This is a genomic window from Mangrovibacterium diazotrophicum, from assembly GCF_003610535.1.
Taxonomy (GTDB): Bacteria; Bacteroidota; Bacteroidia; order Bacteroidales; family Prolixibacteraceae; genus Mangrovibacterium; species Mangrovibacterium diazotrophicum.
Map to the genome: position 1 here is coordinate 3,056,584 of NZ_RAPN01000001.1, position 57,671 is coordinate 3,114,254.

General features: G+C 45.1%; 48 protein-coding genes (2 of these 48 only partly in view). 18 read left to right on the plus strand and 30 right to left on the minus strand.

Annotated features, from left to right (window positions below; genetic code table 11):
* From BC643_RS12035 to BC643_RS12080, 10 genes are all read right to left on the minus strand, one after another.
* Positions 1-2,165, minus strand: the 5' portion of a protein-coding gene (locus tag BC643_RS12035; RefSeq protein ID WP_120273322.1) for an ABC transporter permease. 160 nt of this gene lie to the left of the window's left edge; 2,165 of the gene's 2,325 nt are visible here — the first part of the coding sequence; it begins with the start codon at positions 2,163-2,165; the stop codon falls past the left edge of the window.
* 39 nt (positions 2,166-2,204) lie between these two features.
* Positions 2,205-4,622 (minus strand): ABC transporter permease, encoded by a 2,418-nt coding sequence (locus tag BC643_RS12040; RefSeq protein ID WP_120273323.1) that lies wholly within the window; start codon positions 4,620-4,622, stop codon positions 2,205-2,207.
* Between the two features lie 479 nt (positions 4,623-5,101).
* Positions 5,102-7,531: an ABC transporter permease gene (locus BC643_RS12045; protein WP_120273324.1), complete on the minus strand. Its 2,430-nt coding sequence runs from the start codon at positions 7,529-7,531 to the stop codon at positions 5,102-5,104.
* 110 nt (positions 7,532-7,641) lie between these two features.
* Positions 7,642-10,107, minus strand: coding sequence for an ABC transporter permease (locus tag BC643_RS12050; protein ID WP_120273325.1), 2,466 nt, complete (start codon positions 10,105-10,107; stop codon positions 7,642-7,644).
* A 21-nt stretch (positions 10,108-10,128) separates the two neighbouring features.
* The gene (locus BC643_RS12055) at positions 10,129-12,519 is read right to left on the minus strand and encodes an ABC transporter permease (RefSeq protein ID WP_120273326.1); all 2,391 of its coding nucleotides are present in this window, start codon (positions 12,517-12,519) and stop codon (positions 10,129-10,131) included.
* An 88-nt stretch (positions 12,520-12,607) separates the two neighbouring features.
* Positions 12,608-13,306, minus strand: coding sequence for an ABC transporter ATP-binding protein (locus tag BC643_RS12060; RefSeq protein ID WP_120273327.1), 699 nt, complete (start codon positions 13,304-13,306; stop codon positions 12,608-12,610).
* A 65-nt stretch (positions 13,307-13,371) separates the two neighbouring features.
* Complete coding sequence (locus BC643_RS12065) at positions 13,372-13,737, minus strand: four helix bundle protein (RefSeq protein ID WP_120273328.1); 366 nt, start codon at positions 13,735-13,737, stop codon at positions 13,372-13,374.
* A gap of 75 nt (positions 13,738-13,812) precedes the next feature.
* On the minus strand, positions 13,813-15,063 hold the full coding sequence (locus BC643_RS12070; RefSeq protein ID WP_120274256.1) for an efflux RND transporter periplasmic adaptor subunit: 1,251 nt from the start codon (positions 15,061-15,063) through the stop codon (positions 13,813-13,815).
* Between the two features lie 78 nt (positions 15,064-15,141).
* The gene (locus tag BC643_RS12075; protein WP_120273329.1) at positions 15,142-16,485 is read right to left on the minus strand and encodes a TolC family protein; all 1,344 of its coding nucleotides are present in this window, start codon (positions 16,483-16,485) and stop codon (positions 15,142-15,144) included.
* Between the two features lie 144 nt (positions 16,486-16,629).
* Positions 16,630-17,091 carry a hypothetical protein gene (locus BC643_RS12080; RefSeq protein WP_147377212.1) on the minus strand — a complete coding sequence of 154 codons (462 nt, stop codon included), beginning with the start codon at positions 17,089-17,091 and terminating at the stop codon, positions 16,630-16,632.
* 221 nt (positions 17,092-17,312) lie between these two features.
* Between BC643_RS12080 and BC643_RS12085 the strand changes: the two genes are divergently transcribed.
* The 3 genes from BC643_RS12085 to dcp all read left to right on the plus strand — a co-directional run bounded on the left by BC643_RS12085 (position 17,313) and on the right by dcp (position 22,320).
* The gene (locus BC643_RS12085) at positions 17,313-18,677 is read left to right on the plus strand and encodes a sigma-54-dependent transcriptional regulator (protein WP_120274257.1); all 1,365 of its coding nucleotides are present in this window, start codon (positions 17,313-17,315) and stop codon (positions 18,675-18,677) included.
* Positions 18,677-20,029: a sensor histidine kinase gene (locus tag BC643_RS12090; RefSeq protein ID WP_245994928.1), complete on the plus strand. Its 1,353-nt coding sequence runs from the start codon at positions 18,677-18,679 to the stop codon at positions 20,027-20,029. The genes BC643_RS12085 and BC643_RS12090 overlap by 1 nt, the downstream gene beginning before the upstream one ends.
* A gap of 164 nt (positions 20,030-20,193) precedes the next feature.
* Positions 20,194-22,320, plus strand: coding sequence for a peptidyl-dipeptidase Dcp (gene dcp / locus BC643_RS12095; protein WP_120273331.1), 2,127 nt, complete (start codon positions 20,194-20,196; stop codon positions 22,318-22,320).
* A 191-nt stretch (positions 22,321-22,511) separates the two neighbouring features.
* Here the strand turns inward: dcp and BC643_RS12100 are convergent, their stop codons facing one another.
* From BC643_RS12100 to BC643_RS12120, 5 genes are all read right to left on the minus strand, one after another.
* The gene (locus BC643_RS12100) at positions 22,512-22,712 is read right to left on the minus strand and encodes a PspC domain-containing protein (RefSeq protein ID WP_120273332.1); all 201 of its coding nucleotides are present in this window, start codon (positions 22,710-22,712) and stop codon (positions 22,512-22,514) included.
* Positions 22,713-22,827: 115 nt separating this feature from the next.
* Complete coding sequence (locus BC643_RS12105; RefSeq protein WP_120273333.1) at positions 22,828-23,325, minus strand: DUF4252 domain-containing protein; 498 nt, start codon at positions 23,323-23,325, stop codon at positions 22,828-22,830.
* A 90-nt stretch (positions 23,326-23,415) separates the two neighbouring features.
* Complete coding sequence (locus BC643_RS12110; protein ID WP_120273334.1) at positions 23,416-25,032, minus strand: PspC domain-containing protein; 1,617 nt, start codon at positions 25,030-25,032, stop codon at positions 23,416-23,418.
* 41 nt (positions 25,033-25,073) lie between these two features.
* Positions 25,074-25,409, minus strand: a complete 336-nt coding sequence (locus BC643_RS12115) for a PadR family transcriptional regulator (RefSeq protein ID WP_120273335.1) — start codon at positions 25,407-25,409, stop codon at positions 25,074-25,076.
* 59 nt (positions 25,410-25,468) lie between these two features.
* Entirely contained in the window at positions 25,469-25,933 is a 465-nt protein-coding gene (locus BC643_RS12120; RefSeq protein ID WP_147377213.1) for a hypothetical protein, read from the minus strand.
* Between the two features lie 699 nt (positions 25,934-26,632).
* Between BC643_RS12120 and BC643_RS12125 the strand changes: the two genes are divergently transcribed.
* From BC643_RS12125 to BC643_RS12135, 3 genes are all read left to right on the plus strand, one after another.
* On the plus strand, positions 26,633-29,272 hold the full coding sequence (locus tag BC643_RS12125; RefSeq protein WP_120273337.1) for a TonB-dependent receptor: 2,640 nt from the start codon (positions 26,633-26,635) through the stop codon (positions 29,270-29,272).
* 220 nt (positions 29,273-29,492) lie between these two features.
* Positions 29,493-30,485: a quinolinate synthase NadA gene (nadA, locus tag BC643_RS12130; protein WP_120273338.1), complete on the plus strand. Its 993-nt coding sequence runs from the start codon at positions 29,493-29,495 to the stop codon at positions 30,483-30,485.
* A gap of 174 nt (positions 30,486-30,659) precedes the next feature.
* A complete protein-coding gene (locus BC643_RS12135; protein ID WP_120273339.1) occupies positions 30,660-31,388 on the plus strand; it encodes a hypothetical protein in 729 nt (242 codons plus the stop codon).
* Positions 31,389-31,488: 100 nt separating this feature from the next.
* On the opposite strand, the gene BC643_RS12140 is transcribed toward BC643_RS12135, so the two are convergent.
* Both BC643_RS12140 and BC643_RS12145 read right to left on the minus strand, forming a co-directional pair.
* Entirely contained in the window at positions 31,489-32,487 is a 999-nt protein-coding gene (locus BC643_RS12140) for a CPBP family intramembrane glutamic endopeptidase (RefSeq protein ID WP_120273340.1), read from the minus strand.
* A 484-nt stretch (positions 32,488-32,971) separates the two neighbouring features.
* A complete protein-coding gene (locus BC643_RS12145; RefSeq protein ID WP_120273341.1) occupies positions 32,972-33,547 on the minus strand; it encodes a DJ-1/PfpI family protein in 576 nt (191 codons plus the stop codon).
* A 146-nt stretch (positions 33,548-33,693) separates the two neighbouring features.
* Here BC643_RS12145 and dusB point away from each other — a divergent pair, with 146 nt between their 5' ends.
* The 7 genes from dusB to BC643_RS12180 all read left to right on the plus strand — a co-directional run bounded on the left by dusB (position 33,694) and on the right by BC643_RS12180 (position 40,504).
* Entirely contained in the window at positions 33,694-34,707 is a 1,014-nt protein-coding gene (gene dusB, locus BC643_RS12150; RefSeq protein WP_120273342.1) for a tRNA dihydrouridine synthase DusB, read from the plus strand.
* A complete protein-coding gene (locus tag BC643_RS12155; protein WP_120273343.1) occupies positions 34,704-35,087 on the plus strand; it encodes a YkvA family protein in 384 nt (127 codons plus the stop codon). Before dusB ends, BC643_RS12155 begins: the two co-directional genes overlap by 4 nt.
* 177 nt (positions 35,088-35,264) lie before the next feature.
* Complete coding sequence (locus BC643_RS12160; protein ID WP_147377214.1) at positions 35,265-35,600, plus strand: YXWGXW repeat-containing protein; 336 nt, start codon at positions 35,265-35,267, stop codon at positions 35,598-35,600.
* A gap of 333 nt (positions 35,601-35,933) precedes the next feature.
* The gene (locus tag BC643_RS12165; protein ID WP_120273345.1) at positions 35,934-36,686 is read left to right on the plus strand and encodes a sulfite exporter TauE/SafE family protein; all 753 of its coding nucleotides are present in this window, start codon (positions 35,934-35,936) and stop codon (positions 36,684-36,686) included.
* Between the two features lie 71 nt (positions 36,687-36,757).
* Positions 36,758-38,755 (plus strand): DNA primase, encoded by a 1,998-nt coding sequence (dnaG, locus tag BC643_RS12170; protein WP_120273346.1) that lies wholly within the window; start codon positions 36,758-36,760, stop codon positions 38,753-38,755.
* 16 nt (positions 38,756-38,771) lie between these two features.
* Positions 38,772-39,263, plus strand: a complete 492-nt coding sequence (locus BC643_RS12175) for a pyridoxamine 5'-phosphate oxidase family protein (RefSeq protein ID WP_120273347.1) — start codon at positions 38,772-38,774, stop codon at positions 39,261-39,263.
* 170 nt (positions 39,264-39,433) lie between these two features.
* Positions 39,434-40,504, plus strand: a complete 1,071-nt coding sequence (locus BC643_RS12180; RefSeq protein WP_120273348.1) for an NAD-dependent epimerase/dehydratase family protein — start codon at positions 39,434-39,436, stop codon at positions 40,502-40,504.
* A gap of 59 nt (positions 40,505-40,563) precedes the next feature.
* On the opposite strand, the gene BC643_RS12185 is transcribed toward BC643_RS12180, so the two are convergent.
* Both BC643_RS12185 and BC643_RS12190 read right to left on the minus strand, forming a co-directional pair.
* Positions 40,564-41,544, minus strand: coding sequence for an ROK family protein (locus tag BC643_RS12185; protein ID WP_120273349.1), 981 nt, complete (start codon positions 41,542-41,544; stop codon positions 40,564-40,566).
* Between the two features lie 131 nt (positions 41,545-41,675).
* Entirely contained in the window at positions 41,676-42,569 is an 894-nt protein-coding gene (locus tag BC643_RS12190) for a pyruvate, water dikinase regulatory protein (protein WP_120273350.1), read from the minus strand.
* 108 nt (positions 42,570-42,677) lie between these two features.
* Here BC643_RS12190 and mgrA point away from each other — a divergent pair, with 108 nt between their 5' ends.
* Entirely contained in the window at positions 42,678-43,667 is a 990-nt protein-coding gene (mgrA, locus tag BC643_RS12195) for an L-glyceraldehyde 3-phosphate reductase (protein ID WP_120273351.1), read from the plus strand.
* A gap of 74 nt (positions 43,668-43,741) precedes the next feature.
* On the opposite strand, the gene BC643_RS12200 is transcribed toward mgrA, so the two are convergent.
* The 6 genes from BC643_RS12200 to BC643_RS12225 form a co-directional block, all read right to left on the minus strand.
* Entirely contained in the window at positions 43,742-44,296 is a 555-nt protein-coding gene (locus BC643_RS12200) for a ClpP family protease (RefSeq protein ID WP_120273352.1), read from the minus strand.
* Positions 44,297-44,404: 108 nt separating this feature from the next.
* The gene (locus tag BC643_RS12205) at positions 44,405-44,776 is read right to left on the minus strand and encodes an iron chaperone (RefSeq protein ID WP_120273353.1); all 372 of its coding nucleotides are present in this window, start codon (positions 44,774-44,776) and stop codon (positions 44,405-44,407) included.
* 15 nt (positions 44,777-44,791) lie between these two features.
* On the minus strand, positions 44,792-45,202 hold the full coding sequence (locus tag BC643_RS12210) for a hypothetical protein (RefSeq protein ID WP_120273354.1): 411 nt from the start codon (positions 45,200-45,202) through the stop codon (positions 44,792-44,794).
* 9 nt (positions 45,203-45,211) lie between these two features.
* On the minus strand, positions 45,212-45,670 hold the full coding sequence (locus BC643_RS12215; protein ID WP_120273355.1) for a hypothetical protein: 459 nt from the start codon (positions 45,668-45,670) through the stop codon (positions 45,212-45,214).
* Between the two features lie 333 nt (positions 45,671-46,003).
* Complete coding sequence (locus tag BC643_RS12220; RefSeq protein ID WP_120273356.1) at positions 46,004-46,387, minus strand: hypothetical protein; 384 nt, start codon at positions 46,385-46,387, stop codon at positions 46,004-46,006.
* Positions 46,388-46,666: 279 nt separating this feature from the next.
* Entirely contained in the window at positions 46,667-47,587 is a 921-nt protein-coding gene (locus tag BC643_RS12225) for a hypothetical protein (protein WP_120273357.1), read from the minus strand.
* Between the two features lie 390 nt (positions 47,588-47,977).
* On the opposite strand from BC643_RS12225, the gene BC643_RS12230 reads away from it, so the two are divergent.
* Positions 47,978-48,379, plus strand: a complete 402-nt coding sequence (locus BC643_RS12230) for a DUF3859 domain-containing protein (RefSeq protein WP_120273358.1) — start codon at positions 47,978-47,980, stop codon at positions 48,377-48,379.
* A gap of 2 nt (positions 48,380-48,381) precedes the next feature.
* Here BC643_RS12230 and BC643_RS12235 read toward each other — a convergent pair whose 3' ends face one another.
* The 5 genes from BC643_RS12235 to BC643_RS12255 form a co-directional block, all read right to left on the minus strand.
* On the minus strand, positions 48,382-48,669 hold the full coding sequence (locus tag BC643_RS12235) for a hypothetical protein (protein ID WP_120273359.1): 288 nt from the start codon (positions 48,667-48,669) through the stop codon (positions 48,382-48,384).
* A 2-nt stretch (positions 48,670-48,671) separates the two neighbouring features.
* Positions 48,672-49,529 (minus strand): DUF3108 domain-containing protein, encoded by an 858-nt coding sequence (locus BC643_RS12240; RefSeq protein WP_170154536.1) that lies wholly within the window; start codon positions 49,527-49,529, stop codon positions 48,672-48,674.
* Positions 49,462-51,372: an Ig-like domain-containing domain gene (locus BC643_RS12245; protein ID WP_120273361.1), complete on the minus strand. Its 1,911-nt coding sequence runs from the start codon at positions 51,370-51,372 to the stop codon at positions 49,462-49,464. Before BC643_RS12245 ends, BC643_RS12240 begins: the two co-directional genes overlap by 68 nt.
* 46 nt (positions 51,373-51,418) lie before the next feature.
* Entirely contained in the window at positions 51,419-53,257 is a 1,839-nt protein-coding gene (glmS, locus tag BC643_RS12250; protein WP_120273362.1) for a glutamine--fructose-6-phosphate transaminase (isomerizing), read from the minus strand.
* A 354-nt stretch (positions 53,258-53,611) separates the two neighbouring features.
* The gene (locus tag BC643_RS12255) at positions 53,612-54,415 is read right to left on the minus strand and encodes a glycogen/starch synthase (RefSeq protein WP_120273363.1); all 804 of its coding nucleotides are present in this window, start codon (positions 54,413-54,415) and stop codon (positions 53,612-53,614) included.
* Positions 54,416-54,571: 156 nt separating this feature from the next.
* Between BC643_RS12255 and panC the strand changes: the two genes are divergently transcribed.
* The 3 genes from panC to BC643_RS12270 form a co-directional block, all read left to right on the plus strand.
* Complete coding sequence (gene panC / locus BC643_RS12260; protein ID WP_120273364.1) at positions 54,572-55,414, plus strand: pantoate--beta-alanine ligase; 843 nt, start codon at positions 54,572-54,574, stop codon at positions 55,412-55,414.
* A 74-nt stretch (positions 55,415-55,488) separates the two neighbouring features.
* Positions 55,489-55,839, plus strand: a complete 351-nt coding sequence (gene panD / locus BC643_RS12265) for an aspartate 1-decarboxylase (protein ID WP_120273365.1) — start codon at positions 55,489-55,491, stop codon at positions 55,837-55,839.
* 726 nt (positions 55,840-56,565) lie between these two features.
* Positions 56,566-57,671, plus strand: partial view of an MBG domain-containing protein gene (locus BC643_RS12270; protein ID WP_147377215.1) — the 5' portion only. 3,571 nt of this gene lie beyond the right edge of the window; 1,106 of the gene's 4,677 nt are visible here — the first part of the coding sequence; it begins with the start codon at positions 56,566-56,568; its stop codon lies off the right edge, out of view.

Here is a 57,671-nt window from a genome sequence, read left to right on the forward strand (position 1 = left end):
ATGGCGTAATAACCAAGCGGACAAGCGATGGCGAAAGCAAGCATGACCGACCTTACAAAACCATTGTTTAGCATCGCTATAATTTCGCCTGTTTTAGCTCCATTTACTTTCCGTATTCCAATTTCCTTTATTCGGTATTCTGAAAGTAAAATTGCCAACCCTAAAACACCAATAACAGATATGAGAATAGACACGATACTAAATAAAGAAATGAGTTGTGCTTGCTTCTCTTCAGCCTTATACATATTATCAAGCTGTTCGTCCATAAACCGATAATTAAATGCATGGTTTTTATCGAATTGGCTATAAACCTCACGAATATGAGCAATTGTGCCAGAGACATCCTTACCCGAAATTTTAACACTAAGTTTATTGTGGCGTGTTTCGGTTAGCCAAAATGCCAATGGAGTAACCTCTTCTCTTAACGAGGCATATTTCATGTCTTTTACAATTCCAATCAGGGTACCGCTAAATCCAAAGCCAGGAATCTGCTTACCGATGGCTTGTTTATCCCATCCAAAGTCTTTCAGAGCGGCCTCATTCATGATGAAATTATTTTCATCTGCTTTAAGATTTTCTGAAAATCCCCTGCCCTCCATAATCTCAAATCCCATGAAATTCATATAGCGTTCATCAACCGGCCAGCAATTGAAATTAATCGTTTTGCCATCGATCTCTCGTCCCCAGCCCATACCAACTCCTCCCGGAATAAACTGAGAAAACGCATAATCGATGATGTCGTTATTCTTTACCAATTCGCTCACAAACGCACTTTCGTGTTCTTGTATAGCCTGCGGAATATCAACAATCACAATATTCTCTTTTGAAAATCCCAGATCATAGTTTTTAAAAAAGCGGACCTGCTTTTCAACAAATAAAACGCTGATAATAAGAAAAATTGAAATTCCGAATTGCAAAACCGTCAATAGCTTTCCTGTAAAATTGCGTTGCTGGCCTCGCGGCAAATTTCGGTCTAATGCTCTTGCCAGCGACCTATTTCCATTCATTCGAGTCTGGATCGAAGCGACAATCGCCCCCAACACGAGGACCAATACCCAGCACAATACAAAGATCCGGACATAATTCCCGAGGCGAAATTCATACGAAAAGATATCTGGCCAAAAATAACATACTCCGGCGCTGAGAAAGATACTCCCGATAAATGACAGGCTAATGATAAACGCAGACTCTCCAATGGACAACATCAACAATCGTTTTGTCGATTCTCCGAGAAATTGACGGACATTGATTGCTTTGCGCTGTTTAGGAGCATTTGCAATGGCAAAGTTCAGGTAGTTGACAAAAGCCATAAATAACAGCAGCAAAGCAACCAAGACCAGCGACCGGGCAAAAAGCAGATTTCCGCTACCCAGCTCTTTGTTAAAATGCTGTTCATTTACCGGCAACAAGCTAAATGAAAAATCGTCTGTTGAATCCTTTTTCCAATCTTTTACAAATTGTGATTGATTCATCTTAAGAATTACTTCCGATAACGAAGCATCCGCCGGTAATTGGTAGTAATGATTAAAACTGTATTCTTCCCAACTAGCAGTCCACGCTGCCGTAGGGAAAGAGCTAAATGCTTCGAATTGTTGAAATGAGCAATTCTGTGGAAGATTATAAAACACGCCCTCAATGATATAAGGTGTTTGAAAGTCGGCATAAATTGTTTTTCCAACAGGATTATCATCACCGAACAGCTTTTTAGCTGCGTTTTCGGAAAGTAGAATACCATCGTTTCCAGCCAGCGATTTCAGTCCCCCATATTTCATGTGCAAATCAAACATTTCTGCAAAAGTGGAATCAACTGCCCGAGTTGAAATATTCACTCCTTCACCGCCACCTTTTTCCAATGAATAAACATTGGGCCCCCAAGCAAACGAACAAAGGGTAGACAATTCCGGTATATTCTCGGCAAAATAATCGGCCATTGGATTTGGCAGCCAATAGTTTGACTCATTCTCTCCATTCTCCTTCGTGTTCAATTCAAGCATATATACCTGCCTGAAATTCTTATTGTACTGATCAAACGTAAATTCATTCCACAGATAAATCGACAATAAAACAAACGAAGCAAACGATACCGACAAACCGATCAGATTGAACAAATTGGTTTGTTTTGATTTGCGAATCGAACTCCAGATTGTCACAAAAAAGTGCCTCATAAAAATTAATCCTTAGGTTAGAATATAGACTTGCTTTTGCTATTCGTATCTCAGTGCCTCAACCGGGTTTCGGGTGGCAGCACGCCAGCTTTGCCAACTCACCGTCAACAGTGCAATTCCCAATGCCAGCAGACCGGCCAGTGCAAAAATCCACCAGCTGAGTTCGGTTTTATAGGCAAAGCCTTCGAGCCATTTGTGCATTAAATACCACGCTATAGGACAGGCCAAAATAAAAGCATAGAGTACCCATTTGAGGTAATTGCTGTTCAGCATGATGATAACTTCCGCTATCCTGGCACCGTTCACTTTCCGGATACCGATTTCACCGGTTCGCTGTGCCGATATTAAAACGGTTAAACCAAATAATCCCAGGGATAGTATGACGATTGCAATGACTGACGCATAAAGGATCGTTTTACTTAAACGCTCTTCTGACTTGTAGCGACTTTCCAATTCTTTGTCCCAAAAGGTGTAGTTCAGGCTTTCCTTGGTATCAATCTTTTTCCACCCGGCTTTAATCGCAGCAATTACCTTGTCGAGATTCTGTGGATTGTATTTTACCAAAACGGAGCTATAACCATTTCCCATGTTGGTTCTTGCATACAAGATCATCGGTTCGATTTTCTCCCGTGAGGTTAAAAACTGGTAGTCATTCACCAAACCGATAATTGTGTATTTACTATTGCCGTCATCCACGATGCGTCCAACCGGAGAAGTATCAAACTTCATTCTCCGCGCAAACTCCTCGTTTACAATGATTGTCTTGTCGCTTTCAACCACGTTACTTTCGGTAAAGTTCCTTCCTGCTAACAAACTTAAATTCAGCGTTGGAATAAAATAATGATCCGCTTTGAATACGTAAGTCGTTAAAACTTCCGACCCGGAAACCTTAAATGTGCGCGTTGAATATCCGTCGAAAAAATCCCGGTTAGTCAGCGAGGCATTTAAAACACCGGTTTCCTTTTGTAGCATGTCTCGCAGAACAGCAGCGGTCGACTGATTCAAATAACGCACATCTACCGAAAGGATGTTCTTCTCCGAAAAACCAAGGGACTTATTCTTTAAATAATTTGTTTGCTTGTTAATGGAAATAGTAGCAATAATCAGCACAATGGTTAACGCATATTGCAAGCCAACAAACACCTGTGATGCCCCTGCTTTTTTCCCTGCAAACAACCTTTTTGTGCTTAAGAGCGTCGGTTTAACCCGTCTGAATATAAAAACAGGGATCAAGCTGGTTAGCACAACCAATAAAACGATTGATAAGATGGCGAACAGAACCAGCGAAGGAATATTGACCAGGTTGAAATAAATCTGGCTTTCAGAAATATGATTGAATACGGGGATCAACACATACCCGAGGATTCCACCCACCAAATAAGAAATGAGTATCGTAATCGAGTTCTCTGTCAGGAACATCTTAAAAATATCGATATTTTTCCCGCCCATCGATTTTCGAACACTGACTTCACCCGCCTTTTTGAAGAACTGCCCAATCGTTAAAATGATATAATTGCTGAATGCAATGAACAAGATAAGCAAAGCCACGATGGTCAGAATCCGCAACTGCGAGCGGCTACCGGTAAGCTGGTACGACGCACCGTCAACCGTATTATCGAGATACAAACTTTTCAACGGCAACGCAAAAGCTCTAAAACAGTCAGATGAATTTTGGAGAAAATTATCCTTTTGAGACTTTTCAATATCCTCTTGATAGAAATCCTTCACCTCGGCGTAAATCAGCTTATTTGCTTGTTCAGGGTCTACTCCTTTTTTCAGTTCGTAGAATAGAATGGAGTTCCCAAAGCCATTATTTGATTCCCAGAAAGAACCCTCATAGTCAAATGGAATCATCGCCTCAAAATCGAGCGTCGAGTTTCTGGGAACATCATCAAGTATCCCCGTGATCGTAAAACTCACATCTTTTATAAAAGTGAAGTCGAGACTCTGCCCGATAAGTTCATCATAGTTCGGGGAATCGTTGCCCGCAATTTTTTGAGCCAATGATTTTGTAATGACGATATCGGTCGGATCGACCAGCAGATCATTGCGGTTCCCTTTTAAAAGATTGAAACTGAACATGTCGAAAAATTCCTGGTTTGCAATACCAAGTTTAACCCCCAGGTTTTTTTCTTCCAGATCCAATTGAGCCATATAACCCATCCGGAAGGGTGTGCAGTGCTCTATTTGAGGAACTCGATCTTCCAGCGCTTTTGCCAGCTCCGGTTTAACCAGGATGTTTGAGCCCCTGGTACCGTCTTTCGAAGTAATTTCATAATTGAGTCGAAAAATCCGGTCCGCATTTTCGTGAAAACGATTATAGGAATGTTCTTGCCCTACAAACAAGAAAATGATCAGCGTACTTGCCAAAGCCATGGAAAGTCCAATTGTCGTTATGGTTACATTTAACCGGTTTCGGTTAATGTTTCTGAGGGCATATTGAATTCTCGTTCTCATCGCTTTTCCTTTAATTATATTTATTCATATCGCAGTGCCTCAACCGAGTCTCGCGTGACAGCTTTTAGGATTACCCGGAAACCATGATTAAGGCAATCAAAATCACGAATAATCCAAAAGAATTTTATCTCCAATCAAATTTAGTAATCAATAAGTTTCGAAAACCGTACCGAAAACATATAAATCTGAAAAACAACACCATGCAAAATAGAATAGCCCTGAAATGTCAAAATTATTGACAACTTCTGTCTAAATATTTACCAAAATAATCTCAATCAGGATAGCCATGATTGTCGGATTTTCTGGATTAATATTTCCGGATTATCCCCTTAATTCGAGGCTTGCAGGACAGAAGCGAACAAGTAAACATCGCCCTATTCGATAGATTGCGGGTTAAATCATCATCAATTTTAGTAGCCATACTCATTCAATTAAAATCTTGTTTATCCCTTCATCCCGTAAATCCTGATTCAGACTTATTATTCGTACCGCAAGGCCTCCACCGGGTTTCTAGTGGCAGCCTTCCAGCTTTGCCAGCTCACCGTCAGCAGTGCAATTCCCAATGCCAGCAAGCCAGCCAAAGCAAAAATCCACCAACTGAGAGTGGTTCTATAAGCGAAGCTTTCGAGCCATCGGTGCATAGCGTACCAGCCAATTGGAACAGCAATCAGAAAAGCGATGAGTACCGACTTCATAAAATCGGTATTCAGTAAAATCATGACTTCACTCGTCTTAGCCCCGTTAATTTTTCGAATACCAATTTCCTTGATTCGGGCAACAGACATGTGCCAAACCATTGAAAACAGGCTCAGAATCCCCAAAATGATTGACAGCAGCGCAAACTCCCGAAGGCTTCGCTCCACCGAACTTTCCTGCGCAAACTGCTGATTGTAGAAATTGTCCAACCAGAAGTAATCGAACGAAAAATTGGGGAAGGTCTTTTCAAAGCGTTCGCCAACTTCCGCCAGCAGGGCAGTTTTATCAATATTCGGATAAACCTCGAGCGTGTATCGGCCGACCATAATCTTTTGCGTCCAGTCCAGCAGGATTACTGGTCCGGGAGCTTCTTTGACCGACGTAAAGTTGAAGTCCTCACAAACACCGGCCACACGGGTTTCAATATTGTCCAGCCCGCTTTCGTCACCGAGAGCCAGATTTTGGCCAATTACTTCTTCCGCATTCGAGTAGCCTAACTGATGTAAACAGGTTTCGTTCAGAATACATCCCTTCGCCACCTTTTCAGCCCCGTTCCAACCTTGGTCAAAAAAGCTTTCACCGGCAATCATCTTCATACGATAGGCGTTCACAAAGTTTCGGTTAGCCAGAAATACAGCTGTCTTTACCGAACTACCACTTTGCCCGTCCGAAACATTGAAGTTGAACGAAGGTACATCGCCCGGAACTATGTTCGAAATTGACAAACTTTTTACTGCCGGGAGTTTGGTAAGTTCCTGCTCAAAAGCTTCAAGATTTACAAAACGCTTGTTATCACGCCACAGGTTTGCAGGCGATTTGATGACCAGTTTATTCGTAACATCAATTCCGGCATCGCGCGTTTTCAGGTAGTCCAGTTGCTTTTGGATCCCAACAATCGAGGTCAACAGGAATACAATAATCACAAATTGAACGACCGTGAGTAACTGCCGGTAGGAATAGCCGGAGCTATAATTCAACTTTTGCCGGGACAGCAACGACAATGATTTCTTACGGTAAATGGATAATAAGATGATTGTTGGATTGAGAATAACACTGGCCCCAAAAACCAACGCCACTCCCATCCAAAATCTTGCGGATAGGCTACTCAGATCAGTTTCCTGCAACAGCGAAAACCGGACACTTTTGAGTAACGTGTACGTGATCAGAAACAAGACCACTGCTGCCAGGTGAATCAATACCGACTCTACCAGGAAGATCCGGAACAACGCAGCCGGCTTTGCACCAAAAACCTTCCGGACGCCATATTGTACCGAGTTTTTGAGGATGCGCGTGTGCGAAAAATAAATGTAGTTGAAGCCAGAAATCACCAGTATATAAATACTGATTAACCTTAAAATTGACAGGTAGTCGCCTCGGATATTGGGCTCAATTTCGTTTTTTAAATGCGATTGAGTATGAATGCTCGTCAGTGGTTGCAAATTGAAGGAATAGCGACTCCGGGAATCTTTCATGTCGTTTTGGTTGTGCTCGAGCGAAACCTGAGACATGGCATCCTCGATCTTCCGAATATCTGCCGACGGATTCAACTTCAGGTAGGTATAAAAAGCAAACTCTCCCCAATTTTCCTTCAGTGGCGGCGGCAAATGCATGTTATCGTGAAACGACAACAACATGTCGGCATGGAAATGCGAATTCGCCGGCAAGTCTTTGAAAACAGCCTCAACCTCGATATGCCCACCCGGATATTGTAGAATGCTTTTGCCAATCGGATCTTCTCCCGGGAAGTATTTTTGGGCAAAGCTTTCGGAAATGATGACAGTATAAGGTTTGGTCAGCAAGTTTTTCACATCACCCTGCAGCGGCTGAATATTGAAAATTTGCAAAAAACTATTGGAGCAGTGATAAGCCTTGTCGTCGGTAAAAGCTTCGTCGCCAATCTTGAAATGATCTTCGACAAGACCACATAGGTACCCGGTCATCTCAACCTCGGAATACTTTTCCTTCAGCGTTTCGCCCAACGCCCGCTGACAACGTGGTTGACTAACCGTCAGTACGTTGTCAGTGTATGCCGACGATACAACCCGATAAATATTCTGATAGCCGGGAATCTGCCGGTCAAACGACTGGTGATAACTGACACGGGCCGAAATCAAGATGTAAGTTGTCAATCCAACGAACAGCGAAAAGACCAGCAACAACGTCGTTCTTTTGTTCTTATTTATCAATCGCAGGATCTGTTTTATTGTATACATCGCTATTGGTTTTTATAATTATACCGCCATCCCGAAAAATCGGAATCAAACGGATTTCTATTCGACTCGCAAAACTTTTAGTCAGGGCTTCACTTTAAGTGAAACTCTGACTACTCATATCGCAATGCTTCCACCGGGTTTCGTGTAGCCGCCTTCCAGCTTTGCCAGCTCACGGTCAGCAGGGCAATCCCCAATGCCAGCAAACCAGCCGAAGCGAAAATCCACCAACTGAGTTCGGTTTTGTAGGCAAAGCTTTCGAGCCATCGGTGCATGGCGTACCAGGCAACGGGCATCGCAATCACAAAAGCGATCGCTACCCAACGAACAAAGTCGTTGTTGAGCATGATGAGTATTTCTGATATTTTGGCTCCATTGACTTTTCGGATGCCGATCTCTTTCACCCGAACTTTGGAGGCAAACCGAGCCAGCGCATAGAGTCCCATGGAGGCAATAAAAATCGTTAGCAGTGCCAGCAGCAGATAGATTCGTCCAAAATTGACATCTGCCTGGTAAGCTGCCTGGTAATTTTCATCCAAAAATGAAAAATGATATTCTTCCTGTGGATACAATTTCCGCCACAAATCGCTAACGGCTGCAATAGTCGCAGCTTGACCGGTTGGTGCAATTTTGATAAAGTAGTAACCGACGGTGCGGTTCCAATCAAGGCTATTGAAAAACAATGCCGGCTTAATTGCTTCGCGCAGCGAAAGCTGGTGATGATCCCCGACAACCGCCACAATACGTCGCGGCATACCATCAACCTGCAAAAACCGGTTCACCGCTTCTGCCGGACTCAAACCGATCTGCCGGCAAGCCGACTCGTTCAAAATGACTTCGCGACCATCTTTTTTCGACTCAACATTAAAAAGCGAACCTGCCACCGTCTGCATATCGAAGAAGTCGAAATAATTGTAGTCGACATGGGCCATGGCAAACGGGAACTTGCTTTCCTCACCATCCTGCAACCAAACCCGGTCGCTGGATCGGTGATAGTCGCTGCCGGCAACAATCTCGCCAGTGGTGAAGGCTTTCACGCCCGGTATCTTCTGAACTTCGTTGCGGAAAGTTTCCAGCTTGGTCCACTCGTCCGGCTTCTTAATCATCGTCATTGGGCTGAACGAAACCATGGTCTGCTCCATGTTCATCCCGGTCGAGCTCTTTTCCATAAACTGAAGCTGCTTGAAGATCGAAATCGTTCCAATGATCAAAAAGATGGAAACCGCAAACTGAAAAACAACCAATGCCCGGGTAGAATGAACACCACCTCCTCTGGCTGTAACTTTCAGACTGGCATTGGCCTGCACTAAACGCCGCTCCAAAAACAGAAAGGGATAAATCGATCCCAGCAATGTTCCTGAAACGATCAGCCCAAAAAGTATCGTGAGAATAGTCCCAAACGTTGTCGGGAAAAATTCAAAACCCGCAATAAGGCAGCCATGTCTCAGGCAAATTACTGCCGGCAGAAAACTAATTGCCCCGGCAATCAGGTTGAAAACAAAAGCCTCCAACAACACCGTCAAATAAAACACCCGCCGGTTGGCTCCCAAAACACGGTGTATTCCCCGGCTTTGCAGCTGGCTCATTGATGAAGCCACCGCAATGTTCGCATAATTCAGTAGCGAAGTAATGATCAACAAAAAGCCAATCAGCGCAAAAGCCCAAAGCCTCACACGACTTCCATTGACAAACATTTCGCCTTCTTTACTTTCAGCCAAATGAATATCGGGAACGCCCTTGAAACTAAATTGAATGGTTTCGTTATTCGCCACGAACTGCCCAACACAAGGAGCAATTGCTGCAGCGTATTTTTGCTCGACTAGCTTAATGTCGCTTCCTTCTTTCAGCCGAACATAGGTGTAACCACGTGTTCCTCTCCACTGCGATTCAGAATAGGGATCGGCCACCGTAAATGAAGACAGGCGGCTATTATCGAGCATGCCGGTTGTATAATCGAAATTGCGCATGTAATACAAGAGTGCTTTCCGCTGAAGAATGAGGTCGAACTTGATATGGCTGCTCTCAGGTACATCGTCAAAAACAGCCACTACATTGTACTCCCAACCTTCATTCAGCTTGAAGGATTGCCCAAGCGGATCTGCGGTTCCGAATAACTTTTCTCCAAGCGAACGACTGATAATCGCATTGTGAATATCTCCAAAGATTTGCTCCGGATTTTCGCTCCGTAATGGTCTCGGGAACACCTTGAAAAAGGACGAATCGGTGAAAAACATATTGACGTTCTGAACGCTGGCTGTTGGCGTAAAAACCGTGATAATATCTTTGTCCAGGTGTGTGGCAGCCGCGATCTCAGGCAACTCATTCCGAAGCACTGGCCCCACACCATTAAAATTTCGTGCGGTATTCGTCAATTCGTTGCCGGCGGCCCTGCGTTGCAACTCCACCCGATACATGTTATCAGCTTCATCCCAAAACCGATCGTAGCTTTTCTCCGAGATGATCCAAACAGCAATGAACAAAAAGGCAATCATGCCAATGCTCAAACCCTGCAGGTTGATCAGGAAGTTGGTTTTACTGCTCCAAATTCGCCGGAATATAAAGTTGATCAATACGTTCATTTCAGTTAGGTTAATTAGTTGTTATTCGTAGCGCAATGCTTCCACCGGATTTCGTGTAGCTGCCCGCCAGCTTTGCCAACTCACCGTTAGTAAGGCAATCGCTAAAGCCATTAGGCCCGCCAGTGCAAAAATCCACCAGCTGAGTTCGGTTTTATAAGCGAAGTTTTCGAGCCATCGGTGCATGGCGTACCAGGCAATCGGAATGGCAATAATAAAGGCGATGCCTACCCACAAAAGAAAGGATCGGTTCAGCATATTCATGACCTCGGATACGCGGGCCCCATTCACTTTTCGGATGCCAATTTCCTTGGTTTTCTGCCGGGTTTGCATCACAGCCACGTTAAAAAGTCCCATCAACGAGATCAGGAAAATCACGACTGTAAAAACCTTGATTAACTTACTCTTGGCATAGTCGTCGTTGTACAACATTTTCACCCGATTATCGAGAAACTGCATATCGAAAGGTTCATCTTTGTAAAAAGATTTCCAAACTTGCTGTACCCCTTCTACCGCAGTTGTAAGCTTGGCATTCGCTTTCAGCCTCACATTCATATAACCGACTTTTTGCGCATCGAGAAAAAACAGCAAAGGTTCCGTTTGGTTATGCAGCGAGTTGAAACTTACGTCTTTCAATACACCGACAATGGTAACGCCTTCAATTTGTTGACCTGCAATGGGCGGAGTAAGTCCGCAAAAGTCAACGGCTGCTTCGTTCACAATTACCGACTTAAAATTATCATCGGCACGGCTTACATCGAAGTTACGACCTTCAGCCAACTCCATCTTCATTAGTGGAATGTAATCGTAGTCGATGCCCATGCTATTGACAATTTTCGACACCTTTTTTCCATCCCGGTCAATCTCGAAATGTAAACTTCCCAGCACTTCGCCGGGCGAGTGTGCGGAAAAAGCAGCAGACTCGACATACGGATTTCGCTCCAACTCCTGCTTCAGCGACGCTACTGCCTGTGTCGTGCAAATGGTTTTATTCAACTTCAGTAAAACCACATTATTCTGATCGAATCCCATATCGCTTTTCGTCAGGAAGTCCAGCTGCTTGGTTATGGTCAGTGCGGCAATCAACAAAATGATGGACAAAGAAAATTGCACGACGGTGGATATGCGGCCAAAGTTTAGCTGCCCTTTATTTGTGTTCGACAGCTCTCGACTGACAAGCAACTTCAGCCCGGACTTTTTCGCCTGATTAAAATACGGAATGAATGATGCCAGCAAAGCAAGCCCAATTAGTAGAACAGCCGATAATCCGATGATCGTTACTATCGATAGCGGGGCAGCATGAATGATCGAAACTTCGGCGAACAGCGGCAAAGAAATCCAGTACAGCATGCCGCCAAAAACCAGTGCTACAGAAAGAACGAGCACCGAATTCATTAAAAACTGCAGGTAGATTCCCAATTGATTAGCACCGTTGATTTTTCGAATACCGATGGATTTCGACTGTACCAGGTTTTGCGAAACCAGCAAGTTGGTGTAGTTGATAAAGGCCGTCAACAGCACGAAAAACGCAATGACGATAAAAATATACGAGTAAGTTCGACTTCCTTTCGGATAATCGTAACTCATGTTTCGCGAAAAATGCAAATCCTTCAGCGGAATAGCAACCGGTTCAAACGTCGCATTGATCGCCTTTCCAAAGGTTGCCATGTACTTTTCGTAGAAAGGCTGAAAGTTATCGGTTATGTCCTGAATTTTTGCGTGCGGATGCAAGAGCACAAACACATAGCTAACCGGCATCCAATAGGCTTCCGAGAGTTTTATCGCCGGAATTCCGGACAAGTCGCTCCACTGATTACCCATCGAAAATAAGACATTGAGTTTGTGATGTGCATTTTCAGGACTATCTGTAACGACACCCGCAACAGTGAGTGGCTGTCCGTCACGAATGACCGTTTTCCCAATAGGGTCGTCCGTCCCGAAAAATTTGTGACTCAAACTTTCGCAAAGAACAATTTCATTTGGATTACGAAGTGCCTGTTGCGGATTGCCGTAAATGAAATGAAAGCTGAAAACATCAAACACCGTCGAGTCGGCAGTGTATGCTTCCTCAACTTCAAATATCTTCTCATCGGCTTCAAGCTTCACCGCCTGATGAACCGGAACTAGGCGGGTGAAATTCTCAACAGCCGGAAATTCGCTTTTCAGCCCTGGCCCCATCAGCGGACCAAGCACAGCGTGCGTCATCGTGTTTTCAGCGGCCACAATATCGCCACTGATCCGGTAAATGCGATCAGCCTTCTGGTTGTGACTGTCGTAGCCCATTTCAAAACTCAGGGTCGAATAGATGTGGAAAATGGCTGCAAAAGCGATCGCCAAGCCAATCAGGCTAATGGCAATATTATTCTTCCGCTTCAGCAGATTATGGATGGCTAGTTTGATATAGATTTTTTTCATGGCTTTGGTTTTTTTGAGACTGATGCAACGTTCATCAAGTCAAATTCAGCCTAAATTCTTCCGGCTCTCTACCCCACGCTCAGCAACACTACAGCAACACTTCGCCCAGCTGCTTTTTCACTTCTTCGGTAATAATCTGGCCGTCGAACAGGTTGACAACACGGTGAGCAAATTCAGAGTCGTGCAGCGAGTGGGTCACCATCACGATGGTCGTTCCCTCCCGGTTAAGTTCCGTGAGCAGGTTCATCACCTCCAAACCGTTTTTCGAGTCGAGGTTACCGGTTGGCTCATCCGCCAAGATCAGTTTCGGATTGGCTACCACTGCGCGGGCAATAGCCACGCGTTGCTGCTGCCCCCCCGATAGCTGTTGCGGGAAGTGTTTGCGCCGGTGGCTGATTTTCATGCGCTCGAGTACTTTCTCCACCATCTCCTTGCGCTCGCTGGCTTTCAGTTTCAGGTAGATTAGTGGCAACTCAACATTTTCGTACACATTCAATTCGTCAATCAGGTTGAAGCTTTGGAACACGAAACCGATGTTGCCCTTCCGCAACTGCGTACGATTTCGTTCTTTCAGCTTGCCAACTTCCTGGCTGTCGAAATAATACTCGCCGCCCGAAGGATTATCGAGCAGACCGATGATATTGAGCAAGGTTGACTTGCCACAACCCGACGGCCCCATGATGGCTACAAACTCGCCTTTCTGGACATGCAGACTCACTTGATTCAACGCACTGGTTTCAATCTCTTCCGTGCGAAATACTTTGGTTAGGTTGACTGTTCGTATCATAGCTGTAATGGCATAGAGCAAAGAGCTTGGGGCAAAGGGCACAGAGTCCAACCGCCGTTACTCAATTACTCAGTTTTTAATATTGCTTTTCTAAAATTTGTAATCTTTTTACTGAGGATTTCCATCTCCTCCAGAATCTCGTCAAGTTTCGTTTTTTCAATAAATCCCCTCCGATAAGCGACTATTGAAATGTTGGCTGTTTCAAAAACAGAACGACGGGCTATATTTAAGAAGTTGGCAAAGTCCTTCGACGAAAAGGAGCCGGAACCTTCTGCGATATTGTTTGAAATACTCAAGGATGCCGCTCTCAGTTGTTCTGCCACCCGAAAGCTCTTTGCATCCGACATCGCTTCAGCTAAATCCGAAAGTTTATCGTTCAATCCAACTGCATCCTTCCAGATCTCCAAATCCATAAATCTAAAGTGAGCCATAAGTTTATGTTTTATATTGCAATAATTCAAACTCCTCGCTCTAACCCTTACCTCCTCGCCCCAAGCACTTTGCTCCTACCTAAACACGATTTTATCGTTGTTTCCAAACAGCTCGTAGCTCGAGGTGATTACTTGCTCGCCAGGCTGAAGTCCTTCCAGCACTTCGTAATACTGTGGATTTTGCTTGCCAATCCGAATAGAACGTTTCACGGCCTCAGTGCCGTTTTCATTCAGCACAAAAACCCACTGTCCTCCGGTACTTTGGAAAAATCCGCCACGCGACAGCAACAGGGCACTTTCACTTTGACCGAGTTCCAGCTTCACGTGATAGGTCTGTCCCGCGCGAATATTTTCGGGCGTGTCACCATCAAATATCAGATCGATTTCAAACTGGCCGTCACGAACTTCCGGGTACACTTTTTTGACAATCATCCGGTAATTTACACCATTTCTTTCGAACGAGGCTGCCAAATCGCGACGAACCCGGTCGATGTAATGCTCATCAATTTTGGCTTTCACTTTAAAGCTGGTCAGCACGTGAATCATCCCGATCCGTTGTCCCTGCGAAATAGATTGCCCGATCTCGGCATCCAACATCCCCAACTGCCCGTCGACGGGTGCTTTCACGTTCAGGTTGTCCAATCGTTCCCGAACCAGTCCAAGCATTTGACGCATCTTAAGTAAGTCGGTCTCCAAGGTCTTCATCGATGTCAACTGAATCAGCGAATCGTTCTTCGCCTTCTGCTTGTTAATTTCCAGCAACTTCACTTCGTAGTTGTAATCCTCTTTCGCTTGCAGGTAATCTTCTTTCGAAATCAACTCCTCTTTATACAATTTCTCGTATTGTTCGTAAGTCCTTTTTTTACGTGTCAACCGATACTCGTTATCCAGAATATTTCGTCGACTCGAAATCAACTCCGTCTCAAAGTTGATGCGGGTTTGGCGCAGGTAGTTTTCCTTTTCTGCCAGGTCGGTCTCGCTGTTCAGGATGGTTTGATAAAGTTGCCGGTTTTCCAGCCGGAGGATTATGTCGCCTTCCTTCACCATCGAGCCCTCTTCAATCAAGCGCTCTTTTACACGGCCACCTTCTTCGGCGTCGAGGTAAATCGTGGTAATTGGTTCAACCTGGCCAATGATCGTGATGTAATCGTTGAACTGGCCATTTTCAACCGAGCTGATCGTCAGCTTGTCCCGCTCGGCCCGAAAAACCGAGTCGTGACTGGCAAAAAGGATTTGGTAAAGCAACAGCAGCAACACCAGTACCCCTGCTCCCCAAAGCAGGTGCTTGGGTCTCAATCCCTTTTTCTTCTCTATAACGCGATCCATTGACATATGCTAAAGTTTCAAGTTTTTAGTTCTAAGTTTCAAGTTGGGCACTCTTCGTCCCATGCGCTTACCGCCCCGCTATTCTTCTTCCCAGAAGCGATTGCCTTTATAAAATTCAATCACTTTATCTTTCATGATAAACTGAAGCCGAGCCAGCAGGCGCGATGCTTTTACTTCGGCCAAGCGGTTTTTCACCGTCAGCAAATCGATGACATTCATGATTCCTTCGTCGTACTTGCGTTGCGCTACCCGGTAAGCGAGTTCTTCAGCTTCGTATTGTTTGCCGGTTTGCGTGTATTGTTGAAACAGCGCATCCAATTCGCGACTGTTATTCATCAACTCGTAATACACGGCCTGCCGGTAAGTTTCCAATTCGGTCTGCGCCTGCTCCCGTTCCAGCTTCGCCTGCTGCACATTGCTTCGCAACTGGTTTTTGGCGAAAATCGGAATTGACAAGGATGCCCCGACATATTGCCCCAGGTTATTATCAAGCTGTGTGCGAAACGGGATGATGTTTCCACCAGCATCCAGATCGGTTTCGGAATAACTACTACCAACCGACGCTTTTAATGACAGTGCCGGCACGTATTGCCCGCGGGTAATGGCGACTTGTTTATTCGCGGCATTCAGCTGGGCTTCGGCAATTTTCACATAAGCAGACTGCGCCACATAAGCCTCGTAGAGCGAGTCAGCGTCAGATTGGTTATCGAAAAAAAGCAGCGAATCAGCATTGTTCTGCACGTCAATCGACTGCCCGACTGGCAGATTTAAATACTGTACAAGCATCAGGCGGGATTCCTCAACTTTATTTTCCGCCTGCATCTGGTTCAGCTTTTCCTTCTCGTAAGTAGCCTGCATCTCTGCCAGATCCGTTTTGGCTTTGAGGCCTGTTTCTATCAGTTTTTCGGTTTTCTCAACATTGTATTCCGACAACTCCAGTTGCTCGCGGGCGATCTCTACCAAACCCTCATAATAAACTACATTGTAATAGGCAGTCATCACATTGAAGGCTAAATCGTCAGCGTGATTCACGCGTTGCCAACGTTCAGCTTCGCGCATGTACCGGGCATAGCCAATTTTATTTTGAAGAACGAAGCCCTGGAAAACAGCCACACTCGCTCCCAAATCGAAAGAGCTGCTGAAGTAATCGGTATTGACCACATCGTAGGTAGTTTGATCGACTGACCGACCATAGCTAATTCCTGCGCCCGACGATGCCGATATGGAAGGAAGCAGATTCAGCTTAGCCTGCCGCGACGAAATAACCGACGACTGTTCGCTCAACTGGTATTGGTAATGCTCCAGGTTGTTTGCAACGGCATGCTGAATGCATTGCTTCAAACTCCAGGGCTCGGCTGCTTGCATCGCTACCGGCAGGCAACCGAGACTCAGAGCAAATAAGATGGATTTGGTTCGATTCATAATTCAATCATTCAGTTTAACTGTATCGAGAACAGTGCCAAAATCATAACCAACTGGTTTTCTATCATCTAACTTTCAAGAGCGTCATTTCTCGTCAAATATATTGACAATCGCCTGTCAACTATTTTTACAGTTTCCGGGCACTCATTTGACCGCCCAAAAGTCTTCATCGGTCATCCAACTTTCAATTTCCAGCTCGCAGTCATTTTCTGCCACTTGGTAATTTTGAAAGTAAAGGTCAGAATTCATCCAGCTTTCCAGGTTCAACTCAGGTTCGGCTGCTTCTTCAATATTGAAACTTGAAAAGAACCCGGCGTCCGTCATCCAGCTTTCAATTTCCAAATCCTGATCGCTCTCTTCGTTCAATTCAAAGTTTGCGATTTCAGTGTTTGTGGTTGCCGGTGTCTCGTCCAATTTTTCATTTTCTGCAACCATAATGCGAGCCATTTCGCCCATGCTGCTGTAACTTAAAAGCTTTTGCCAATCGTCCTGTCCAAACAGTACAAAACTGAATAACACCATGCTGGCTGCCAAAGCACCAATCCGCAAAATGTGATTTCGAAACTGGCTGCCTGAATTGTTTCGTTTGTAAATTGTTGTTTTCATTGTCTTGTCTCCTTGTTTCTTTTGTTTCTGATGTTTCCGGTTTCTGAAGCCGGTGTACCAAATGCATATCCAAGGCAATACCAAAACGACAAACAATTGACAACCTGAAACTTAACCCAGACACGCAAAATCGTCTTGTAAAATATATTGACAAAAAAGTGTACTATTTTTTTACACATTATTGAATCCAATCTGACCATAGTCTAACTTTGAAAGAAAAAATGCCGAAAGGGAATATTCTGATTGTCGACGACAATAAAAGTGTACTCAGTGCGCTCGACTTTTTGTTGACGCCCGAGTTTGACAAGGTTGAATGTCTTTCATCGCCCAACCAACTGGTGAGTGAGTTGCGCAAAAGCTGCTATCACCTGGTGTTGTTGGATATGAACTTTAAAGCCGGCGTGAACACCGGCAACGAAGGCATTTACTGGCTGAACCAGATCAAGGAAAATCATCCGGAAATTTCAGTGGTACTCATCACAGCCTACGGCGATGTTGAACTGGCAGTGAAAGCCCTGAAATCGGGAGCCACCGACTTCATTTTAAAACCCTGGGACAATACCAAACTGCTGGCGACGGTCCGTTCCGCTGTTCAATTGAGCATGTCGCGCAACCAGGTAAAAAGCCTGCAGCAAAAAGAGAAAGAGCTGAAAAAGGTGATTAACAAGGAAGACAATTTCATTATCGGCTCATCGCCCGAATTGATGCATGTGCTGAACATTGTTCGCAAGGTTGCCAAAACCGACACCAATGTGCTGATCACCGGAGAAAACGGCACCGGGAAAGAATTGATCGCCCGCGAAATTCACCGCCTGTCGAACCGCAACAACGAAATGCTGGTAAGTGTGGACATGGGAGCCGTGAGTGAGTCGCTGTTTGAAAGCGAGCTGTTTGGCCACGTAAAAGGTGCTTTTACCGATGCACGCGACAACCGAACCGGCAAGTTCGAAGTGGCCAATAAAGGCTCGTTATTCCTGGATGAAATCGGAAACCTGTCGTTCCACCTGCAGGCCAAATTACTGGCAGCGCTTCAAAACCGCGAAATTACCCGTATCGGTTCCAACCAGCCCATTCCCGTGGATATCCGCCTGATTTGCGCCACCAACAAAAACCTGCCCGAGCTGGTCGAAAAAGGATTGTTCCGCGAAGACCTCCTGTACCGGATCAACACCATTCAGATCGAAATTCCGCCACTGCGTGATCGCGGAAACGACATCCTTGTTTTGGCCGATTTCTTCCTGAAGAAATATGCCTGGAAATACGACAAACAATCGCTGAAGCTAAACAACCAAGCCCAGGAAAAACTACTGAAATACAACTGGCCGGGAAATATCCGCGAGCTGGAGCACAGTATTGAAAAAGCTGTAATTTTAGGTGAGAACAACGTGCTAAAAGCGGACGACTTTTTCCTGCGCCCTGTTACCGGGATCAAAAGCGACGCGGATACGCTGAAACTGGAAGACATGGAAAAACGCCTGATATTGGCAGCACTTGACAAAAGTCCCGGCAACATCAGTGCTGCGGCTGACATGCTGGGAATAACCCGTCAAACCTTGTACAACAAAATGAAAAAATTCGGACTCTGATGTTTCGATCTTACCGGTTTCAAGTTGGTCTAAAAGCAGCGCTGGTCGCTGCGTGGGCTTTCGCCCTGAGTTGGTCGGTTTTCACTGGTCAGCACATCCTGTGGTCTGTTTTGCTCGGCGTTGCCTTACTATTTCAGATCGGTCATCTCATTCATTACCAAAACCAGGTGACGGAGCGCATCAACTACTTCTTCGAGTCGATCAAAAATGAAGACTTCAGCCAAAACTTCGAACCGCGTGATAAAAGTGCCATCATCCGGAGCCTGCACCAAAATATGCAGCTGATTAACGAATACATTCAGGAGGTGAAGATCGACTCGCAGCAGCAGGAACACTATTTCCGAGCGCTGATTGAACAGGTCGGTACCGGCATTCTGTCCTTCAACGAAAAAGGTTTTGTGCTGCATGCCAATCAAAGTCTGAAAAAACTGTTTGGCTTGGAGCAGCTTACCCACCTGAAGCAATTGGAAAAAGTGGACGAAAAACTGGCACAAATGCTCCAGCAGATTCAACCCAACGAACAAAAACTGGTGCAATACACCGGCAAACAGGGAACCACAACTTTACTGATTAAATCGGGAGCCTTTAAAAACCAAAACGACCACCTTCGGCTACTTTCAATACAAGACATTAACCGCGAGCTGGACGAAAAAGAACTGGATTCGTGGTTAAAACTGATTCGCGTGCTCACCCACGAAATCATGAACTCCATTGCACCGGTTACCTCGCTATCCGAAAGCCTGAGCAACTACTACCAAAAGGACGGCGAGCCAATCCCGACCACGGAAGTGAGCGACAAACTGATCCAAAATACCATCCGCGGATTGGACATTATTAAAGAACAAGGCAAAGGTTTGATCAACTTCGTGGAGTCGTACCGCAAATTCACCCGCCTGCCCAAGCCCGAGAAAAAACTGGTCTCGGTATCGGACCTGTTGGAGAAAACGGCACTGCTTCGCCGCGCCGCCCTCCCCGACGATCATACCCGTATTACCGTTAAACGTCCATCGGAAAAACTGCTGGTTTTGGCTGATGAAAAACTGATCTCGCAAGTACTGATTAATCTGGTCAAGAATGCCGTTGAAGCGCTGGACAAACAGGAAACCGGCGAGATTGAACTGATTGGCCGGGAAACCTCATCGGGACAGGTCGAAATTGTAGTTCGCGACAACGGCCCGGGCATTCCACCCGATTTGATGGAAGAAATTTTTGTGCCCTTTTTCACCACCCGCGAAAACGGCTCCGGCATCGGACTAAGCTTGTCGCGCCAAATTATGCGTCTGCACGGTGGAAGCCTGAAAGCCAGTTCAGTTCCCGGCCAGGAAACCAGTTTTACGCTTCGCTTCGGCTAGCCCAAACCTGATATCCATCCATCTTTCAAAAAGAACAGATCTGGAATTTCGTGCGGTCAAAAATGTCCGGCTTCATTCATTTTTCAACACAAACTGTAATGAATTCGCCCCGGATACGACCAATGCATAAAATTAATCGTGGATATACTTACAACTTTTAGTCTATGAAGAGAGTTCTTTATGTTCCGGTCGTTTTGCTGGCACTTGGCGTGGCAGCATGCGGCACAAACAAACAATCTAAAACAGAAGCAATGGAAGCAAATCCGTTACTGAGTGAGAGCAGCCTGCCATACGGCGCTCCGGATTTCACCAAAATCAAAAACGAAGACTTTCAGCCTGCCATTGAGCAAGGAATGAAAGAACACATCGCCGAAATTGAAGCGATTGCCAACAATTCGGAAGAACCAACTTTCGAGAATACTTTGGTTGCCATGGAAAAAAGCGGCCAAACATTGACTCGCGCCTACGGCGTATTCGGATTGCTGTCGGGTGCTTACACCAACCCTGAAATTCAACGCATTGAAGAGGAAGAGGCACCAAAACTGGCTGCACACTCGGATGCCATTTACATGAATGACAAACTGTTTCAGCGTGTAAAAGCGATTTATGAAAACCGCGAAAATTTGGGATTGGACGCAGAATCGAAAAAGCTGGTCGAATACTATTTTCAGAAGTTCGAGCTAGCCGGCGCTAACCTTACCGATGAGGCAAAAGCCAAATTGAAAGAGCTGAACGCTGAAGAAGCAACACTAAATACGAAGTTTACCAACATCATGTTGGCAGCTGCCAAAGATGGAGCTTTGGTTGTGGACACCAAAGAAGAGCTGGATGGCCTTTCAGATGCTGAAATTGCCGCAGCTGCACAAAAAGCTGAAGGCGCTGGCATGGCAGGTAAATACATGATTCCAATTCTGAATACCACGCAACAACCGGCATTGCAATCGCTGAAAAACCGCGAAACACGCCAAAAGCTGTTCGAAGCATCGTGGAACCGCGCTGAAAAAGGCGACGAAAACGATACCCGCAAAATGATTGAGCGCCTGGCAGCACTTCGCGCAGAAAAAGCTCAACTAATGGGCTTCGAAAGTTACGCCGCCTGGAAACTGCAAAGCCAAATGGCAAAAACACCTGATGCCGCCGAGAAATTGCTGAAGCAACTGGCACCGGATGCAAGCGCCAAAGCTAAAGTGGAAGCAGCCGACATTCAGAAACTGATCGACAAACAAAACGGTGGTTTCAAGCTGGAACCATGGGACTGGGATTTCTATGCAGAACAAGTTCGCAAAGAAAAATATGATTTGGACGAAAGCCAGATCAAACCTTATTTCGAAATGTACAATGTGATGGAAAACGGCGTTTTCTACGCGGCCACTCAGTTGTACGGAATCACCTTTAAAGAGCGCAAAGACATTCCTGTTTATGCTGACGATGTGCGCGTGTTCGAAATCTTCAACGAGGATGGTTCTGCTATCGGCCTGTTCTATGTTGACTATTTCAAACGCGACAACAAATCGGGTGGTGCCTGGATGGGCAACATCGTAGAGCAATCGAAATTACTGGGCGACATGCCGGTAATTTACAATGTGTGCAACTTCCCGAAACCAGCCCCGGGCGAACCTGCACTCATCAGCTACGACAATGTAACGACCATGTTCCACGAGTTTGGACATGCATTGCACGGATTATTTGCTGCCCAGGAATATCCAAGCCTTTCAGGCACTAACGTATCGCGCGACTTTGTGGAGCTTCCTTCGCAGTTTAACGAGCATTGGGCATTGTACCCAACTGTTTTCGCGAACTATGCCAAACATTATAAAACCGGTGAGCCAATGCCGAAAGAGCTGGTTGAAAAAATCAAGAAATCAGCAACGTTCAACCAAGGTTATGCTTTCAGCGAATTCCTGGAAGCTGCCATCCTCGACATGGAATGGCACACCTTGAGCACCGACGAAAATGTAGAAGATGCTGACGCTTTTGAAGTTGCTGCATTGAAAAAGAACGGCGCTTACCTGGAGCAAGTTCCTCCGCGCTACCGCTCAAGCTACTTTAAACATGTATGGGGTGGCGGTTATGCTGCCGGATACTACGCTTACTGCTGGGCCGAGGTGTTGGACAACGACGCTTATGCCTGGTTTGAAGAAAACGGCGGACTGAGTCGAGAAAACGGACAGCGCTTCCGCGACATGATCCTTTCGCGCGGCGGTACTGAAGACTATGGAACAATGTTCCGCGACTTCCGCGGCAGTGACCCGGACATTAAGCCATTGCTGAAAAACCGCGGCTTACTTTAATATAGACGGATATAGTGAGGCCGGACAGGTTTCGACCTCTGATACTATAACACAATTCCGAAACACCCCTCACCAGTCGGAAAATTTCGGAATGACATTCAACCACACAATAGAAAATCCGGTCTCTTTCGGGAGAACCGGATTTCTTTTTGCTTCCTGTTTAATTGATAAAAAACTATTGCTGTGCGTATCTATTTCGATTCAATAACCTGCGGACTAGGCATAACCAAGGCCAAAATCACGTAAACGAGAACCAGGAACGGATTGAAAAAACTGAAGATTCCCCACAGAATCCGGACAATCAACGGATCCAGTTCCGGGCTGATGTATTCTGTAATGCCGCCACAAACGCCGGCCAATACACGATCGTAAGATTTTATAAGTCGTTTCATAGTGTTAGTTTTTTAGATTGTTGGATTACCAGATTATTGGATCTTTGGACTGCTGGATTATTCGATTGTTCGATTTTCTGAAATCTAACAATCCGAACATCTGTCAATCTGATAATTATTTATGCGCGGTCATATCCAGACCTATTTCCTTGATACCATCGAGGTCTTTCACTTTGAAGTCGCCGTAAAACGAAATCCAGAAGCACAGGTCCGACTCTTCATCACCGCCAACCAGCACGTGAAACTCCGTGGCCTTTTTGTTGTTTCCAAGCATCCAGATTTGAGCGTTATCACTTTCGTTACTCTCAACCAACTTGTAGGCTGAAGGCAGAAGATCGCTTGACTTCCGGCAGAATTCCTTCACGCCCAACTGTCCTTTCTCCGGGTTGTAGGTCATGAAACGAATTTCCTGAATATCGCCCTCAACGTTTTTCCCTTGATCATCCAAATCAATATTGAAGGCGTCGTTCATACTCTTATTGAAGGCAAAATAAATGACGCCGGGTTTGTTCCGGAAGGTATCGAACAACTTATCCGACTTACTTTGTGCCATCAGGCTGCCACCCGCAAAAAGGGAGACCAGGATTAAAAGAATGCTTATTCGTGTTTTCATGTTTTCGGCTTTTAAGGTTAGTGTCCTGCCGGAGTTTGGCCGAAGCCGCCCTCCGGGAACAAAACTTCAGGACACAAAATCGGGTATGATCTATTCGTTTGCTTTTGTTTCTTTCATTGTTAAGCCATCCGGCTTCATTTCCCAGTATTTCCCAACCATATCACCATCCCAGGTGTTCGATACGTTTTCGATATCATAGATGATTTTTACCATATCGTCATCCAGGTAGATGGCTTTTCCTTCGGGTACTTTCAGTGTCAGGTCAACTTCCTGGCCCAACCAGCGTTTGCCTTCCTGCAAAGTATAGTACGGGTCGAAGGTTAAGGTAGAGTCCTTCTGCGTGAAGTTGTAGACAATTTCCTGTACTTGCTGATTGGCTTCTTCTTCACTGCCTCCACGCGATTTCTTACGAACAATCAGAACAAAATCGTCGGTATTGCTCTTTTCTACATCGAAGCGCGGACGTCCCAGTAACATGGCTTCGCCGTCTTTCTCCACCAGCTTCATGCGGTCCAGATCGAGTGAGCGTTTGTAAGCTGCGCGGTAGTCGTCGGCATTCAGCTCCAGGTAAAGTGTCTTCATGTTTTGCTCCGGCAGTACCACACTTTGACTAACGGTTGTCTTTTCCTTGTAATCGTCCACCTGGCTCAGCGATACAACCACAACAGTGATCAATGCTACCAACCACACGCCAAGACCAGACAGCAGGATGATTTTGTTATTCGATTTATAGCGGAAGACAATTTTGGTTCCGATATAAAGAATGGCCAACAGAGGAATGCCTACCAGGAATGCGATCGCGATCATCAAAATGGTAATCGATGTTGGTGCAATAAAGAAGTGCGCCATTTCGGGTACTACAACGTGCCCTCCCCAGTGGCTGATCCACGGTGCCGAACTTACAACGGAGTGACCGACCACCATGGAGATGATGAAGCCGAGCAAACCAAGGAATCCGATCAGGATCATCAGGGCTCCGAGCACAACGCCCAGAATTTTCAGAAATACTTTGAACACGCTGTAAACAATCTCGCCAAAACGCGATACGTGTTCACGGCCTTTATTATACGAATCGGAACTCCGGAAGCGATTATAACTTTCTTTCACTTCCTTTACTTCCTCCTTTATCGACTTTTCTATGTTGGATACGGTAGCCTCCTGTCCACGCATTTCCAATCGTTGAGCAGTGGTTTTCGCTTTCGGTACAGCAATCCACAGTACAATGTAGATAATCAGCGCTGTTCCGAACGATGCGAACAGTAAGATCACAAAGATGATGCGAAGAATAACCGGATCGATGCTGAAATAAGCACCCATACCCGAGCAAACACCACCTAAAACGCGGTGATCGGGATCGCGGTACATGCGGCGTTTAACACGTTCCTGGGTTGGTTGCGAATCGGCTTTTTCTTTGCTCTCTTCGTCAACCTCTTCGCCCTCGGCTTCCAGAAAGTCTTCGGGTTTACCCATGCGGGCAATTACCTCGTCAACCCATTCTTCAATAACCACATCTTTTTCTTCGGTTTCCATTTTTTTACTGAAGAGCTCCGCAATGCGGGCTTCAATATCCTGGAGGATCTCGCGGCCGTCAGCATCCGCCCCGAAATGGGCCGTCAGCATGTGCAAATAGTTTTGCAGTTTTTGGTAAGCATCTTCATCGATGTGAAAAACACTGCCGCTAATATTTATGGTGAATGTCTTTTTCATTGTTTCGTATTTTGTGTATTCAGTTTTGTTCCCTTTTCTCTTTATACTGCTTTTCGCGATTTGATCGTTTCAACAGCGTCAACCAATTCACTCCACGATTCGCCCAGTCCTTCCAGGAATTGCTTTCCTTCATCGGTCAACTCGTAATATTTTCGCGGCGGTCCCTGTGTTGATTCTTCCCAGCGATAGGCCAGCAGACCGTCATTTTTAAGCCGGGTCAACAGCGGGTAAAGTGTTCCTTCAACGACAATCATCTTCGAATTTTTCAGCTCATCAATGATGTCACTAGCGTAGAGGGGCTTGCCATCCAGCACCAGCAAGATGCAGTACTCCAAAACCCCTTTACGCATTTGTGCTTTTGTATTCTCAATTTTCATAGTTACTCCCCTTTCTTCGTCAGTATTATATTCTCTTTCGTTCGCTCTTATACCCTCTTTTAGTTATTGAAGAAGCTCGCGTCGCACATCCAAGCCTCTACTGGTAATTCTTCGTCCAGTTCTTTTGCATAGCGGCTGGTAAAGTAATCAGCTTCGGTCATCCAGCTTTCGATTTCCAGTTTTTCATCTTGTGCAACCTGGTTGAAAATGTTAGATGCTCCGAAATATTCGTCGTTGGTCATCCAGCTTTCAACGGTCAAAGGTGAATCGGTTTCTTCGTTGATTGAAAATGCAGCAGTGTTGCCTGTAGTCGGAAGTTCAGTGGCTTCACCGGCGTTGCTTTCATCAACCAGGATTAAAGCCATTTTACCAAAACTGTTGTAACTCAATAATTCTTTCCAAAGATCTTGTGCGCTTACGGTGAAGCTCAATAAAACTACGCTAGCCAAAACGGCTGCTGCACGTAACAATACTCCTGATAATTGATTGTTTCTGTGTCCTGTTGTGTTGTTTCTAGTTTTCATGATGTGTCCTCCTGCTTGTTTCGTTTGTTTTCTTGATGTTTAATTGTTCTGTTTCGTTTTGCTTTGAGACTTTGTCTGTTTCTGTTTCTATTGTTGTTTCTGTCTTTAAGACGACTGCTTTTCTGTTTCGTTACACTTGATATAGAACTTTTTTAAAACTATTTCTATTCTTTACCCTGAATTCGGTATTACAAATATACAACCATTAAAAGCTACTTTGCAATACATAGTAGTATATTTTTTGAAAATATTTTTAGCCAAAACCACTAAGCACCTGTTTTACTGCATCTTAATGAGTAATAAAAATTTCTGGATTTTTGACGAAGACAGTGATTTTCAATGAAAATTGATCACTATTAGGGATTCAGAGGTCAATGAAACCGGTGAGAAAATCTTTGAAATACCTTTAAAACATGAAAATCCGGTAATAAAAACACCGAGATTTTCGTCATCATTCTTTAATATTTTAGCGTTTCCCGTCGTGTTAACTCTTATTTAAATTGGTTCTATCCTTAACCGTTGCTTAACATTTCTTTCATTATAAGTGGGTTCCTTTGTTAACCAAACAAGCTACCTAACTCAATCTCAAATATTAACTGTTGATGAACGGTTGATAAAAACAGATCTAAACAGCAAACATTTGAATTACAAATGAATTAACTTGGAAGTAATTCACACTAATACTTACACTTACATTCTATGAAAACACAACTTTTAAAGCTTGTCTTTCTAGCCTTATTCGGCTTAATCTCATTGGTCTCCTTTTCTCAGGGGACAGTAAAAGGTAAAATTTTAGATTCTAAAACAAACGATCCACTGGTTGGAGCCAGCATCGTAAAAGCAGGAACGACTAACGGTACAATTACCGATTTCGATGGTAATTTCTCAATGACGCTTCCTGAAGGAAAAAACACGATCCAAATCTCGTTCATCGGGTACGATCTTTTTGCAAAAACGGTAACTGTAACAAACGGCCAAACAACCGATCTGGGTACCGTTAAATTAGAAGCAAGCGCCATTGCCATGGACGAACTCGTGGTAATTGGTAAAGGGGTAATCGACATGGAAGAAGACCGCAAAACTCCGATTGCTGTTTCGACCATTACAATTCAGGAAATTCAATCGAAAGCTGTTGGTAACGTTGAGTTCCCTGAAGTAATGAAAAACACGCCCTCTGTTTATGTAGCCAGCCAGGGTGGTGGTTTCGGTGACTCAAAAATGTTCTTGCGCGGTTTTAGCCAGGCAAACACAGCCTTCTTGTTGAATGGTCAGCCAATCAACGGTATGGAAGATGGTTTGATGTACTGGTCGAACTGGGCAGGTATGACTGATATGGCCAACGCCGTTCAGGTACAGCGCGGTTTGGGTTCTTCGAAATTGGCCATCTCTTCTGTTGGTGGTACAGTAAACATTGTAACCAAAGCGACAGAAAAACAAAAAGGTGGTTACGTTCGTCTGATGAGCGGCGACAACGGTTATGCAAAAGGAACAATCGCATACAATACAGGTATCAACGATAAAGGTTGGGGTTTCTCAATGATGTTTGACTACTGGAAAGGTGACCGCAAATACTTTGATGGTACAAGAGGTAAAGGTCAAAACTACTTTATTTCTATTGGTAAAAAAGCCGGTGCCTCAACATTCAACCTGTTATTATTAGGTTCTCCTCAATGGCACGACCAAAACTATACAAAGTCATTGACAACTGTTTATAGTGGCACAAATATCAAAACTCCTGGTTACGACATATTAGGTAAAAAAGGAAACTCAAACTATGGCTTCCTTGATGGCGAATACCTGTCAATGAGAAGAAACTACTACCACAAACCGGTAATGAACTTCAACTGGGACTGGAGCATTAACGACAAATCAAACCTGTCTACCGTATTGTACGCCTCTTGGGGGCGTGGTGGTGGTACCGGTAACTATGGAAACTCTCCGGGTTATATCACTGGTGGTTATGCTTCAAACGGTCGCATCGACTGGGACGCTGTGGTTGACTATAACGGAACAATCAGCGGTGGCATCGCTAGCGGATACAACGGTATGTTGCTGAGAGCTTCTGTAAACAACCACAACTGGTATGGTTTGGTAACCAACTACGAAAACAAAATCAGCGAAAACTTTACTGCCAACGTTGGTGCAGACTTCCGTTTCTATAAGGGAACACACTTCCGCGAACTTACTGACTTGCTTGGAATGGACGGCCGTTCTGAAACATTCGCGGGTGAAACACGTGTAGTTTCAGCTACTTTCAATCCAAATCCATGGGCTTCTTTGTTCAAATATGCTGATGAAGACGAAAGAGTTGACTACGACTACGACGAGGTAATTAACTACCAAGGTATCTTCGGTCAGGCAGAATGGAACAACGACGTATTCTCTATTTTTGTGCAGGCGGCAGCGTCAAACCAACAATACAAAGGTATTGACCGCGGTAACTTCACAACTGAACAAGAATCTGACTTTGTAAACAAGATGGGTTACAACATCAAAGGTGGGTTGTCTTATTCTATTAACGCGCAAAACGTAGTTTTCGCGAACATCGGCCAATATTCTCGTCAACCGTTCCGCGATGCTATCTTCACAAACTATGATGACGAAACAGAGTATGACACATCTGTTGACAACGAACACATTTTCAGCATTGAAGGCGGTTACAAACTGGAACTGGCAAAATTCAAATTAAATTTGAACGCTTATTACACAAAATGGGATAATCGTTTCGAATCATCAAGTGGCTCTGACTATACAGTAGGTGGAGTAACTTACACTGATGTAGACTACCTGATGCCAAACATTGGTGAAGTTCACTCGGGTGTTGAATTGGATCTTCGCTACCGCCCAACCGCAGCTTGGTTAGTTAAAGCCTACACCTCAATCGGCAACTGGAAATACGACGGATCAACTCCGGTTAACGTAAGAGATGAAAACACTTCTTCTGTAGTTGACAACTTCGAAATTGACCTGACAGGTTCAAAAGTTGGTAGTGCACCTCAATTCTCAGGAGGTATTTCAACCAGCTACGACATCATCATGAACAAGTTCATCGTTGATTTGGACTGGAACTACTACGACAAGCTGTACGAAGATGTTGATGCTGCTGATGTAGCTGAAGCTTCATTGAACGGTGAATCATATGAACCGGAAGAAATTAACAGCTACGGACTGATCAACATGGGAGCTACTTACAAATTCAATTTGGCCAATAGTAACTTCAACCTGAGAGCTAACGTTTACAACCTGTTCGATAAGGAGTACTTCACTCAAAAAGACTCTTACGGTTACATGTACGGACTGGGAACAACGTTTAACGTTGCTTTGAGATACAACTTCTAATTACAGAAAGCTATTTCAGACCACATACAAAAGAGGTTTTCCCGATTGGGAAAGCCTCTTTCTTTTTACCAAATTGCACTTGAACAAGGGCAAAAACCTATACCCAACCGCAAAATTTTGAACCCCTTAGCTGGAAAACAATTCAGCCTGTTATGTGTTTTTTGAATAGGAATTTGTAATTTTGCGCCCACATTTTTTTAAAGCACAAGGAGCAAACAAAATGGAAAGAGAACAGATACAAGTTATGTTGGAACAAAACGGCCACATTGTTGAACCAATTAATCCGAAACTGAAATTGGTTGAAGAAATTAACCGTTTGAAGAAGGAAAAGAACGCTGTTATTCTTAGCCATTACTATGTTGAAGGCGATTTGCAGGACATTGCCGACTACGTTGGCGATAGCTTGCAACTGGCACAGGAAGCGGCCAAAACAGAAGCCGATATGATTGTTTTTGTGGGCGTGCATTTTATGGCCGAAACTGCGAAGATTATCAATCCAACGAAAAAAGTGATTTTGCCCGACCTGAAAGCGGGCTGCTCTTTGGCCGAATCTGCTCCGATCGAAAAATTCAAAGAATTCAAAGCTCAATATCCCGACCACAAGGTCATTTCGTACATCAACTGTACTGCCGACCTGAAAACGGTTACCGATGTGGTTTGTACTTCGTCTAACGCAGTGAAAATCGTTGAGAGTTTCCCGAAAGACCAGAAACTGATTTTTGCGCCCGATAAAAACCTGGGGAATTACCTGAATAGCCTGACCGGACGCGACATGGTTTTGTGGGATGGCGCCTGCATGGTTCACGAGCAGTTTGCGGTTGAAAAGATCATCGACCTGATGGATGAACACAAGGATGCCGAGTTCATTGCTCATCCCGAATGTGAAAAACCGGTGTTGCTGCTGGCCAAACACATCGGATCAACATCTTCACTGTTAAAATATGTGCAGGATAGTCCGTCGAAAAAATTCATTGTAGCGACCGAGAGCGGTATTTTGCATCAAATGAACAAAGCTTGCCCGGATAAAATTTTCATTCCGGCACCTTCGAACGATTCAACCTGCGCCTGCGCCGATTGTTCGTACATGAAACTCAACAGTTTACAAAAACTGTACGTCTGCATGAAACACGAACAACCTGAAATTCAACTTCCTGACGAAGTAATTGCCGAAGCACAGAAGCCAATTAAACGCATGCTTGAAATCTCAAAATAAGGGACAAAATCGTCCCCTTTTTTTATCAACACAATTCAACTCTTGCCAGCAAGCGCTGTAAACCTATGGGTTACAAAGGTTTTTGAACAGTGATTTGTTAATTAGTTTTTTTGCGAACAGTCTAAGGCCCCTATCTGATTTCGTAACTTCGTAATAACAGAAAATTATGCGATTATGCCGTACAGAAGGTTACCGAACACAGATCAAGCCCGGATGCGAGCGATTGAAGCCGCTCTGGAGAAAGGGAAGCGAGTGCCTATAAAAGATCTCGCCTTTAGCTATTTAAGTCTGGAGAAACTCCAATCAATCTACCCTCGCCTGTCGGGTGCTATCCGACAGTTGAATGCGGCCAAACAAAACCAATTTGACAAATCGCGCGAATACGGAGAGATCTTTAAAAAATCGAAACTATACCTGACCCACTTCATCCAGGTGATGTCCTTTGCCATTATCCGGGAAGAAATGAAGCCCGACGTTCGGAAATACTACGGACTGGATCCGAACACACAACGTTTGCCGGCATTAAACCTGGAAAAGGACGTTTTGGAATGGGGCGAAAAAATTATCAAAGGCGAACAACAACGCTGTATGCAGGGTGGAAGCCCGATCTACAGCCCGTCAATAGCCTTGGTTAAAGTTCATTTTGAATCGTTTATTGAGGCCTACCGCCATCAGAAAATGCTGCAAAATATTACCAACCGTGCCTCGGACCAAATGAACCAAATCCGCGACGAAGCGGACAAACTGATTCAGGAAGTCTGGAACGAAGTTGAAGAGAAATTTGCCCTTCTTCCGGATGATGTGAAGCGCGACAAAGCAGCCAACTACGGTGTGACTTACGTTTACCGCCCGTCCGAATTGAAAAAGATGGAAGCCGACAAGCTGCAAACGAACCTGTTTTAGGGCTGGCTCACAAGAACAAAACGACAACACGTCACGCAACAATCATTGTTGTCAATCATAGTCATTAATGGTCATTTATTATTCTAAGAATAGTGAATGACTATTTTTTTGTTTCGTCGATATCGGATACAGGGTAATAAAAATCAGATTCTTCCGCCAGGCCTGCAGGCACTACATCAACCCGCATCTTTTTCATGCGATAAACCAACCAAAGCGTAGCTGCCATGCTGACTAGCGCAATCGGCCAGTAATAGGAAATCCCGGCCGAGAAATCCGGATCCATTACTTTCTCCAATTCGCTTTCACCACTGGTCGCGCTATAAAGCGTCAATACGCCAACCGCGTTGTTCACAAAGTGTGCTGCAACCGGAATCCAGATTGAGCCACTATACACCAGGAAATAACCAAACATCGCCCCCAACAGCATACGAGGCACAAAACCGAAGAACTGCATGTGCAAGGCACTGAACAGGAAAGCCGAAATCCAGATTCCCCAATGGTAATTGCGGGTCATTTTGGTGAAGATTTGCTGAATCACGCCGCGGAATAAAAACTCCTCCCCCAGTGCCGGAATCACAGCAATCATAAATAGGTTGAACAGCAAACCTCCGGTGGTTTTTACTTCAATAAATTTCTGAATGGCAACTTCCGCCTGATCTTCCATGCTTCGCATCCACTCTTCTACCCCCGAAAGCCAATCGGGTAAGCTCATCTGCTGATTCAAATAACCAACCACAGATATGAAAGGTGTCACAACCAAAAGTGCAAGAATCGCAATCATCAGTAAAGGCCAATTCATCGGACGGCGCATCGACAAATATTCAGCGAAATCGCCGCAGTAAAGAGCTCCGATAATAAAGGGTGGCAAAACAAACATCCCGATCGACTGCACAACCTGCAAATATTTCAAAACCTCAATATGTTGCGGATTATCCAGGTCGGCCTGCGTCAGCGTATTCAGCATCAAATCAAGCCCAAACAAAGGAATTGCAGCCAGCGTGGCAACAATCATTGTAACGATAACCGATACCAAAACAACAAACAGGGCCATGAAAAACTGGGAAACAGAACCCATTCCCCGAAATGCAGTAAAAGCCATAAGATTGATTTGCGTTTATTCAATTCCCAAATATAGAAAATAGTTGTCAGTGATCAGTGGTTAGTCCCAGTGATCAGTCGAAGTCTCCGGCAACCAACTCAAAACTCATAACTCGTAACTAAAAACTCACTTAAAAAAAAAAAAAACGATGCCCCGGGGTTCAACCCAAAGCATCGCTTCCAAATGATACAGCCACAATTCAAGCTTTTGATTTCGTGGCTTTCTTTTCCTTCTTCTCCAGCCGCTTTTCTTTCAGACTTTTGACTGGCTCTTTTTTTACCGTCTTCTTCGCATCGTGTGCTTTTGTCATAACGTATTCATTTAAAATTTACCCTAAATCAAATACTAAAAAACACTTGTTATTTCGTTGAAAATTACACCAAAAATCGATTCGTTGTTCTCTCCATAAAGCCTGGCGTTAAAATATTTTTTTCTATGCGGATTCGGCAGACCGCGCCGTTGATATTCTGCACTAACGAAATGACTAGATCTGGATCTTTGCGCCCATCAAATCGGCAAAAGCCCGAATAAATTTGGCATGTGCCGGCCACGCCTGCGAAGTCACCAAATTACCCTCAACGTAAACATCACTAACGGCAATATCCTGGTATTCACCACCTGCTAAATTAACTTCCGGACCGACGGCCGGGTAACACGTCAGTTTCCGACCACGAACAACGCCTGCAGCAGTCAGAATCTGAATTCCGTGACAAATGGCCGCCACTGGTTTGTTCAGTTCAAAAAAGTAACGAACCATGCCTAACAATTTATCATTCAATCGTAAATATTCAGGGGCACGCCCTCCTGGAATCACCAGACCATCGTACTGCGCGGCAACCACATCATCAAAATTGTAATTCAAGCTGAAATTGTGTCCCGGTTTCTCCGAGTAGGTCTGATCGCCTTCAAAATCGTGAATGGCGGTTTTAACCGTTTGTCCCTTCTTCTTCCCCGGGCAAACAGCATGCACTTCATAACCCAGCATTTCCAACATTTGGAACGGTACCATGGTTTCGTAATCTTCGGTAAAATCGCCTGTTAAAAATAAAATCTTCTTCATTGGTTTTCTGTTTAAGGTTGACAGCTTTAACTACGTGACAGCTTCTGTTAAGTGACGAAAAAGCGAGAAAACTTTTCATTATTTCGACAGGCTATTCACCAATGCCATAAACTGTTATCTTTGCAGCCAAATAAAGTGAGGTAAACGTGAAGATTGGATCGATTGAATTGGAAGGAACGCCGCTGTTTCTGGCGCCGATGGAGGATGTGACGTATAAGTCGTTCCGGCATATTTGCAAGCAAAATGGTGTGGACGTGCTGTACACCGAGTTTGTTTCGTCGGAAGCGCTGATACGCGATGTGGAGAAAACCCGCCTGAAAATGGAACTCGAAGATGACGACCGCCCCATCGCCATCCAGATTTACGGTTACGATATTGAATCGATGGCCAATGCCGCCCGCATTGCCGAAGAACTGCAACCCGATTTCATCGACATCAACTTTGGCTGTCCCATGAAGAAGATCGTGAAGAAAGGTGCTTGCTCGGCCCTGCTTCAGGATTTGCCCAAGATGCAGCAAATGGCTGCCGAGGTTGTGAAGAGCGTGTCGCTTCCGGTGACCGCCAAGACCCGCCTGGGCTGGGACGAAAACAACAAGGTGATACTGGAAGCAGCGGAACGCCTTCAAGACATCGGCATTTCGGCACTGGCGATCCACGGACGCACCCGCAGCCAGCTTTACACCGGCGATGCAGACTGGACAATGATTGGTGAGGTGAAGAACAGCCCCAAAATTAAAATCCCGATTATCGGCAACGGCGACATCAACGGGCCTGAGAAAGCGGCCGAATTACTGAAGCAAACCGGTGTTGATGGATTGATGATAGGACGTGGTGCGATTGGTCGCCCCTGGATCTTCAACGAGATCAAACACTACCTGAAAACAGGCGAATTTCTGCAGCCACCAACAGTTGCAGAAATCATTGCTCAAATCAAAGACCAACTGCGCGTAACAGCAGATTGGAAAGGCAACGAGACCACCGCTATTTTGATGATGCGCCGCCATTTTGCGCGCTACTTCCCGGGCATCGACAACTTCCGCGATCACCGGATTAAAATGCTGCAAGCCACTCAAATTGAAGATCTCGACAAAATAATGCAGGATATTGTTGAACTCTACGGCGACTTGCGGGTTGATTATACAAATGTCAGCCTAAAATGACGGACTTAGGGTACAAAAAATATTTCACCGATATTTCCTTCAAGGACAAAATTCAAAATGTGGCGAAGCAAGCCGGCGCCAAGGTGGTTTATGCAGCCCTTCTCCTATACTTTTTGATGAAAGATCCGTTGGTACCGATGAAGGCCAAACTGACCATCACCGCCGCACTGGGCTACTTTATTCTCCCAACCGATGCCATCCCCGATCTGGCGCCTCTGGTGGGATTCAGCGACGATTTAGGCGTGCTGATTTTTGCCCTCAACCAAATCAGCGAATACATCACCCCGGAGACTAAAATCAAAGCTCTTCAACAGCTGCAGCGCTTATTCAAAAATCTCAAAAAAGAAGAGATACACGAACTGGAACAAAAGGTCTACTAGACGCCGATTTCACATTCACCGGGTTACATCCATCAAACACCCATTTCCAAAACGCGGGAACACTTTCCGGCTATCAGCCTGTTTGCAAATCATTTACATTTATTAGCTTTAACTAACAAAGCAAAATTTATCGTGGCATCGTTTTTGGAAGTTACCAAACAGATCAATCCTTCATCCATGAAAAAAATCACATTGATCGCGTTCTTCTCCATGCTGGGGATGCTTTTAAGCATCCAAAACAGCTCGGCGCAAGTGGTTGTTGAAACAAAACCTACTCCGCCGGAGCAATACATGATCCCACCACCGAAACCGGGTATGGGTTATGTGCTGATTCCCGGCCACTGGGTTTGGTCGCGCCAAAACAAAATGTACGTTTGGGTGGTACCCGGATGGGTCCCTCAAAAGGAAGACCAGGTTTGGCGACCGGGCTACTGGAAAGAAGTTCCCCGGGGATGGAAATGGGTTCCCGGACATTGGGAAAGGATAGATAAAAAGAAATGGTTCACCAGGTGATTCGCAAGCCTGGCACCCGATAAAATTGATTGATTGTCTACTGAAATATTGAAAGAGAAACCTATAGGTTAAAATATTTCCAAATTGATCAATGCTTGTTTGTTTCAAATGTTTAATTGATGGAGAAGGCCGGACGTGTTCGGTCTTCTTTTTTTGTAAGTCGTTGAGGCGAAGACGCAGAGTCGCAAGCCGATTACTTCTTTTTGAGCTGGACGTCAATCACAGCCAATGCCCATCTGCAACTCTCACCCTTACAACGTCCCTCCCAGACTTTCTACTGCGTTCCCAAAATCAGCTATGTTTTTTACCTTTACGCGATCCAAAACAAGCAGTATGGAACAACATTTCCTCGGTCTCAACCTCATTCAGTGGCTACTCATGGGCCTTTGCGCCATTCTCGTTGGCATGTCGAAAGTGGGAGTGCCCGGTGTGTCGATGATCGTTGTACCTGTTCTGGCAATCATCTTCGGAGGGAAACAATCCACCGGCGTGCTACTTCCAATCCTGATGATGGCCGACCTGTTTGGCGTACTTTATTACCGCCGCCACGCGCAGTGGTCGTACCTGTGGAAAATCATTCCCTGGGCTTTTGTAGGCATCGGTCTTGCCCTTTGGGTTGGCGAAGTCGTCAATGATGAGCAATTTAAAAACATCATCGCTGTTTTGGTTTTCATCTGCATTGGCCTCATGCTTTGGCGCGACCGAAAAAAAGGGCAACAATTTATGCCCGACCAATGGTGGTTTGCCGCCGGAATGGGGATATTCGGAGGTTTCGGAACCATGATGGGAAATGTCGCCGGTCCAATTTTCGCCATCTACCTGCTGGCAATGCACCTACCTAAAAACAGCTTCATCGGTACATCAGCCTGGTTCTTCTTGATCGTCAACTACAGCAAGTTTCCGCTGCACATTTTTATTTGGAAAACCATCTGCTGGGAGTCACTCACCCTCGACCTCATCACCCTGCCGGCCATCGGACTTGGCGCCTTTCTCGGGATCAAACTGGTAAAAGTTGTATCGGATAAAACCTACCGTGCCGCTGTCATCATCATTACAGCACTTTCCGCATTTTTGCTACTGGTGTAACCGATATTTTCGAGCTCGTGCATGCAATTGCCGCCTAAAAGACTTTCATTTTTTGCTACTTTTGTGGATCGATGATTGATCAAGCAACCATAGACCGGATTATTGACGCCGCCGAGATTTCGGAGGTTGTCGGCGAGTTTGTCACCCTCAAAAGACGCGGCGTGAACATGCTCGGAAACTGCCCTTTTCACAATGAAAAAACACCATCCTTTACCGTATCGCCGGCGAAGGGGATTTTCAAGTGTTTTGGTTGCGGCAAAGGTGGAAACTCGGTCAACTTCATCATGGAGCACGAGTCTCTTTCGTACCCGGAGGCGCTGAAATGGCTCGCCAAGAAATACAACATCGACGTTAAGGAGGAAGAGGAAACGCCCGAACAGCTCAAGCAAAAGGACGATCGCGAAAGTATGATGATTGTCTCGGGTTGGGCTCAGAAATATTTCACCCGCTACCTGAACGAAGAAACGGAAGGCCGCAGCGTTGGCATGAGCTATCTGCGCGAACGTGGCATCCGCGACGAAATAATCAAAAAGTTCGAGTTGGGCTTTTGCCCCGACGGAAAAGATGTGTTCACCCAGCAAGCCCAAAAACAGGGCTACAAAATGGAGTACCTGGAACGAACCGGCCTCACCATCAAACGCGACGATTGGGTGCGCGACCGTTTCGCCGGGCGCGTCATGTTCCCGATTCACAACGTAGCCGGCCGCGTGATTGCTTTTGGTGGCCGAACGCTGAAAGCCGATAAAAATACAGCCAAATACCTTAACTCGCCTGAGTCGGAAATTTACCACAAAAGCCGCGTGCTTTACGGTATTTACCAAGCGAAGCGCGATATCACCCGACTGGATAAATGTTACCTGGTTGAAGGTTACACCGATGTGCTTTCGATGCACCAGGCAGGCATCGAAAACGTTGTGGCCTCGTCGGGAACAGCGCTCACACACGACCAGATTCGTCTGATCAAGCGCTTTACGCCCAATATCACTATCATTTACGATGGTGACGCTGCCGGTATCAAAGCATCCCTGCGCGGTATCGATTTGGTATTGGAAGAAGGTGTGAACGTAAAAGTGCTTCTGCTGCCCGACGGAGAAGACCCGGATTCATTCTCCCGTTCCATGAGCTCGAGCCAGCTGACCGCTTACATCGAACAAAATGAGACCGACTTCATTCGTTTCAAAACAAACCTGTTGATGAAAGGAGTGGCCAACGATCCGATTGAGAAGGCCCGTCTAGTCAACGATATTGTCCGCACCATTGCCATTGTTCCCGACGCCATTACCCGCTCAATCTATATTCAGGATTGCAGCCGACTGATGGATGTTCAGGAAGAGGTTTTGTATGCGCAGGTTCGCAAGATTATTCAAAAGCAAACCGAAGATTTGCAAAAGAAGAACTTCCGCGACCGCAACTACCAACAAAAAGAACAACAGGAACCGGGTCCGGACTTCTTTTTCGACGAACCAGCGTCTGCTTCTGCAAAATCGGTAGCGCCCCCTCCCAAACAGCAGTACACCTGCGAAATTGAAGAGAGGGAAATTATTCGCATCATGTTGAAATATTTCAACGAAGAAGTATTCGAGGAAGAAGATGAGAACGGTGAAGTTTTCACCTTCAGCGTTGGACAGTTTGTGTTGGAGGAGCTCGAAAACGACGGACTTCGATCGGATAATGAACTGATCAACCGCATTCTCGACCTGTTTGCCGACAACCTGGAAAACCCCGAGTTCAACCCGACTTCGTTTTTCATTCGCAGCGCCGATCCGCAAGTCAGTCAACTCGCTACCGACTTGTTGGCTGAGAAGTACATCGAAAGCAAACGCTGGAAAAAGGGTGGCGCTTTTGTGGAAGAAGAACACGAGATTTTGGACCTTTTGGTTCCGAAAATTGTGCAGGAATACAAACTCAGCAAAGTTCGTCACCTGCTTCGCGACCTCGAAAACCAGATCCAGCAAGCCGGCAAAGGCGAGAATTGGGAACACCTTATGGAATTACAAAACCAATATATCAACCTGAAAAAAGTTGCCAAACACCTGAGCGAACAACTGGGCAACCGCACCATTCTTTAACCTTAACCCCCAAACGATGAGAACGCTTTTTATTGAAAACCGAGAAGAGATTGATGCTGTCATCCGAGCGTGCAAGACCTGCTACGTAGCGATGAGCGACGAAGGAATGCCTTATGTATTACCGCTGAACTTCGGCTACGATGGCGAAACGGTGATCCTCCATTCTGCCCAACACGGCCGCATGTGGGAAACAGTTAAAAAGAACCCGAAAATCTGCATTAACTGGACATTGGGTGAAGACCTGGCCTGGCAGGATGTCCGCGTGGGATGCAGTTACCGCGTAAAATCGAAATCTGTTCTGGTTGAAGGTACGATTGAATTTATTGACGACTTCGACGAGAAAGTGGCGTGCCTCGAAAAAACCATGTGCCAATACAGCGACCGTGAATTCAAGTTCAGCAAGCCATCGGTAGAGAATGTCGGCATTATGAAAGTCCACATCGACAAGATTGTTGCCAAAGAGTTCGGTGCCAAAGCGGTTACTCCCTGGAACCAGAATAAGGAATAATTCCCCTTCATATCCGAAACTTCCGGCTATCGTGTTGAAATCTGAGGAAGATCATTATTTTTGTCTGTGTACCTAATCAATTCAGCATATTCAATGATTCCCCGGAAAATTCAAACAAGCTTCCATCCAAATCCATCCCTGGTCACTTCAGTACAGAAAGGAGGACAGCGATGATTTTTGTCACCGGAGGAACAGGGCTTGTTGGATCGCATCTGCTTTTCAATTTGCTGCGATCAGGCAAACAGGTTCGGGCGCTCAAACGCTCCAGCAGCAACCTGAAGCTTGCGTTGATGACCTTCTCCTACTATTCGGATCAAGCTGAAGAACTCTTTCAGAAAATCGATTGGGTTGAAGGCGATATTCTGGATTACCACAGCATGGAGGAACTTTTGGCAGGCGTAACAGATGTTTATCATTGCGCTGCCATGGTGTCGTTTCACCCGAACGATCACGACAGTATGCTCAATAATAATGTGAAAGGTACGGCTAATCTCATCGATGCCGCCATTTTCAACAAGGTTAAGCGCTTTTGTCACGTTAGCTCTATTGCAGCACTTGGCCATACGCAGGACGGTACAGAGATCGACGAAGAGACCTATTGGATTCCATCCAAGCAAAAATCGGCCTACAGCTTGAGTAAGTTTTTCTCTGAAATGGAAGTATGGCGTGGCATCGAAGAAGGCATGGATGCCGTCATTGTGAATCCGTCCATCATCCTAGGCCCTGGAAATTGGGACATCGGCAGCCCTAAACTTTTCCAATCCATCTGGAAGGGCCTGGGCTATTACACCAAAGGAGAAAATGGCTTTGTGGATGTTCGCGATGTGGCCGAGGTGATGACTCAACTTATGCAACCGGAAACATTCAGTCAGCATAAAAATCAACGCTTTATTTTGAATGCCGGCAACATGGGGTACCAGGAATTCTTCAACAAAATTGCTGACGCTTTGCAACGCCCGCGCCCGAAAACATTTGCTTCCGACATGATACTGCAAGTAGCCTGGAGAGCCGCCCGAATGGCAAGCTTCTTCTCTGGCAAGAGACCAGTAATCACAAAAGAGGCTGTTTCCGGAAGTAACCGAATAAACCATTACAACGGAAGTAAAATTCAGCGTAGCATTGCCTTCGAATACCGAGGCCTCGATCATACAATACAGGACATTGCACGCCTGTTCCTGAAGGATGTGGAGCTCCTCACTCCCCCAATCAAAAAGAAAAAGCGTTCAACCTCGCAATCCTAAAAAGAAAAAAGGGAGCTTCAAGCGAAACTCCCTCAGATATTTTGATTAATTCTATCGGCTTATTTTTCCATTTCCTTCCAAACCAAAGCGCTCGCTCCAACAATGGCAGCGTCACCCGGATTCAGCTGAGAAGGCAGGATTTTAATTTTGCCCTTAAAGATTGGCAGCAAGTGTGCTTCCATACTTTCTTTTGTAGGCTTAAAAATGTAGTCGCCTGCGGCGGTAGGTCCGCCAAACAGGAAGACTGCTTCAGGACTCAAGTGGTGAACTGTATCAGCTAATCCCTGACCTAACCATTTACCGGTTTGCTCAAACACTTCCAAGGCAACTTTATCACCTTTTACAGCTGCGTCATAAATCATTTTCGAGCTCAACTCTTTAAACGATTTATCAGCCAGCATGCTGTCGGTAGCATTATCGCGAACCATAATTTCGAATGCAGTACGTCGCATGCCCGGAGCCGAACAATACGCTTCCAGGTGACCTTTGGCACCACAACCGCATGAGCGTCCTCCCGGAATCAGTGTGGTGTGACCACACTCGCCGGCAAAACCATCAGCACCGTAAACCAAGTCACCATTCACAACAAGACCGCTACCAACACCCGTACCTAAAGTGTACATCACAAAGTTTTTCATATCCTTTGCGCCACCATAGATCATCTCGCCGATAGCTGCAGCGTTAGCGTCGTTTGTCAGAGCAACGTATTCCATATCCGGAAATTTCTCTTTCAACAACGAAACGAAGTGAACGATTCCACGGAATGAAAGGTTTGGAGCATACTCAATGGTACCATTATAGTAGTTTCCGTTTGGTGCTCCCACACCAATTCCCAAAACTACAATCTCGGAGTTTACCAGTTGAACTGATTTTATAAGAGCCTTGATGGCATTTGATAAATCGGTGATATATTGAGCGATATCGCCGTGAGAAGGAGTGTCAATATTGTCTTTTGCTAAGACATTTCCTAAAGCGTCTACAATTCCGATGGCTGTATTTGTTCCTCCGACATCTACGCCTACGGTTGCTTTTCTGTTCATATAAACAATGATTTAGTGGTTTAAAATTTGCTTGTAAAGATAACAAAATGAGAAAAGCAAAGAAGCACTGGAATGTCTTGTTTACACATTCTAATCAATTTAAATGAATTCAAAACAAAGTCATCCCGGTGTTACTCCGAGCTGTTCTCCTCGTTGACATCATTTCCATGAAAAGGCGAAGAGTGCACCTTTCGCCCGCCAAAGTCGAAGCGGGCACTCATGTAGCCAATAATTTCATTGGCTGACGACTCCACCGGTTTGTTGGTGACCGGGATAACTGTAAATTTCCCTTTCAGGAAAACCAGGTTGGCAAACCGAATTTCTTCGTTCACCAGATGCTCGTCCACATAGCTGGTATTATCCGTATTTTTGAAGTTTCGCAAGCGTTTCATCCGGTGCGACACTAATTGATTTTTCCCGATTTGCAATCCAAACACCCTCCCCGGATCGATTTGAAAAAGCTCATCTGGAGGCTGGATTCCGGGTACCAATGGCACATTCGCAACCTTCCACCCATACAACGCCAAATAAACGCTGAGCGGCGTTTTCCCGGAACGCGACAATCCACACAAAACAATCTCCGCCTCGCTAAGTCGCTGTGGACTCAATCCGTCATCATGATCCAGCGTAAACTCGATCGCATCAATGCGTTCAAAATACTGTTGTTTCAGCTCACGAAATAAACCCGGAGATTGCAAGGATGGTATTTCAAGCTTGTCGTCCAGATACTCAGCCAATGGCCCCATAAAATCGATTTGAGGGACACCATGTTCAGCAGCCAAAGCAATGAGCCTGCGACGCAAGTTATGTTGCACCATCGTATGCGTAATCAGGCCTCCGTCTTTCTTGGCCTTCAGTATCGTATCCAGAACCTGGCTTTCTTCAATCACGTGCGGTACCAAAACCACCGGCACATTGTTATTGGGATATTGAATGAGCATTGACTGGACCATATTATTACCGGCCAGTCCCTTTCCGCCCGAAACAACATAAATAGGTGAGGGTCGATTTGAATTATCTTTCATAAGTTGGTTTTGCTTTTATGCTAAAATACATACTTCTATCCACTTTCCCTTTTTGTTATTGAACATGAACATCTATCTTTGATTTGATAACAACAAAACCTTTAAAACATGAGCTATCTTGCAAATCCCGCCCGCTACGAAACCATGCCTTATAAGCGTTGCGGACGCTCCGGGATAAAGCTTTCAGCCTTTTCGTTGGGACTTTGGCACAACTTCGGAGGAGTGGATGTCTTTGAAAACGGCCGGGCAATGATCCACCGGGCATTTGACCTGGGAATTACCCATTTCGACCTGGCCAACAACTACGGTCCACCTCCCGGTTCAGCAGAAGAAAACTTCGGTAAAATACTGAAGCAGGACCTCATGGCTTACCGCGATGAACTCATCATCTCGACCAAAGCAGGCTACCTGATGTGGCCCGGCCCTTACGGAGACTGGGGAAGCCGCAAGTACATTCTCTCGAGCCTGGATCAAAGCCTCAAGCGAATGGGTCTAGAGTATGTCGACATTTTTTACCATCACCGACCTGATCCGGAAACTCCGTTGGAAGAAAGCATGATGGCACTGGATCACGCCGTTCGACAAGGCAAAGCGCTTTACGCAGGTATTTCGAACTACCCCGCAGAGAAAGCCAAAGAAGCTGCGAAAATACTTCGGGAGCTCGGTACTCCCTGCCTGATCCATCAACCCAAATACAGCATGTTTGAACGCTGGGTTGAAGGTGGTTTACTGGATGTTTTGGAAGAAGAAGGAATCGGCTGTATTCCATTCTCACCACTGGCGCAGGGCTTGCTTACCGATAAGTATCTGAACGGCATTCCCGAAGGTTCCAGAGCGTCAAAATCATGGGGATTTTTGAAACCTCACATGGTGGAACCCGCTCTGATTAAAGTAAAAAAATTGAATGAACTGGCTGTTCAACGGGGACAAACGCTGGCACAAATGGCCCTCGCCTGGTTGCTAAAAGATCCACGGGTGACATCGGTGCTCATCGGCGCCAGCTCGGTAAAACAGCTCGAAGACAATGTATCGACGATCAACAAACTGGCATTTTCGGCGGAAGAACTTGCGTTGATCGAGGAAATTCTAAAAGACTAGTCTCTTTAAAACAAGCATAAAGAAATCCGGCTTTCTAGCCGGATTTTTTATTTTGGGAGAATATCGTTTCTCAGTTAAATTTCAGTTTTTACACCGTCAACAATACCGTATTCCAACGATTCGTCAGCCGACATCCAGTAGTCGCGGTTAAAATCTTTCATAATGCGTTCGATTGATTGGCCACAGTTTTCAGCCAAAATCTTCGCACCCAGGTTCTTTGTTTTGATGATTTCCTGCATTTGGATCTCGATGTCAGAAGCCTGACCACCTGCGCCACCACTTGGCTGGTGAATCATTACGCGAGCGTGAGGCATCACAAAGCGACGTCCCTTTTCGCCGGCAGACAACAGGATAGATCCCATCGAAGCAGCCAAACCGGTACAGATCGTCGATACCGGACTGCTGATACTTTTCATCGTATCGTAAATGGCAAAACCCGATGTTACGTATCCGCCCGGGCTGTTAATAATCAACTGAATTTCTTTTCCGGGCTCTTCCATTTCCAGGAATAACAGGCGTTCAACCACATGTTTTGCGGAATGATCATCCACCTGTCCCCATAAAAATACCTTGCGGTCACCAAGCAACTTGGCGTCTATTTGGTCTTGTAATTTTGTTTTACCAGTCATTTATGTTCGTATTTTAATATTCTAGAACAATATTACATTATTTTCTTTCAAAACGGAAAGTCAATCGGAGCTTGCCGCCGGAAAATTAACACACGAATTCAATTGATTTTACTTTTGCAACGGCTTCTTCCCCTTCTTCTCCAGGACTTCGGCTACCCGAAACCGAACGATCTTCCGGATAAGCTCCTCCGGCAATGGCTGATCAAACGGGAATTGAATTGCGCCCTTCGAGCTTTTATAACCGGAAAGTTCGGACTGAAAAGCAACGATTGCTGAGGGTGTTGGATAAAACCCAATATGCGTTTTACAGGCGGCATAATGAACGAAGTTTTGACCACTTCGGAAGGTCGGCATTCCGTAACTAATCCGTTCTTCGGCCATCGGAGCCTCCTCCCGAATCAACCTCCGCATCAAATCAAGTTCTTCCCGAACATCGGGAAAGAGCCGGTGATATTCATCTATGGTTGCGACTTTATCCATCCTCTCTCAATCGTATCAGGCTGCCGCCAAAGAACGGTTTTCCAGGAATTGCGTCAACTCCTTGCGTTCCAGCGGATCTGCTTCATCCAGGTCAACAACCAACTGCTCGCCGCCATTCAAGTCAATCTGCAGTAATCCCTTTTCAATTCGGATGTTTTGAACATGCTTGAAGCGTATCGGGCGGCCCGGAAATCTCCCCATGCGGATAAACATTCCCTTACCATTGTAGCCGATGTAGTGTTTCATGTATAAAATGCGCAAGTTAAACCAAGCGCCTAACAACAAACCGACTCCTAAAATGCGGCGATTCCAGTTTGCCTCAATCCCGGGAACAATTTCAAAGAAGCCAATTAAGATGAATACAGTAGCTCCTGCTAAGAGCAGTACATTACGCCAATTTGTAATGTTTTCGATGCGAATTTTCATAGAGTCAATTTATTGGGGTTGAACAAAAATGGTATAAATACCAGTTGACGAATCGTATTCAAAATCTGCGTTATCGACGCTGACTTCATTGAATCGTGTATACGAACAACAGTTTCCACTTAGCCTTTCGGCGTCCACATAAAAATTAAAAACGACCTGACCACTGACGGATACTGCGAGATTAACCACTTCCGTATCCCATCCTACCGAGTAGATCACCAACAAATCAATCTCATCCTCATCGATAAACGTAAATTCACGGGGTAATGCATCCAAAGAGTTCACCACCGCGATATCTGACGAATTGAAAATTCCGCTTGCGAATAAATTTTCGCCTGTACTCCTGTCCACCAATTCAAAAGTGAACGATTCAGGTGGAGAGAAACAATCCACATCTTTACACGTGTTGTTACTGCAAGCAGATAAAAAAATCAAAAGGACGATCAATCGAAGGTAGAATTTCATCATAGGCACTTGGTCAAGTATGAATTTTATAAAAAGGAAACTGACAGTCTGCTCAAATATTAAAAAGCAAACTGTTTCATTTCAGACATAATTTCAAGCGCAAGTTATGGAATTGAAACCAAAAGAACTCAATCTGACAACCAACCATTGACATAATTGAGGGAAATTACCCAATTCTACGGGGATGAAATGAGCACAAAAAAAGTCGACTATTTTAGTCAACTTCTACTAACATATAACTTTATACTAGCTACTTATCTAATTGCAATTTATCTACCCAAAGAGCTTCAAATACTATAAGGGTAGTAATATCCGAACATAAGATTTAAACCCCGCTTAATTATCTACTAAACTTTTGCTAATATCCTTTTCTTCCATTTTATCTTCGTTAAAATCAATATTCAATTGATCTCCATCCTCCATGTCAATCTTCCAGCCCCCACTATTTATCTCAATATCTTCATAGCGCACAACTTTCCCTGGCAGAATCCCGATCATGATAAAAATAGCATACCAGCTATAACCCGCATAGTAATTACGTAATAGACAACGAATATGAAACAATATCGCAAAAATCGGTACAGCCCCTAATATACGATGGCTCCAGACTGAATCTAAGCCCGGAATGAGTTTAAAAAAACCTGAAATACTCAAAAGAATGGCTACGGATAACAAAGCAACATCTTGCCAGCGCACAATATTCCCTTTATTGCTTTTCATTTTATTGGTCGATTTAATGAAAGAATATACCACCCAAAACAGGGCGGAACCCTCGTTAATAATTGCTCTTACTCTAAAAATAAACCAGTAACAAACACGTCCCCTTCCACGATTCCCTTTCCATACATGGGACGTATTTTCGAAGGCAAGATATAAAATAACTGATTACGAACATATTCTGAGAGCTGATTGCAGCTAAAATTCCGTGAAATTACCCAGTTGAAAACAACAAAAAAGCCGGACTTTTCAGCCGGCTTTGTCGAATATCGTGTAGTCGTTTTACTTCTTAAACGAGAATGTCGTTGTTCCGATATTATTCCCATCGGCGAAGATATCAACGGTGTAATCGCCTGTCATAAAAGGATCAAAGCCCGCGTTGTCCCAATAAATATTCACTGGTAGCTCGTTGCCTTCATAGGTAACCTGGCGCATGGCCGAGTATGGTATGCGTAGATCTTCGAACTGGAAAAGATCGTTTTTCGACTGAACCAGCAAAATTTGATCAGGTCGTAAAATCCGCACGTAAATATCTTTGTTGCCTCGTTTGGCTGTAACGTTTTTACTCAAGGTAAAGCTAATCATCAACTGTTCGGCCTTTGAACTGGCTGTCACTTCCTTCCCTTTCCGGTTAATTCCAACAACCTGCAGGCTGAGTGCTTCCAACATAGCAGCCCGTTGAATTCGTTGAGAAAGCTGTTTCTTCTCCTGCTCCAGCTCTTTGTTTCGGCTTTCAGACTGCATGAAATCTTGTTTCACCTGCTCATTTTCGGCCATCAACTGCTGGTTTCGTTGATTCAGCGAGTCAACCTGAACAATGTAGTTGCGCATAATCCGACGCAGTGAGCCTACTTCTTCCTGGTACCGGTTAATCTGGTCGTAACTGGCTTTTTTAATCTGGTTGACTTCCAGCAGCAAATCTTTCACTTTGGCCTGTGCTACAAAAAGCGCCTGATTCAGCGTATCGTTGTCTGTTTTCAGCGAGTCGTAATTGGTGACCATTTGACTCAACTCTTCCTGAATCGTGTTCTTTTCAGCATTAAGCGACTCCAAAATCATTTTGTGTTCATTGCGTTGCACAAAAAGCAACACGATGACGACCACGAGTACAACGCCCAGGAAAATTACAATCAGGTTATTGCGACGTTCTTTATCCGTTCTCCCTATTGAGAACTTACTTTTCTTCTGTTCCATTTCTGCCATAATTCGAACTATTTTCCGGTATTCAGACCACTGCTCCGAAACAATTTCAACGATTCGTCAAAATTCATTCCACAGCAGCAAAAACGCCCGTAAAAATAGCATTATTTTAGAGGTGGTCAAATAAAATCAGCGACTTAGACCGCCGATAAATGAACCTGCAAAGAACCTCTTTTAATCGGATCGTCGAAGTCGAAAAAAGAAGTACCAAATTAGGCTTGGCAGCACAGGTGAAAATGATAAACGAATTGCACAAATTCTCGTATTGATAGTGACAATTAAAACCAAAACGGAGAATTTCTACAGATTCCTATCTTTGCAGAACAGATCAAAAAGAGCAAACGCAGACCGTTCACTGAAATCGTTCATTCGATTTAAAACGACATCAAAAAGTTGAGTAAAAAGAAATTTGATATTACACTTTACACCTACGGCGAATATTCGACCTGGGACCGGGAAAGCAAGGCACTACCCAAAATTTTAAACATCACCGACACGATTGAGGCCGACATTGGTACCGAGTTTGGCTATGTGTTGAAGATTAAAAAGGCCAAAGGTTACAAGATAGACTTCCGGATTATTCACCCACCGTTTAACGACGAAAATGGAGAGCCGATGGACGATTTTACGGGCGAAGTTTACATTAACAGCAATGATTATGAATTCTTTCTGGGCGACTGCATATGGGAACCACTTGACGACAAACTGGGTTCGTGGCGGTTAATCACCGAGCTGGAAGGAAAAGTAATAGCGGACAAAACCCTGTATCTTGTCCGCAAAGGAGCCGAATTCTAGAATCAGGCGTTGACCAATGCGCCGAGCTTGTCGTAGCATTTATCGCATCCCTGCACCAAATCCAAACCAATTTGATGATAGTGCTTTTTGATCAAGCTGTGATTGTCTTTTCCATCGGGATGATTTGCCCGGTTGCGAAGCTGGTTCCGCAGCACCAATACTTCACCCACAATCTCGTAAGCACCTTCGCTGTCAGCGCCCGGTGTCACGTAAATGTATTCAAAGCAATCCATCACCACTTGACCAACCAAGTAGTCAATGTCCTTCTTCAGGTTTCTCAAATTTGCCATTTTCAGTTGATTTCAGATTTCAAGGGGAAAGTTAGCGATTTTGCATCTAAAAAGAGGGCTTTCACCGAACCAATCTGAATTTTGGTTTCCACCATGATGGGGATGTGGTTGTCATCGGCTGTGAACCACACATACATATCTTCTCCCTCAGGGAAAAACTCGCCTTCCATCAACCACACCGAAACTTTATGACACTTGAATTTTCGCCCGTTACGGGTTTTCACGGTTTCAATTCCCTTGTACCGAAAATAAAACTCCGAAACCTTGTCGTCGGCCAACATATCGAACTTAACCAACTCGTCTTTTGTCAGCTTATCGAAGTCGTAATTTCGAAACTGGTAAGCCTGGCTCAAGATATCATGGATTCCCTTTTTGTAGGCAAATTTGGTATGCACCGGATCGGTATCCTCCGAATCGTGGAAATAAGTAGTCTGCCCCGTAGGGTGATTGAACTTGTAGTATTGCTGTGACGATGAACTACCGTGGTTCACGGCCCGATAGAAATAGCGCGGCTCAAACTCCGGGTAACTCAAATAGGTGTAAAAGGTATCGCGAACCGTGTACATCAGGTCGTAAGCTTTGTAGGTGTGCCCGGTCGCTTCAACCAGCCACTCCTTTTCGCCACCGCGATTAAGCGTATCCGCTTTGAAGACGATCTCCCCCGCGTTTACCCAGATGAAATGCCAGTTGTAATAAGCTCCGTACGAAATTTCTTCGCCTGGTGAAAACACAAATTTCTGCGTCTGGGCGGTTAATGGCATATAGCTGCCCACGGCCAGTGCTAAAATCAAACTAGCGCGAACCACCTGAACCCGAACGTTTATTAGACGGTCCCGATTTTCCTTTCTTGTCCTTGTCATTTTCAGGCTGATCTTCATCAATCAAATCTTTTTTAAATTGAAGGTCGTCTGGCAAATTCCAGGTTTCGCGAACTTCAAAGTTCGACCTGGTCTTGATAATCTTGGGAAAATAGACCACCCGTTCAGGCTGAATGCCTTTGTCCAGGTTTCCGGTATCCCAGCGTCCATTCTGGTTTCGGTCAATGAAAAGTCGGATCTTGAATTTATCCGGGTTTAGATAGGGAAATTCGATTTCACCGTCGGAAGCGATGGAAATTTGTTGCACAACTTCCTCTTTATCGGTGTTCTTTACCATTTGAACAACACTTGGCCCTCCGAGGTTCGCCATGGACAAAATTATTTTTGCATAATAGCCTTCGTCCCTGACTTTTAACTTTTGCCCAAATTTGTTCGACGGGTAGCCGCCAATACTGGTTGCAGCTGCCGAGTCGATGATCAGCGTATATTCCTCCTGAAACTCCCAGGGATAAATAATCCGGTACCGGCGTAAATTCACACTATCGGGTTCCACTGTAAATTGAACGTCTTGCTCCACCGTATCAACCTTGTGGGTGAGGTGAATCATGGTATAATCAAATTTTTCGAGTGGTTCCGGTACGTCCAGCGTTAATCTGCTGTAAATATCAAAGCCATCCTTCCCGTTTCCTTTGAACGAGAAATGCGGAATCTCTTTCACCTCATCCTCTTCAGCTTTCTTCTTTTTCTTCTCCTTTTCTTTGGGTTTCTCAAAAGCCAACTCGACCGTATCTGTCTTCATCACGAAATTTTTCATGCTATCCAAAACCTCGTAATTCAGCTGAAATTTCAACGTATCCATCCGGCTGATCGTTGTATCCTTGATCCACAGATTCAAGCTATCACGCTTAGCAGAAAACTCGAACAGCGCCCAATCGGACGTTGGCTCAGGCTGCAACAAGCGAACCGAAAAAGAATCAGTTACCGCTTCATCAAAACGGAAGAAACACAGATTGGCGCGCTCCCGTTTAGATTCTTCCAGGTACTGCTCGTAGGAATCTTCCTGGAACAACAAAAGGTAATGCGCTTTCATATCGTACTGGTGCCCCGCGTGATCGTGCTCTTCGCCTCCTTCCTTTTCATGCTCCTCCGCCTCTTCTTCCAGGTGGCGGGATAAGGTTGAATCGGGAACCAGTGGCGCATCCGGAACGATCAGCGAATCGGCAAAAGCGATAAGCTCGGCAGTAGAATTGTAAGTCAAACTGTTGTCAGCATCCTGAACGGCATACAAACGATAGTTGCCCGGTGCCACGTTGGAAATCATATAAAAACCCTCCTCGTCAGTTTTACCAATGTAATCCGGAACGCTATCCCGAAAAGCACCGATACTGTCCATGGAATGCAGTAAAACCAGAACGTCAGCTACCGGTTCCATGTTTTCGGCCATGCGTACATAACCGCCCACAACCAGGCTGTCAAATCCTGCTCCGTTACTAAACGAGAAACGATAATCCTCTAACGGGTTGCTTTCATTATTGTCTTTAATGGAACTGCGGAAATCGAGTGAATAGGTTTTGTCGGGTTGCAACTGGTCTCCAAAATCTACAATCAAGGTTTTTGATTTGGTTTTGACAACCGGCTTCTTCTTCAACGGAGGCGACACAACCAGCTCCGAGGAAACATCGGTAGACACGATAAACTCGTCAAAGGTTAGGCTGACGGTTTTCCCCTTGTAGTTTCGGGCATCGGGCTCGGGTACTGTTTTAACCACAACCGGCGGAATGGAATCTTTGTCCCCTCCGGTCGGCATTCCCGGGTTTGCACAGGAAGTGGTAAAAATCAGGTAGGCCAGGTAGCCCAAAACCATTGTCAAAAAATATTTCCTCATCGATATATTGTTTCTGATTCTGCTTAATTTCTAGTTTCGGCGACTGCTATTCAACCGTCACCGACTTGGCCAGATTTCTCGGCTGATCCACATCACATCCGCGCATCAATGCGATATAATAGGCAAACAACTGCAAAGGCACAACCGTCAGCAAAGCTGCTACCGCCGGGTGCGATTCAGGCACCTCAAACAAATCGTCGGCCATGGTCCTTAATCCGCTGTCGCCTTCGGTTACCACAGCAATAATATTTCCTTTTCGAGCCTTCACTTCCTGAATGTTGCTGACCACTTTTTCGTAGTAATCGTCTTTCGCCGACACGACCACTACCGGCAGGTTATCATCCACCAAAGCGATCGGGCCATGTTTCATTTCACCGGCCGCATAACCTTCGGCGTGCATGTACGAAATCTCTTTTAGCTTCAACGCACCTTCCAGGGCAACAGGGAATAAATAACCCCGTCCGAGGTAGAGCGCATTCACCGCGTCTTTGTATTTGGCCGCCACCGTTTTGATGTGCGGGTGTTTCAGCAAGATGTTTTCAACCTTTTCGGGAATTTCCAGCATCTCGTTGATAAACATCTTCAACGTTGCCGCATCAATTTGGCCACGTTCTTTGGCCAGTTTGAAGGCAAACAAAGTCAGCACTGTCACTTGGGCCGTAAAAGCTTTTGTCGACGCCACACCAATCTCGGTTCCGGCGTGTGTGTAGACACCGGCGTCGGTTTCGCGGGCAATGCTCGAACCAACCACATTACAAATACCGAGGATGATCGCCCCCTGCTTTTTCGCCATTTTCAAGGCGGCCAGGGTATCAGCGGTTTCACCACTTTGGCTCACGGCAATAATCACATCTCCGGGATTGATGATCGGTTTCCGGTAGCGGAACTCCGAGGCATATTCAACCTCAACCGGCACGCGGGCATATTCTTCAATCAGGTATTCGGCCACCAAGGCAGCATGCCAGCTGGTTCCGCAACCCAAAATGATGATTCGGTTTGCCTGAACAATCTTCGGGAAAACATCAATCAGCCCCCCGAGTACAATCTCGTCCTGATCTTTGCGAATCCGTCCGCGGTAAGTATCGCGAATAGTATTAGGTTGTTCAAAAATTTCTTTCAGCATGTAGTGTTCAAAGTCGCCTTTTTCCAGGTCGCCAATGCTCAGGTCAACCTTGGTTACTTTGAAATTTGCAGGATCGTTATCGACCGTTTTAAGGGTGAGGCTGTGTTTTTCAATCACCGCCACATCGCCGTCATTCATGTAAATCACACTATCGGTGTACTCCACAATCGGCGTAGCATCCGAAGCCAGGAAATATTCGCCCTGACCAATGCCAATCACCAGCGGGCTACCCATCCGGGCAGCAATCATCCGGTCTTTTTCGTGCTGACAAAGCACCACAATCCCGTAAGCTCCTACAACTTTTGACAGGGCCAAGCGAACAGCAATTTCCGCGCTGGTCACTTCTTCCATACGGTAGAAATATTCAATCAGGTTTACCAGCACCTCCGTATCGGTTTCACTTTGGAAGGTGTAACCTTTCGCTGTCAAATCTTTTTTCAGCTCCGCATAATTCTCGATGATGCCGTTGTGCACCAGCACAAAATCGTTATGCATCGAGCATTGCGGGTGGGCATTCCGGTCGCTTGGCTCACCGTGGGTTGCCCAACGGGTGTGGCCGATGCCCAAATGTCCGTGAATATCTTTATCGGCAGCGTAAGCTTCCAACTCACTTACTTTGCCTTTCTTTTTATAGGTTTTCAGGTTGTCATTGTAAATGGCAATACCGGCCGAGTCGTAGCCACGGTATTCCAGACGCTGCAAACCTTTGATCAGAATCGGGTACACATTTTTATCTCCGATGTATCCAACTATTCCACACATGTTCTTTTGTTTGGGGGCAGTTTCAGTCGACTGCCAGTTTTTAATCTAGTTTTAGTTCGGTCGTCCTGTCGACGCGGAAAGCTCCAACAGGTATTTTCAGCAAACCTCTTTTTTTTCACAAAGTCTTTGTTGACTGCAGGTTTCGAACGGATCACGTTCCTGAATCCGGGTATTAAAGCCGCCAAAAAGACGTTCCAAATCTACAAACTTCGGCGGATAATCACCTGCATTTTAACAATTCATTCGGACGAAAACTTCCGTCCAAATAACACAAAAGCCTGTTTTGCGTGGCAAACAAGCTAAAGTGTAATTCGTTCCGGGCAAAAGCCAGCGGAATAAGTCTATTGTTTTTTGTTAAAAAACTTTGTCGTAAAATTCGTTGTAAGCGTCGATGTAGGTTTCCTCCGGTTGGTAACCAAGGCTCAATTTACCCGATGCTGCGATATATTCCGCCACTTCCGGGTTGATAATTTCACTTCCCTGGATTACTGCGTCGGCGTATTCAACACCCAGTTTCGACATGCTAACGTAAGTCGGATCTTTCAGCAATTCAACATCAGACGGAGCAATGCCATCGATCAGTACATTTTCCGATGCAGTCGAATTTAACGGTTTCTTAAAATTTTCATTATAAACCGAATAAACCACTTTCGAATTCTGGAAAAGCGGATCATCATGGTACGCTTTTTTAATGTACAATGGCACCAATGAACTCAGCCACCCGTGGCAGTGAATTAAATCGGGCGCCCAGCGCAATTTAATAACCGTTTCGAGAACACCGCGTGCAAAAAATACCGCTCGTTCATCGTTATCTTCGAATTCCCGTCCTTTGCCGTCTTTCAAAACAGCTTTACGGTGAAAATAATCTTCATTATCGATAAAGTAAACCTGCATGCGTGCAGCTTGAATCGAAGCAACTTTAATAATCAGAGGGTGGTCAGCATCACTGATTACCAGGTTCATACCCGACAAGCGGATAACCTCGTGAAGTTGGTTTCTGCGTTCGTTGACATTCCCGTAGCGGGGCATAAAAGTCCGTATTTCGCGACCACGCTCCTGAATGCCTTGCGGCAGGAACCGGGATTTGACGGACATCTCTGTTTCGGGAAGGTAAGGTGTTATTTCTTGAGAAATGAATAAAATTCTTTTCTTTTCCATTAGAAAGTTTGCTGAAAATTGATTCGGCAAAAGTAATAAAAATATAGCGAAATTTCAATTCGAAGGCCGGTTTGGCCAGTATTTTAGCCCAAAGCCACCCGCAAATGGAACATCGTACCGATTAATTTATTTATTTTGCCACCTAATTTTTTACCCATGTTGGTTATTAAGGAAATAAGGGATTTGAAGGCGCTGATTCACGCCCAAAAAGCTGCGGGCAAAACAGTTGGATTTGTCCCAACGATGGGAGCGCTTCATGCCGGCCACCGCTCGTTAGTCGAGGAAGCCGGAAAGCAGTCCGACTTCGTGGTAGTGAGCATTTTCGTAAACCCCACCCAGTTTAACGACAAGACTGATTTAGAAAAATATCCGCGGACATTGGAAGCTGATGTGGCCCTGCTGGAGCCAACCCCTTGCCAGGCCATTTTTGCACCCGAGGTTTCGACCATGTATCCCGAGCCGGATACCCGTCAATTCAACTTTGGAGAGCTCGAACGTGTGATGGAAGGAAAATTCCGTCCCGGACACTTTAACGGAGTAGCCCAGGTGGTTAGCAAACTGTTTGAAATGGTGGAGCCCGACAAGGCTTTTTTCGGCCAAAAAGACTTTCAACAGCTTGTGATTGTGAAAGCAATGGTAAAACAACTAACTTTGCCGGTCGAAATAATTGCTTGTCCCATTATTCGCGAAGCCAGCGGTTTGGCCATGAGTTCACGCAACGAACGCCTGACTGCAGCGCAACGCGAGAATGCAGCGGTTATTTATAAAACACTCTGCGAAGCGAGGAACAATGCCCAAAGCATAAGCGTAGAAGAGTTAAAAAGCCAGGTGGTAGAACAGCTTAACGCCAACCCGTTTTTGGAAACGGAATATTTTGAAATCGTGGACGATGTGGAGCTGAAACCTGTTCAACAATGGACTGATCCGGTAAACAAAGTAGCTTGCGTGGCTGTTTTTTGTGGTGAAGTTCGCCTGATTGATAACTTGGTTTTAGCATAACAGAAAAAACCCAAACCGGCCAATCCCCGGAACTAGAAAACAAGACCAGGTCAACGACCTTAAAGGAGAATGAGATGTATATTGAAGTTTGTAAATCGAAAATTCACAAAGTAACCGTTACGGAAGCCAACCTGCAGTATGTAGGAAGCATTACTATTGACGAAGATTTGATGGATGCCGCCAACCTCATTGAAAATGAGAAAGTGCAGATTGTGAACATCAACAATGGCGAACGTCTGGAAACTTACGTCATTAAAGGGCAACGTGGCTCAGGAGTCATTTGCCTGAACGGACCGGCTGCCCGCAAAGTAGCTGTTGGCGATGTGGTGATTATTATCTCCTACGCCACCATGGACTTTGAAGAAGCTAAAAGCTTCAAGCCGCAATTGGTGTTCCCGGATACGGAAACCAACAAGATTGTGTAAGCACAACCCAAAAGCATAGGAAAACCCGAAGTCGCAAGCTTCGGGTTTTTTATTGGACAAATGTTTCAAACCTCCCGTTCTACGGGCGTTCCCGAAAGATCCGGATTTAATTTTTTTTCAAAAATAAACTTGATTTACAAAACAATTATTGAATAAAGCCGTTTGGTAACGCGTAGTTCAGGCGTGGTGGAGTGGAATCGCACGCCTGTTTATAAGAGGAAACAGGACAATAAAACGAAAAGGTATGCTTACAACGCGCAATTTTATCAGAGGACTTATTTCGCTCGATTAATTTCCAGAGAAGAACCATTGAACCAAAATTCAGGTATTGACCAGAGAAATTATCTCAAAAGCTAAAGGATTTTATCCTTCGGCGTATTTGTCATTCCGGAAATCTCACAAACCGTCGTGCCCTTAGTCAAGGACACTAATTTATGTATCTAAAATTTCAGAGCCTTCTTTTTCGAAGAGCTTGACTGGGATTCTTATGCCCCATCTATGCTTTAACAGAAACAGATAAATGCGCTTTCAAACACGAGAACTTAATAACGCTTTAAATATTCGATAAACAAAAACTCAGTATCTAATGAAGAAACAAAGACTACCAAAGTGCAGATCGAAAAGTGGATATCCCTTGGGACTATGCATATCTACAGATCAATTTATACCCCTCCTGATAACGAATAACACCATTTACAATTTAACGGATAGGAGGATCGTAATTTTATGAAACGTCTAACATCAATATGCCTGTCGCTGTTACTAACACTGCTAGCTAATTTAACGCACGCTCAATTTTCAGGCGACTTTGCCCCTTCAAACTGGGCCTTATACAGTGTCAGTTCCTATTCTGATGCATACGTCAACACCTCTGGAGCTCCAACGACGATCGTTTTCGGAGGAAATGATTCTGATTATGGAGACTATATGAGTGGTAATCTTTACGATGAATATTGGATTACAATCCCTTCCTCTTATTCCGATGGTTCAATCTCATTTGATTGGAGTTTCGTAAATCCCGACATCGAAGCATTCTACTATGTAGTTAATAGTACTGAAACACATGTTGCATCTTACAACGACAGTGGAAGCTTAACAATTCCGGTTTCTCCCGGTGACGTCTTCGCATTTCGAATTTATTCCTACGACGATTGCTGCGGACGAGGAGTTTTAACAATATCCAATTTCAACTCCAATGCAGTCGTAAACTCTTCTCCTTCTTTTAATGCCGGCAGCTCAACCGATCTATCCCTTGCGCTGAATGCATCAGCAACTGCCATTAACGACAGCCTCGCAGTAACCGACACCGACTCAGGAGATGCCTTGTCGTGGACAGTAACCACAGCGCCATCTCATGGATCACTCGGCGGCTTCCCGGCTTCAGCAACCAGTACCGGCAGTGCCGTCACTCCAACAGGATTAACCTATACCCCGACCACAGATTATAGTGGTTCAGACTCATTTGTCATCCAGATCAGTGATGGCACAGAAACGGCGTCGATCACGGTAAACGTAACCATTAAAGCGACGCAAGCAATTACGTTTAATGCCATTGACAGTAAAACGTATGGTGATGCCGACTTCTCGCTGGGAAATGCCACAACCGATAAAGGTTTAACGGTAACTTATGCTGCCGCCGACCCAACTGTTGTTTCCATCAGCGGCAATACAGCGACAATACTCAAGGCAGGAACAACCCAAATTACCGCAACACAAGCCGGCGATGCGACTTATGCAGCGGCCGATACCGTTAAACAAACGCTCGTAGTTAATAAGAAAGAACTAACGGTTACCAGTGCCGTTGCAGCAGACAAAACCTACGACGGTTCAAC

What these genes read in the sequence shown, in the direction of transcription:
- BC643_RS12240 (WP_170154536.1), bottom strand. Translation starts at nt 49,529, where the DNA reads ATGACAAGGACAAGAAAGGAAAATCGGGACCGTCTAATAAACGTTCGG.
- BC643_RS12105 (WP_120273333.1), bottom strand. Translation starts at nt 23,325, where the DNA reads ATGAAAACACGAATAAGCATTCTTTTAATCCTGGTCTCCCTTTTTGCG.
- BC643_RS12050 (WP_120273325.1), bottom strand. Translation starts at nt 10,107, where the DNA reads ATGAACGTATTGATCAACTTTATATTCCGGCGAATTTGGAGCAGTAAA.
- BC643_RS12225 (WP_120273357.1), bottom strand. Translation starts at nt 47,587, where the DNA reads ATGGCAGAAATGGAACAGAAGAAAAGTAAGTTCTCAATAGGGAGAACG.
- BC643_RS12065 (WP_120273328.1), bottom strand. Translation starts at nt 13,737, where the DNA reads ATGGCTCACTTTAGATTTATGGATTTGGAGATCTGGAAGGATGCAGTT.
- BC643_RS12155 (WP_120273343.1), top strand. Translation starts at nt 34,704, where the DNA reads ATGACGGACTTAGGGTACAAAAAATATTTCACCGATATTTCCTTCAAG.
- BC643_RS12075 (WP_120273329.1), bottom strand. Translation starts at nt 16,485, where the DNA reads ATGAATCGAACCAAATCCATCTTATTTGCTCTGAGTCTCGGTTGCCTG.
- BC643_RS12210 (WP_120273354.1), bottom strand. Translation starts at nt 45,202, where the DNA reads ATGAAAATTCGCATCGAAAACATTACAAATTGGCGTAATGTACTGCTC.
- panD (WP_120273365.1), top strand. Translation starts at nt 55,489, where the DNA reads ATGTATATTGAAGTTTGTAAATCGAAAATTCACAAAGTAACCGTTACG.
- BC643_RS12120 (WP_147377213.1), bottom strand. Translation starts at nt 25,933, where the DNA reads ATGAAAACTAGAAACAACACAACAGGACACAGAAACAATCAATTATCA.
- BC643_RS12175 (WP_120273347.1), top strand. Translation starts at nt 38,772, where the DNA reads ATGAGAACGCTTTTTATTGAAAACCGAGAAGAGATTGATGCTGTCATC.
- BC643_RS12220 (WP_120273356.1), bottom strand. Translation starts at nt 46,387, where the DNA reads ATGAAAAGCAATAAAGGGAATATTGTGCGCTGGCAAGATGTTGCTTTG.
- BC643_RS12110 (WP_120273334.1), bottom strand. Translation starts at nt 25,032, where the DNA reads ATGAAAAAGACATTCACCATAAATATTAGCGGCAGTGTTTTTCACATC.
- BC643_RS12200 (WP_120273352.1), bottom strand. Translation starts at nt 44,296, where the DNA reads ATGACTGGTAAAACAAAATTACAAGACCAAATAGACGCCAAGTTGCTT.
- dnaG (WP_120273346.1), top strand. Translation starts at nt 36,758, where the DNA reads ATGATTGATCAAGCAACCATAGACCGGATTATTGACGCCGCCGAGATT.
- BC643_RS12205 (WP_120273353.1), bottom strand. Translation starts at nt 44,776, where the DNA reads ATGGATAAAGTCGCAACCATAGATGAATATCACCGGCTCTTTCCCGAT.
- BC643_RS12165 (WP_120273345.1), top strand. Translation starts at nt 35,934, where the DNA reads ATGGAACAACATTTCCTCGGTCTCAACCTCATTCAGTGGCTACTCATG.
- BC643_RS12040 (WP_120273323.1), bottom strand. Translation starts at nt 4,622, where the DNA reads ATGAGAACGAGAATTCAATATGCCCTCAGAAACATTAACCGAAACCGG.
- BC643_RS12190 (WP_120273350.1), bottom strand. Translation starts at nt 42,569, where the DNA reads ATGAAAGATAATTCAAATCGACCCTCACCTATTTATGTTGTTTCGGGC.
- BC643_RS12085 (WP_120274257.1), top strand. Translation starts at nt 17,313, where the DNA reads ATGCCGAAAGGGAATATTCTGATTGTCGACGACAATAAAAGTGTACTC.
- nadA (WP_120273338.1), top strand. Translation starts at nt 29,493, where the DNA reads ATGGAAAGAGAACAGATACAAGTTATGTTGGAACAAAACGGCCACATT.
- BC643_RS12185 (WP_120273349.1), bottom strand. Translation starts at nt 41,544, where the DNA reads ATGAACAGAAAAGCAACCGTAGGCGTAGATGTCGGAGGAACAAATACA.
- BC643_RS12115 (WP_120273335.1), bottom strand. Translation starts at nt 25,409, where the DNA reads ATGAAAATTGAGAATACAAAAGCACAAATGCGTAAAGGGGTTTTGGAG.
- glmS (WP_120273362.1), bottom strand. Translation starts at nt 53,257, where the DNA reads ATGTGTGGAATAGTTGGATACATCGGAGATAAAAATGTGTACCCGATT.
- BC643_RS12255 (WP_120273363.1), bottom strand. Translation starts at nt 54,415, where the DNA reads ATGGAAAAGAAAAGAATTTTATTCATTTCTCAAGAAATAACACCTTAC.
- BC643_RS12180 (WP_120273348.1), top strand. Translation starts at nt 39,434, where the DNA reads ATGATTTTTGTCACCGGAGGAACAGGGCTTGTTGGATCGCATCTGCTT.
- BC643_RS12100 (WP_120273332.1), bottom strand. Translation starts at nt 22,712, where the DNA reads ATGAAACGACTTATAAAATCTTACGATCGTGTATTGGCCGGCGTTTGT.
- BC643_RS12135 (WP_120273339.1), top strand. Translation starts at nt 30,660, where the DNA reads ATGCCGTACAGAAGGTTACCGAACACAGATCAAGCCCGGATGCGAGCG.
- BC643_RS12125 (WP_120273337.1), top strand. Translation starts at nt 26,633, where the DNA reads ATGAAAACACAACTTTTAAAGCTTGTCTTTCTAGCCTTATTCGGCTTA.
- BC643_RS12215 (WP_120273355.1), bottom strand. Translation starts at nt 45,670, where the DNA reads ATGATGAAATTCTACCTTCGATTGATCGTCCTTTTGATTTTTTTATCT.
- BC643_RS12245 (WP_120273361.1), bottom strand. Translation starts at nt 51,372, where the DNA reads ATGAGGAAATATTTTTTGACAATGGTTTTGGGCTACCTGGCCTACCTG.
- BC643_RS12140 (WP_120273340.1), bottom strand. Translation starts at nt 32,487, where the DNA reads ATGGCTTTTACTGCATTTCGGGGAATGGGTTCTGTTTCCCAGTTTTTC.
- BC643_RS12060 (WP_120273327.1), bottom strand. Translation starts at nt 13,306, where the DNA reads ATGATACGAACAGTCAACCTAACCAAAGTATTTCGCACGGAAGAGATT.
- BC643_RS12160 (WP_147377214.1), top strand. Translation starts at nt 35,265, where the DNA reads ATGAAAAAAATCACATTGATCGCGTTCTTCTCCATGCTGGGGATGCTT.
- BC643_RS12045 (WP_120273324.1), bottom strand. Translation starts at nt 7,531, where the DNA reads ATGTATACAATAAAACAGATCCTGCGATTGATAAATAAGAACAAAAGA.
- BC643_RS12145 (WP_120273341.1), bottom strand. Translation starts at nt 33,547, where the DNA reads ATGAAGAAGATTTTATTTTTAACAGGCGATTTTACCGAAGATTACGAA.
- panC (WP_120273364.1), top strand. Translation starts at nt 54,572, where the DNA reads ATGTTGGTTATTAAGGAAATAAGGGATTTGAAGGCGCTGATTCACGCC.
- mgrA (WP_120273351.1), top strand. Translation starts at nt 42,678, where the DNA reads ATGAGCTATCTTGCAAATCCCGCCCGCTACGAAACCATGCCTTATAAG.
- BC643_RS12055 (WP_120273326.1), bottom strand. Translation starts at nt 12,519, where the DNA reads ATGAAAAAAATCTATATCAAACTAGCCATCCATAATCTGCTGAAGCGG.
- BC643_RS12090 (WP_245994928.1), top strand. Translation starts at nt 18,677, where the DNA reads ATGTTTCGATCTTACCGGTTTCAAGTTGGTCTAAAAGCAGCGCTGGTC.
- BC643_RS12235 (WP_120273359.1), bottom strand. Translation starts at nt 48,669, where the DNA reads ATGGCAAATTTGAGAAACCTGAAGAAGGACATTGACTACTTGGTTGGT.
- BC643_RS12080 (WP_147377212.1), bottom strand. Translation starts at nt 17,091, where the DNA reads ATGAAAACAACAATTTACAAACGAAACAATTCAGGCAGCCAGTTTCGA.
- dcp (WP_120273331.1), top strand. Translation starts at nt 20,194, where the DNA reads ATGAAGAGAGTTCTTTATGTTCCGGTCGTTTTGCTGGCACTTGGCGTG.
- BC643_RS12070 (WP_120274256.1), bottom strand. Translation starts at nt 15,063, where the DNA reads ATGGATCGCGTTATAGAGAAGAAAAAGGGATTGAGACCCAAGCACCTG.